This is a genomic window from Streptomyces sp. NPDC017246, from assembly GCF_044331325.1.
GTDB lineage: Bacteria > Actinomycetota > Actinomycetes > Streptomycetales > Streptomycetaceae > Streptomyces.
On sequence record NZ_JBIRMW010000016.1, the window covers coordinates 55,010 to 110,144 of the forward strand.

Here is a 55,135-nt window from a genome sequence, read left to right on the forward strand (position 1 = left end):
ACGACAGACCAACAGGATTGCGGAGCATGACGGTGCGGACCCCCCGAGGACGAGCGGCGCCCCTCCCCGAGGCGCCGGGGCGACCGCTCGGCCGCCGCGCCGGGGACCGTACGCGATCCGGCGGCACCACGTCCACAGAGAAACCGCAGGTCAGCCGCGCACCTTTACCGCCAGCGCCCTGAACTGCTCCCAGGTCGGCGTCGGTGTCCGCGCGTCCCACAGCTTCTGCGCCGTCGCCGTCAGCGGCATCCGGATCCCGTCCGCCACCTGCGCCTGCGTCTGCGCGCGCGACAGGTCGCACCAGACCGCGAACCGGCCGCCCAGGATCTGCGGGGCGTACCGCGCCGGCACCGGCGTCGTGCCGCGCAGGACCAGCGGCGTCCACTGCTCGTAGATCCGGCGGCCGGTGGGGTACGTGAACTGGTTCGGCTCGCCGAGGACGTAGTAGAGGAACTCGTCGTTGAGGTTCACGACCTTGCGGCCCTCCGCCAGGTACTCCGCGGGCGGGCGGGCGCCGATCTCCTTGCCCGTCCAGTACTCGACCTCGATGCGCCGGTCGGCGTTGACGACCCCGCCGCGGAAGAAGCCGTCGTTCCAGGCCTTGGCCGTCTTCCCGGCCGCGCGTACGACGGCGGCGCGGTCGTTCAGCCAGCCCTCCGCCAGGTCCTGGACGCCCGCCTGGGGCCCGTACTTCTGCCGGGCCGCCGCGGCGAGCTGCGGGTAGGAGGCGGCCGGGCTGCGGACGGTCAGCGCCTGGTACTCGTCGGCGCCGACGTGGAACCAGCCACCGGGGAAGAGGGCGGAGTACTCGCGCAGCAGCTCGTCCACGATCCGCGCCGAGGCCGGCTTGGAGATGTCGATGGCACCCTGCCGCGGGGTCCCCTGGACGTTGCGCAGCTGGAGATCCGGGTGGGCGCGCAGGACGGCGCCGAGGTGTCCGGGCGAGTCGATCTCGGGGACGACGGTGATGTGCAGGGTCTGGGCGAGGGCGAGGATCCGGCGCACCTCGGCCTTGCTGAGGTGCTGGGCGGAGACGATCTCGGGGTGGCTGTCCGAGGCGATCCGGAAGCCCTGGTCGTCGGAGAAGTGCAGACCGAACTGGTTGAGCTTGAGGTCGGCCATCTCGCGGAGCCGGGCCTCGATCCAGTCCACGGTGAAGAACTTGCGGGCGATGTCGACGTTCAGTCCGCGCTGGGGCTTCGCGGGCGCGTCGGTGACGACGCCCTCGGGCATCGCGCCGGAGCCCTTCACCGACTGCTTGAGGGTGCGGGTGCCGTAGAAGACGCCGGCCTCGTCGGGGCCGCTGATCCGGACCCGGTCGTCGCGGACGGTCAGGGTGTACGACTCGGGGGCGCCGGTCCCGCCCAGGGCCAGCTCGACGTCCCCGGGTCCGGCGGCGGCGGCGCCGCGGTACGGGATGCCGAGTTCCCCGGCGAGGAGTCTGCCCTCGTCGGCGAGGCCCGCGCTGTTCGCGGCGACGACGACTCCGCCGGTGGGCGCGGGCTTCCAGCCGGGGCCGCGGGCGGCCTCGTGGCCGCGCACGGCGGGGATGGTCCGGGGTGCGGTGGAGAGCGGGTAGGTCCGGGTCGGGGTGGGTGTCGGGCTGGGCGGCGCGCTGGTGGGCACGGCGCTCGCGGACGTCCCGGAGGAGGAGGGCGGGGCCGACCCGGACGGAGAGCCGTTCGAGCAGGCCGCCACGGTGACCAGTGCCACCGCGGTCGCCAGAAGAGCGGAGCCCCGGCGGGGCCCCCGTATGGAGTACCGCATCATTCGGAATCCTCCCGTACGTCGGCCGGTCCGGCCAATCGGGGGACGGGCCGGGGGACGGGCCGGGGCGAAAGGGAAGGCCGACCGGAATCCGATCGTCCATCACATGTTCCGAAACTCTCCCTTCCGGGTGAAATTCGCGCATCCGTCGGACACTTCCCTCGTCCCGTCGATAACGTTGTGTCACACCCACCCCATCGCGCCCGTCCCCGCGCGCGACAGCCCCACCCGTCCCGGAGTACCGGAGCCCACGCTGACCAGCGACACTCATGTCCCCTGCCGCAAGCCGGGCTCCACGGACACGCCTGCCATACCGGCCCAGAACCAGGGCCCCTCCGTCCGCGGGCTCGCGGGCTTCAACGCCGCCTCGCCCGCCGAGGCCGAGGCCCTGCTCCTCTCCTGCTGCCACAGCCACCGCTGGGCCGAACGGGTGGCCGCGCACCGCCCGTACCCGACCGTGGAGGCCCTGCTCGCCGCCGCCGACGAGGCCGGGTACGACCTGTCCCGCGCCGATCTCGACGGCGCCCTGGCCGCCGAGTCCTCGGCCCTGCCGCACCCCGACGCGCCGCCGGCGGCGCGGACCGCGCTGCGGGCCGCCCACGCCGCGTACGAGAGCAGCTTCGGACACGCGTTCGTGATCAGCCTCGACGGAGTAAGCCCCGGGGAGCGGCTGGACCAGGTTTTGGCAGGCATCCGGTCACGTCTCGGCAACGAAGCGGAGGAGGAGCGGGTGATCGCCGCCGACGAACTGAGGCGGCTCGCGCGCGCCCGGCTCGCGTTCCGGCTCGCCGAGACGCTCACACCCCGACACTCCGCACCGTGATTCCGTCCGGAATGCGGCGATTCCGGTCTGTGTCATAGGCCGTCCGTGCCTGTTTGATCACACCTATGGACCCCGCGCAAACGAACCGACAAGTCGTCGCTACGATGACCGGGGCCGGTGGACCGTACCCGGCCGGGTCAGACCGACACTGAAGCCGGCCGACCCCGATCCCCGCTCCCGGAGGGTTTTTCCGTGCCGGCTGGAACGCTGTACCGCGGCCGGGAAGGAATGTGGAGCTGGGTGGCTCATCGAGTCACCGGCGTCCTCATCTTCTTCTTCCTGTTCGTACACGTGCTGGACACCGCTCTCGTCCGCGTCTCTCCCGAGGCGTACGACGAGGTCGTCGCGACCTACAAGACGCCGATCGTCGCTCTCCTCGAGTACGGCCTCGTCGCTGCCATCCTCTTCCACGCGCTGAACGGTCTCCGTGTCATCGCCGTGGACTTCTGGTCCAAGGGCCCGCGCTACCAGAAGCAGATGCTCTGGACCGTCGTGGGCATCTGGGTCGTCCTGATGGCGGGCTCGCTGTACCCCGTCCTCGGCCATGCCGCACGTGAACTGTTCGGGAGCTGACGCCAGACATGTCTGCTGACACCACCTCCGCCGCGATCGGCCCCGTCGAGGGCGGCGCCCAGTACGACGTGGACAACCCCGCGCCGTACATCGAGGCCCCCCGCAAGCGCACGGGCAAGACCCCGCGCGCGACCCGCGGCAACTTCGAGATGGCCGCCTGGCTCTTCATGCGCCTCTCCGGCGTGGTCCTCGTGGTCCTGGTCCTCGGCCACCTGCTGATCCAGCTCTTCCTGGACGGCGGCGTCTCCAAGATCGGCTTCGCCTTCGTGGCCGGCCGCTGGGCGTCCCCGTTCTGGCAGGTCTGGGACCTGCTGATGCTCTGGCTCGCCATGCTGCACGGCGCCAACGGCCTCCGTACCGTCATCAACGACTACGCGGAGCGGGCCAACACGCGCCTGTGGCTCAAGGGCCTGCTGTACACCGCCACGGTGTTCACCATCCTTCTGGGCACGCTGGTGATCTTCACCTTCGACCCGAACATCCGCTAGGCACGGGGCTGAGGTAATCCACGTCATGAAGATCCACAAGTACGACACCGTCATCGTCGGCGCCGGTGGCGCCGGCATGCGCGCCGCCATCGAGTCGACGAAGCGCAGCCGCACCGCCGTGCTGACGAAGCTCTACCCCACCCGCTCCCACACGGGCGCCGCGCAGGGCGGCATGGCCGCCGCGCTGGCGAACGTGGAGGAGGACAACTGGGAGTGGCACACCTTCGACACGGTCAAGGGCGGTGACTACCTGGTCGACCAGGACGCCGCCGAGATCCTGGCGAAGGAGGCCATCGACGCCGTCCTCGACCTGGAGAAGATGGGCCTGCCGTTCAACCGGACCCCGAACGGCACCATCGACCAGCGCCGCTTCGGCGGTCACTCCCGCAACCACGGCGAGGCCCCGGTCCGCCGGTCCTGCTACGCCGCGGACCGCACCGGCCACATGATCCTCCAGACGCTGTACCAGAACTGCGTCAAGGAGGGTGTGGAGTTCTTCAACGAGTTCTACGTCCTGGACCAGCTCATCGTCGAGGTCGACGGTGTGAAGCACTCCGCGGGCGTCGTCGCCTACGAGCTGGCCACCGGCGAGATCCACATCTTCCAGGCCAAGGCCGTGATCTACGCGTCCGGCGGCACCGGCAAGTTCTTCAAGGTGACCTCCAACGCGCACACCCTGACCGGTGACGGCCAGGCCGCCTGCTACCGCCGCGGCCTGCCCCTGGAGGACATGGAGTTCTTCCAGTTCCACCCGACGGGCATCTGGCGCATGGGCATCCTGCTGACGGAGGGCGCCCGCGGTGAGGGCGGCATCCTCCGCAACAAGGACGGCGAGCGCTTCATGGAGAAGTACGCGCCGGTCATGAAGGACCTCGCGTCCCGTGACGTCGTCTCCCGCTCCATCTACACGGAGATCCGCGAGGGCCGCGGCTGCGGTCCCGAGGGCGACCACGTCTACCTGGACCTGACGCACCTCCCGCCGGAGCAGCTCGACGCCAAGCTCCCGGACATCACCGAGTTCGCCCGTACGTACCTCGGCATCGAGCCGTACACGGACCCGATCCCGATCCAGCCCACCGCGCACTACGCCATGGGCGGCATCCCGACCAACGTCGAGGGTGAGGTCCTCTCGGACAACACCACCGTCGTCCCGGGCCTGTACGCGGCCGGCGAGGTCGCCTGCGTGTCGGTGCACGGCGCCAACCGCCTCGGCACCAACTCGCTGCTCGACATCAACGTCTTCGGCAAGCGCTCCGGCATCGCCGCGGCCGAGTACTCCGCCAAGCACGACTACGTCGAGCTGCCGGAGAACCCGGAGGCGCTCGTCGTCTCGACGATCGAGAAGCTCCGCAACTCCACGGGCAGCGAGCGGGTGGCCGACATCCGCCGCGAGCTCCAGGAGACGATGGACGCCAACGTGATGGTGTTCCGTACGGAGCAGACCATCAAGACGGCCGTCGAGAAGATCGCCGAGCTGCGCGAGCGCTACGAGAACGTGTCCATCCAGGACAAGGGCAAGCGCTTCAACACGGACCTCCTGGAGGCCATCGAGCTGGGCAACCTGCTCGAACTGGCCGAGGTCATGGCCGTCTCGGCCCTGGCGCGCAAGGAGTCCCGCGGCGGTCACTACCGCGAGGACTACCCCAACCGCGACGACGTCAACTTCATGCGTCACACCATGGCGTACCGCGAGGTCGGCGAGGACGGCTCCGAGACCGTCCGTCTCGACTACAAGCCGGTCGTGACGACCCGCTACCAGCCGATGGAGCGTAAGTACTGATGGCTACCCCCGTACTGGACAAGGTCGAGGCGGAGTCCGCCGCCTCCCCGTACATCACGGTCACGATGCGGATCCGCCGCTTCAACCCCGAGATCTCGGACGCCTCGGTCTGGGAAGACTTCCAGATCGAGATCGACCCGAAGGAGCGCGTCCTCGACGCCCTCCACAAGATCAAGTGGGACGTCGACGGCACGCTGACCTTCCGCCGCTCGTGCGCGCACGGCATCTGCGGCTCGGACGCGATGCGGATCAACGGCAAGAACAGGCTCGCCTGCAAGACGCTGATCAAGGACCTCAACCCCGACAAGCCGATCACGGTCGAGGCCATCAAGGGCCTCACGGTGCTGAAGGACCTTGTCGTCGACATGGAGCCCTTCTTCCAGGCGTACCGGGACGTCATGCCGTTCCTGGTCACCAAGGGCAACGAGCCGACGCGCGAGCGCCTGCAGACCGCCGAGGACCGTGAGCGCTTCGACGACACCACCAAGTGCATCCTGTGCGCCGCGTGCACGTCGTCCTGCCCGGTCTTCTGGAACGACGGCCAGTACTTCGGTCCGGCCGCGATCGTCAACGCGCACCGCTTCATCTTCGACTCGCGTGACGAGGCGGGCGAGCAGCGCCTGGAGATCCTGAACGACAAGGACGGCGTGTGGCGTTGCCGCACCACGTTCAACTGCACGGACGCCTGCCCGCGTGGCATCGAGGTCACCAAGGCGATCCAGGAAGTGAAGCGTGCGCTGATCACGCGTCGCTTCTGACGGACGGTTCGGTGTCCCGGCCCGCTTCTGTACGCTGCGGCGTGCAGGAGCGGGCTTTTTCTTTTGTGGAGGACGGGGACTGATGAGCGAGCCGAACCCTTACAAGGCGGAGGACTACGAGTGGGGCCCGGGCCGGCAGCAGCCCGGTACGCCGGGGCAGCCGGCCTACGGCTACCCGCACACCCCGGCGTACCAGCCGACCCTGCCGGAAGGGGTGCCGGTTCCGCCGCAGCACCTGCCGGGGCCGCCTCAGGGCCCCATGGGCGCGGGCGCCCCGCTGCTCAGCCTGGGTGACATCACCGTGGTCGGCGACCAGATCATCACGCCGGCCGGGCCGATGCCCCTCAAGGGCGCCGTGTGGAACGCGATGGACATGTCGCGGACCGAGGAGAAGATGCCCACGGTCGCCGTCGTGCTGGCCGTCATCTTCTTCGTCTTCTGCCTGCTGGGCCTGCTGTTCCTGCTCATGAAGGAGAAGCAGACCACCGGCTTCATCCAGGTCACGGTGACCAGCGGCGGCAGGCACCACGCCACGATGATCCCGGCGCGGGGCCCGGACACCATCCACTGGGTGATGGGGCAGCTCAACTACGCGCGCTCGCTGAGCATGTGACCGTTCGCCGTACGGCGGTGGGTGCGTGCGTTCGTCCGAGGGACCCAGGGGCCGCCCCCGGGTCCCTCAGCCGTGCCAGTGGCGGGCCGGCTCCGCGGACTCCGCCTCGACCATGACGCGGCGCAGCAGGTCGTTGAGGAGGGTGCGCTCCTCGGGGGTGAGGACGCCGAGGAGGCGGTCCTCCTCGTGGCCGAGGACGTCCATCGCGCCGAGCCAGGTCTCGCGGCCGGCGGGGGTGAGTTCGACGACGACCCGGCGGCGGTCGGCGGTGGACTGGGTGCGGCGGACGAGTCCGCGCTTCTCCAGGGCGTCGAGGCGGCCGGAGACGGAGGCGGGCGCCAGGTCGAGGTCCTGGGCGAGTTCGGAGGGTGCGGCGCTGCCGCCCCGGCCCGCGATCTTGTGCAGGGTGTCGAACTCGTGGCGTTCCAGGTCGAAGTCGACGAGGGACTGCTCCCTGACCCGGCGCAGATGGACGGAGAGCTTCTTCATCCGGGTGACGGCGCCCTCGACGACGGGGTCGAGGCCGGGCAGCACGGGCTGCCAGCGGGCGACGTGCTCGTCGGTCCAGTCGCGCGGCTCGCTGGGAGTACGCGGTTCCTCGGGGTGCGCCATGGGGTGATCGTACGTCGGCGGACGGAGATCCTCCTGATAAGTACTTCGTTGACGAACTATTCGGTACCGAAATACTCTTCGGACCATGACCGCCCCCGTCACCTCTGCGCCCCCCTCCACCCCGCACCCCCTCCGCACCCGCTCCTTCCGGCTCCTCTTCGCCGGTCGCGCCCTCTCCCTCCTCGGCGACGCCGCGATCCCCGCCGCCCTCGCGCTCGCCGTCCTGGAGGCCACCGGCTCCACCGCGGCACTCGCCCTCGTCCTCGGCTGCGCGATGGTGCCCAAGCTGCTCCTGCTGCCACTGGGAGGAGTCGTCGGCGACCGCTTCGACGCCCGCACGGTCGCACTCACCACCGACCTCGTACGCTTCGCCACCCAGCTGATCGTCGGGATCCAGCTCCTCGGCGGAACACCGAGCCTGGCCGTCCTCGCCGTCGCCGAAGCGCTCGGCGGCGCCGCCGGAGCCTTCGCGATGCCGACCGTCGCACCCCTCGTGAAGGGCACGGTGCCGGCCGAGTCACTGCACCGCGCCAACGCGGCGATGAGCGTCGCCCGGAGCGCCGGCCGGCTCGGCGGCCCCGCACTCGCCGGCACCCTCGTCCTGACCGTGGGGCCCGGCTGGGCCTTCGTCCTGGACGCGGCCACCTTCGCCGTCAGCGCGCTGCTCCTGACGGCCGTGCGGGTGAAGCGGGTGCCGATCCCCCGCCGCTCGCTCCGGGCCGACCTCGCGGAGGGCTGGCAGGAGGTCCGCTCCCGGGACTGGTACTGGACCAGCCTGATCGGCCACGGCGCGTGGAACGGCGCCGCCGCCGTCCTCATGACCCTCGGACCCGCCGTCGCCGTGCAGCGGCTCGGTGGCGGCACCACCTGGGTCGTCCTGCTGCAGGTCGGCGCCGTCGGCTACCTCCTCGGGGCGCTCCTCGCCGACCGGGTCAGCCCCCGGCGCCCGGTCCTCACGGCCAACCTCGGACTCGCCACGTACGCCCTGCCCCTGGTCCTCCTCGCGGTCGCCGCGCCCGCACCGCTCACCGTCGCGGCCTACGGGCTCGCGCAGGCGGGGCTCGGCTTCCTCTCCCCCGTCTGGGAGACCGCCGTCCAACGGTCGGTGCCCGCCCACGCGCTCGCCCGGGTCACCTCGTACGACTGGCTGCTCTCGCTCGCGGCCGTACCCCTGGGGTACACGCTGGCGCCGATCGCCGCCTCGGCCTGGGGCCCCGAAGTGCCGCTGCTCGCCGCCGGGGTGCTGGTGGGCGCCTGCTGCGCCGCGACGGCACTGGTACCGGGGGTGCGCCGCCTCATCTGAGCGTTGTCGGTGGGGTCCTCTACCGTCGTACGCATGGTGGGGAACAGCGGGAACGCGGGGAACACGGGGAACACGGTGACGGCCGTCGGGCCGGACAACGGGCTGGGGCACGGGGCAGGACTGGGGCCGGGAGACGGGCCGGCGCTGCGGCCGGGAGACGGGCCGGGGCCGGGAGACGGGCCGGGGCTGCGGCCGGGGCAAGGGTTGGGGCACCGGCTTGGCGAGGCGCTCGCGCGCGAGCGGGCCGACGGGGCGGGCGCCCTGGGGGAGTTCCTGGACTCACTGGACACGGCCGGCCGGCGGGAGAGCGCCCTCGCCCTCCACCGGCGGATCTGCCGCCGGTCCGACGAGGAACCGGCGGGGCGGGCCCTCGGCACCCTGGCCGGGCAGGAACTCGGCTGGTCGACGGCGGAGTCCGATCAGCTGCTCGCCCGACTCCTCGGAAAGGACGCGGAGGTCGCCCCGCACGAACTGCGGGAGTCCTTCCTCTCCCTGGTGACGATCGCCCTGTCGGCCGCGGAGCAGGCCGAGGAGTTCGACCGGCCCCGGGTGCGGCTGCTGCGGGGCATGGCCGAGCAGCTCCGGGTCTACCGGAGCGACCGGTTCGCCGCCCTCCGGGACCGGATGGACGCCCTGCTGCGGCGCCGGATCCACGTCGAACCGGGCCTGCTGCCCCGTCACCTCCTCGACGCGCTCGACGACTACGGCCCGGCCATGCGGGCCGCGCACCCGACCCTCCTCACGCGGACGGGGGTGGTGGAGTTCCTGGAGCACTGCGCCACGCTGCACCGGCCCCGGGCCCCCCTGAGCTGGCGGAAGCGGTCGGCGGAGCTCCTGGCACGGGCCGAGGGCGGGGCGGAGGTGGTACGCCTCCTCCTCGAAGGCATCGCCGCACAGCCCGAACACCGGGTGAGCGACCTGGACCCGTGGGGGATGAACGCCCCGACACTGGCGGCCACCGGCAACACCCCGCTCGTCCGCGGCCTGTTGTGGGCCGCGCTCGACGTGGACGCCGAGTGGGCCGTCCCGCTGGTGGGCGCCGTCGCGCTCCACGCGGGTACGGGGCTCGGGGGCTCCGGCGGCATGTGCCGCAGCCAGTCCCTGGCCACGACCGCCGTCGCGGTACTCGGCGCGTGCGGGGAGGCCCGGGGCCAGGAGGCCGTGCAGTGGCTCGGCCGGCTGCCGAGGAAGGTGGTCAACCGCACGGTGGCGAAGGGGATCGCCAAGGCCCTGGAGGAGGTCTCGGCCCGCTCCGGGGTGGCGCCGTCGATGCTCCGCGAGCGCGGGGTGGCGACGCTCGGACTCGACGGGCGCGGAGTGCGGGAGGTGCCGCTCGGGGCGTACACGGCCGAGCTGTCGGTACGGGAGCCGGGCACGGTCGCGCTGGTCTTCAGAAGCCCGGAGGGGAGACTCCCGAAGACCGCGCCGAAGGAGGTCCGGGAGGAGCACGCCGAAGAGCTGAAGCGGGTCCGGGCGGGGCTCAAGGAGCTCAGGGCCCTGGTCGCCGCCGAGCGTTCCCGCCTCGAGGAGCACCTGACGGCGGGGACGACCTGGCCTGCGGAGGACTGGCAGCGGTACTACGTGGACCACCCGGTCACCGGGACGATGGCCCGCGTGCTGCTGTGGGAGGTCGCGGAGGGCGACGGGGAGCGGTGGACCGCGGGCCTGCCCGAGCGCACCGGCGGCGGCTGGGCGCTGGCGGGCGCGGACGGCACCGCGCGTCCGGTCGGACCGGGCGCCCGGCTGAGGCTGTGGCATCCGCTGCGGGCCGGGGACGAGGAGGCCGCCGAGTGGCGGGCCGCGACGGAGGGACGGGAGGAGGAGCGGCCGTTCAAGCAGGTCTTCCGCGAGGTGTACCCGCTCACTCCGGCGGAGCGGGCGGCCGGCTCGTCCTCCCACCGCTTCGCCGGGCGGGAGCTGCGGTACGGGCAGGCACGGGCGCTGATGACCGAGCGCGGCTGGACGGGGAACCACCTGGGGTACTTCTCGGACGGCTGGTCCTCGGAGATGGCGAAGGAGCTGCCGGTACCGGGGGACGTTCCGGCGGCCGAGGGGACGGTCTGGCGGGCCCGGTTCCTCGTCGAGCTGGTCGACGAGGGGGCGAGCCGGGACGGGGTGGCCCGGCTCTGCGCGACGGACCGGGTGTGGTTCGAGCGGCGGTCCGGCGCCGCGGGCGTGCGGGGTGCCTGGTCGGAGGCCGCGCTGGCCGACGTACCGGCGCTCGCGCTGTCGGAGGCGTTCCGGGACGTCGACCTGTTCGTGGAGGTGGCCGCGACGGAGACGGGCCCGGCAGGGAGCTGACCGGGGCGGGCCCGGCCCGGCGCTGAACGGGGCGGGCCCCCGGGGCGCGGCCTGCTGCGGCCGGGGCAGGTGCGCGGCCGGAGGCGGCGGGTCAGGATGCCCGGTCGCTCGTCGTCTCCGTCAGGAAGGCGGTGAGCAGGCGGGCGGTCTCGTCCGGGCGCTCCAGGGCGGGGAGGTGCCCGGCCCAGTCGAGGTCGACGCGGCGGGCGCCGGGCAGGAGGCGGGTGAGGTCGTCGGCCACCGCCCGGAAGTCGGGGTGGTCGTGGGCACCGGTGACCACGAGGGCGGGGACCTCGATTCCGGCGAGGTCGTCGGCGGCGATCTCGGGCTCGACGGGCTCGAACTCCTCGGGGGCGGCAAGCTGGACCTCGAAGGCGCGCCACTGCATCTCCCGGACGAGGGCGCGGGCCCCGGGTCCGGCCTCGGGTCCGAGCCAGGTGTCGACGTTGAACTCGACGGCCCCGTCGAGGTCGCCGGCTTCGAGCAGTTCGTCCTCGCGCTCTCCCCAGGCCCGCAGCTCCGCGCCGGGCGCGAAGCCCGGGATGTCGGAGCCGAGCAGGGCGAGGGCGGAGACGCGGCCGGGGTGACGGACGGCGAGTTCCAGGGCGATCCGGCCGCCGAAGGAGGCGCCGACGACGGCGGTCCGCTCGACGCCGAGGTGGTCGAGGAGGTCGCGCACGTCGTCGGCGTGGGTGTGCGGGGCGTCGATGGGGCTGTCTCCGAAGCCTCGGAGGTCGCAGCGGACGACGCGGTGTCCGGCGTCGGCGAGGGCGTGGAACTGCCCGTCCCACATCCGGCGGTCGCAGACCCCGGAGTGCAGCAGGAGAACGGTCGAGGGGCCGGCGCCGGCCAGGTCGTGAGAGAGCGTCATCCGCCCGACCCTAGGCGGCGGGACAAGTGGTGACCAGCGGGTTTCCACCGGCCCCCGCGAGCAGCCGCACAGCGACTTGAACACGTTCAAAGAGAGGTCTACAGTCATGACCGCCAGCTTTTGAACGCGTTCAAGGGAGGGTGGGGCATGGACCTCACTGTCATCGCGTACATCGCCTACCTGCTGATCAGCGTCGCCCTGACCATCTGGGTCGCGCGCACACTCAGCCGCAACGGAAGGATCTTCCTCGCGGACGTCCTGCACGGGAACGAGAAGCTCGCCGAAGCGGTCAACCACCTCCTGGTGGTCGGCTTCTACCTCGTCAACTTCGGCTTCGTCGCCCTCTATCTGAGCCAGGACGACGCCGTCCTCGACGCCCGCGCCCTCTTCGAGGCGCTCTCCGTGAAGCTCGGGGTCGTACTGCTCGTCCTCGGCGTCATGCACCTCGGGAACGTGTACGTCCTCAACAAGATCCGGCGCCGCGGGGTCATGGAGCGCGAGCAGGTGCCGCCGGTCGGTCCGCAGGGCTGGACGGCCGCCCCCAAGCCCGGCCCCTGGGCCCCGCCCGCACCTCAGGGCTGAACCGCCGTGCCGACCCCCGTGGGACGCCTGACCGTGCTGTACGACGCCGACTGCCCGCTCTGCGTGCACCTCAGGCACTGGCTGCTGCGCCAGCGGCAGCTCGTGCCGCTGGACCTCGTACCGGCCGCGTCGCAGGAGGCCAGGCGCCGCTTCCCCGCCCTCGATCACGCCGCCACCCTGCGGGAGATCACCGTGATCGGGGACCGGGGCCAGGTCTACCGGGAGACCTCCGCCTGGATCGTCTGCCTCTGGGCGCTGGCCGACCACCGGGCCAAGGCCCACTGGCTGGCCACCCCCGCCGGGCAGCCCTTCGCCCGGATGACCGTGCTCGCCGCGGCGAAGTGGCGCGAGGCCCTCAAGGGGCCGGGCGGCGGGGACGGGAGCTGCGCGGACGGGCACTGCGAGGTGCCCGGTCCGCCCGGCTAGGCTCGGTCCCGTGATGGACGCGAAGGAAGAGAAGCAGGCCGACGAGAAGAAGGCCCCGAAGAGCGAGCAGACCCGCACGCTCATCCTCGAAACCGCGCTCCGGCTGTTCAAGGAGCGCGGTTACGACAAGACGACGATGCGGGCCATCGCCCAGGAGGCCGGAGTCTCCGTCGGCAACGCCTACTACTACTTCTCCTCCAAGGAACACCTCGTCCAGGGCTTCTACGACCGGATCGCCGAGGAGCACCAGGCGGCCGTCGAGTCCATCCTGACCGGCGGCGAGAAGGACCTCACGGCCCGGATCCGGGGGGTCTACCTCGGCTGGCTCGACATCGCGGGGCCGTACCACGAGTTCGCGGCCCAGTTCTTCAAGAACGCCGCCGACCCGGACAGCCCGCTCAGCCCCTTCTCGCCCGAGTCGGAGGGCCCGCGCGAGGCGGCGATCGAGGTCCACCGGCGGGTCATCTCCGGCGCCTCGGTCAAGGTCGACCCGGAACTGGCCGAAGCCCTCCCCCAGTTGCTCTGGCTCCAGCAGATGGGCCTGGTGCTCTTCTGGGTGTACGACCGCTCGGAGGGCGCCGCCAACAGCCGGCGCCTCGTGGAGCGCCTCGCGCCCGTCACCGCCCGCGCGATCTCGCTCTCCCGCTTCCGGATCCTGCGCCCGCTGGTCAAGGAGACGCACGAGCTGCTCTCCGACTTCATGCCGACGGCAGCCGGAATGGCGGCCTCGGGAAAGCCCAAGAAGAGGGCTGAACCGAAGCCGCCGAAGACCTCGTGACGAGGTCTAGATCCAGCTGAGCTCCCACAGGCGCCAGATGCCCGTACCGTCCGTCAGGTACTGGGAGCCGGCGACCGCCTCCGTGGAGAGGACATAGTCCTTCTTCTGCCACAGCGGGACGAGCGGGACGTCCGTGGCGACCTCGTTCTGGATCTCCCTGAAGTCGCCCGTGGCCCGCGAGCGGTCGCTGAACTGCTGCGTCGAGGAGATCAGGGTGTCGATCCGCTTGCTGGAGAACCCGTTGTGCAGGGTGTTCTCCGTGCCGACGAGCGGCGCGGTGAAGCTGTCGGAGTCGGGGAAGTCGGGGAGCCAGCCGACCGTGTACGCGTCGTAGGTGCCCTTCGCGTACGCCTTCTGGAACTCCGTCCACTTGACCTCGACGGCCTCGACCTCGAAGAGGCCGGTCTCCTCCAGCTGCCGCTTGATCTCGGCCGTCTCGGCGCCGTAGGTGACGTCCTTGCGGTAGCCGAAGGTGAACTTCACCGGGGTCTTGATCCCGGCGTCCTTCAGGAGCTTCTTCGCCTTCTCGGCGCTCGGCTCCGGGTTCACGTCGTAGAACGCGGTGCTGTGCCCGACGAAGCCCTGCGGGATGAGGGAGTACAGCGGCTCGACCGTGCCCTTGTAGGCGCCGGTGGTGATCGCCGGGCGGTCGAGGACGGCGGCGACGGCCTGCCGCACGGCCTTGTCGGCCATCGGCGAGCCGGGCCGGACGTTGAAGTTGAGGTTGCGGATCTCGGCGCTCTCCGCCTCGGTGACCCGGGTGCCGTCCTTGGTGTCCAGGTTGGAGACGAACTCCGGCGGGAGCTGCCGGTGCGTCACCTCGACGTCCTTCGACTTCCAGGCGTCGGCGAGCTCCTCGGACTGGCCGAAGTACTTCACCAGGACCGGACCGCCGGCCTTGGTGATGGCGCCCCTGTACTTCGGGTTGGGCTCCAGGAGGGCCGACTCGCCCTCCTTGTACTCCTTGAGGACGTACGGCCCCGAGCCGTCGACCGCGGAGCCGGTGCGCAGCCTGTCGGCCGGGTACTGGTCCTTGTCGACGATCGAACCGGCGCCCGTGGCCACCTTCAGCGGGAACGTGGCGTCCCGGCCGCTCAGGTGGAAGGTGACGGTACGGCCCTCGGCCGAGACGTTCTTCAGCGTCGGGAAGAGAGGCTGCGGACCGACGTCGGTCTTGATGTGCAGCATCCGCTCGAAGGAGTACTTCACGTCCTCGGCGGTCATCTTGCGCCCGTTGGCGAAGGAGAGATCGTCGCGCAGCGTGCACTGGTAGGTCGTGAGCTTGGTGCCCACGAACTTGCAGCTCTCCGCCGCGTCCGGAACCGGGGTCGTGAACCCCGGCTTGAACGTCAGCAACGACTGGAACACATTGCTGTACATGGCCCAGGAACCGGCGTCGTACGCGCCGGCCGGGTCCAGTGAAGTGATCGCGTCGGTTGTGCCGACGCTGATCGGATCGGTCCGGCCGCCGTCGGAGGGCAGGAGTTGCCAGCCCCCCACTCCGGCGGCCACCAGTACTCCACAAGTGATGAGGATCCGCAGACGGACCGTCGACCGCATTGCCGTGCTTCCTTTATTCGTCCACCCCAGCTGCGACGGCCCCCGGAAACGTCGCGATGGATGTCATCCCATCACACCGTTTTCACAAGTGGAAGAGAAAACTTTCACACCACAGGTATATGTCCGGGAAATGCGAATTTAAGTCGATGAGCAGCACGTATCGGTCTCGGCGCGGGGAGTGACCCCGTCCCGATTACGCCTGTTTCGAGGCGAGTTCGACGATCGTGATGTCGGAGGGCGCCCCGACCCGGACCGGGGGCCCCCAGGCCCCCGCGCCCCGCGAGACGTACAGCTGGGTGTCTCCGTACCGTTCGAGTCCGGCGACGGTCGGGTTGGCCAGCTCGGCGAGGTAGTTGCCGGGCCAGAGCTGACCGCCGTGGGTGTGTCCGGAGAGCTGGAGGTCGACGCCGTGGCGTACGGCGTCGTGGATGACGATCGGCTGGTGCGCGAGGAGGACCGCGGCGCGGGCCCGGTCGCGGTCGCCGAGGGCCCGGGCGAAGTCCGGCCCCTGCCCCTCGCTCTCCCCCGCGACGTCGTCGACGCCGGCGAGGTCGAACCCGGCCGCGATCTCCACGCGGTCGTTGCGCAGTGGCCGCAGGCCGAGTTCGCGGACGTGGTCGACCCAGGCGTCGGCGCCCGAGAAGTACTCGTGATTGCCCGTCACGAAGAAGGAGCCGTGCCGGGCACGGAGCCGGGCGAGCGGCTCGGCGGCGGAACCGAGGTTCTCGACGGTGCCGTCGACGAGGTCGCCGACGACAGCGATCAGGTCGGGCTGGGCGGCGTTGATCGTGTCCACGATGCGCTGGGTGTGGGCGCGGCCGAGGATCGGGCCGAGGTGGATGTCGGAGACGACGGCGATCCGGTAGCCGTGCGCGGCGCGCGGGATCTTGGCGAGCGGGACGGTGACCCGCTTGACCCGGGGGCCGCGCAGCACGCCGTACGTGCCGTAGCCGACGGTGCCCACGGCGACGGCGGCGGCCGTACCGCCGACGACCCGGGAGACGAACAGCCGGCGGGAGACCTCGGCGGCGGCTCCCGGTGCCACCGGCCCGGTGGCACCCCTCGGCTCCTTGGGCTCCGTCGCCCCGGTGGGTCCGGCAGCCCCTGTGGGCCCCGTGGCCCCCTCGGACCCCCTGGGTGCCTCGGGCTCCGTGGACTCCTGCGCGGCGGCCGGTCCGGCCGCCGCGTCGGGCGCCGCCTGCGGGACCTGCTGCTCGGCGGCGGGGACGGGCTCGCGGACCGGCACCGGGAGGGAAGCCGGCGCCGTCGCCCCGGCCTCCGCGCGACGGGCGAGCCAGGCGCGCAGGAGGGGCCGGACGGCCTCACCGACGACCAGGGCCAGGGTCACGTACAGCAGCAGCGCGAGCCAGAGGAAGCCCGGCCAGGCGACCACCTGCTGGAGCAGGAAGGGAGCTCCGGCTCGGGAGGCCCCGAGGGCCGCGAAGGAGAGCAGCGGCAGCGCCACGACGGCGGCCGTGCCCAGGCGACGCGGCAGGCTCCCGCGCGTCGTGACATCGCGCACGAGGCGCCGCCACACGTACCAGTGGACCGCGCCGAGCAGCGCGAGGACCACGATCAGGACCAGCAGGAAGACGACCACGCCCCGGAACCCCTCTTCTGACCGCTCGCGCGGTCCTAACCGTTTTCGCGGCGCGCGGCACGCACCCCACGCAACCCGAGCACCCCGATCACCGTCCCCAGGACAAAGGACGTGACGGCAAGCAGCAGATGAACCCAGAAGTAGGCCGTCGGGGCCCCCGCATCGTCGAACGCGAGGCCACTCCCGCCACCAGCAGCTCACCACTAGCGTACGGAGGCCCGCCTGCAGGGCCCTGCGGGGGCGGTTCGATACTGGCAGGGAACGACCCGCCCACCCGAAGGACTCCCGCATGAAGCTCAGCCGCCGCGTCTCCTGGTTCCTGCTCGTGTTCGGCGCCTGGTCCTGGGTGATCTGGGTGACCTTCGCAAAGAATCTCTGGAAGGACGGGAGCGGTCTCGCCTTCGACGACGCCGGAAACCCGACTGCGTACTTCTGGGTCCACCTCGCACTCGCGGTCACGTCGTTCATCCTGGGGACGGCCGTCGGCGTGATCGGCTTCCGGGGCGTCCGCGCGGGCAAGAGGTAGGGCCCGGGCGCGAAGCCCTCGCAGCATCGTTGCTCGCCGCTCGCCGCCGGCCCCGACTGCCGGGGCTGCGGGAAGGCGTCAGAGGGCAGCCGGCACCTCTTCGTCGTCCTCGTGGTCCTCATCCGGCTCAAGGCGACGCCAGTCGAGCGTCACCCGGTCCTCGACGACGATGCACTTCCGGGTCTCCGGGTCCCGGCCGGGGCCGACGGAGACACCCTCAAGGAAGAGGTCGAGGAACTCGCGGCGCTTGATGACGTCCCACGCCGCCCACGGGGAACCAGGACCCAGCGGGTCCTCCCCCGGTTCGCGCCACTCCGCCGGAACCCGGATCGCTGCGGCGGTCTGCTCGTTCAGGTCTTCCAACGTGGCCGAGTACCGGCCCTCGAAGCTCCGGTACTGCTCCATCGTCGCGCGCCACGTGGCCAACTCGTCGCGCCCTCGGTAGAGCCCCGACCTGCGGTCGGCCTGGAGTTCGGCGATGGAGTCGCGGACGTGCTCGAGGTGGGCTTCCGTCTCACGCCGCTCCTCCTGGACTCCGGACAGATCACGCTGGAGCGCGAACCGAAGTGCCGCCTGCGCGAGCCACTCCCTGTCCTCGTCGTCATCCGGGTCCGCGCCGGTCAGTCGCGCCCAGACGCAGCGGGCCACATGCTCGTCGGCGTCCTTGCGCTTGATGCTCAGTCCGCCGTGCCCCTTGGGGTTGGCGCACATGGAGGAGTCCTGGCCGCCGTTGCTCCTGCTCCGGCCGAGAGAACCCGTGCAGATCCCGCAGGTCGCGAAGCGCCATCCACTCAGGAGGGTGGGTGCGGCCTCTCCGCCGGGCTGCCTGTTGGTCTTCGTCCGCTTGCTGCGCTTCTCCTGGAGCTCCAGCCACCTGGCCCCCGCGACAACGCCCCGGTGAGGGGTCAGGGGCGCCCCGCCCTCGTCCCGGGCAATCACGTTCACGTGTGCCTCGCCCCGCTTCACTCGTTCGCTGGCAAAGCCTCCGACGGCCGGGTGGGAGAGGATCCAGCGCACTGTCTGTGCACGCCACCGGATGGCGCTGTCCTCGTCCGACACACGCCGCTTCTTGATGGACTGCATCCGCCTCTCGGTGGCTCGCCGTTCGGCCTCCCCGGGCGCCGGTACTCCTTCTGACGCCAGTGTCGCCGCGATCTTGTTGTCGGCGATCCCGGCGACCGACATCTCCACCATGCGCTCGACGATCTCGACATGCTCCGGGTTGTCTCCGTCCGGCTCAAGGACGGACACGACAAGGTTGCCGATCTTCTCGCGGACGGCCCGCATGCCGTACGGGGCGGAGCTGGAGTGCTGGCCGCCGACCGCGCTGATCTCGCCCTTGGCTCCGCGCAGGCGCTCCGCCTTGATGTCGCTGTCCTGCTTCGCGAGGGCCGCGATCAGCGCGAAGATCGCGACGCCGATCGGATTCGACGTGTCGAGGAACGGTTCGAGTACGGAGACGAAGCGGACGCCGTACTCCTTGAACTCCTTGTCGATCTCCGCGCGTCGTGTGCGCCCTTGCGGGTCAGTCGGGACAGCTCGTTGACCACCACCGCGTCGACCTCGCCCGCGCGCACGGCGGACATGAGGTCTTCGAAAGCCGGGCGGACGGCGTTTGGATCCCAACCGGACCTTCCGACGTCTTTGAAGGCGTGAACGACCTCCCACCCCCGGCTCGCCGCCAGCGCCTCACCGGCCGCCGTCTGCGCCTCAGGCGACGCCTCGGACGAGTCCGGGCGGGCCTTGGACTGCCGGGCGTACACGGCCACTCGAACCGTGTCCATCTGCTCGGCTCCCACGGCCGAAACGAAGGGGGGACAAGGTCTCTCACCTGCTCTTTCTGTCGTTGAAGCCCCGCTGATCAGCTCCATATAGAAAGTGATCCACATGAACCAGCTGCACACCCCGAACGCGAGCAGGAACCAGGAGACCCGGCGGCTGAGCTTTATGACCCCCGTATCACCGTCCGCCCCGGGGGCCCCACTTCCGGGTGGAGGAGGCTCGGTGAACCGCCAGCCGGGGTTCGGATCCTTCTTCCGTACCTGTACGTTCACGACCGTGTCTGCTTCGAAGAAGACCGCTTGGGCGGTCGCCGCTGCTGTACTCCTGCCCCTCGTCGTCGCCGTGCCCGCCCATGCGGACACGAAGGACGAGAAGGACAAGCAGCCCAAGCCTCCCGCCACGATGTCCCTGGTCGGCGGACCGCTGCTTGGCAGCCCCGGTACGCAGGTGAAGCTGGGGCCCGGCGCCCCCGTGCTGCCGAAGGAGCTGTCCGGCCGCTCCTGGATCGTCGCGGACGCCGAGAACGGCCAGATCCTCGCCGCGCACAACGCGCACTGGCCGCTCGCCCCGGCCTCCACCCTCAAGATGCTCTTCGCGGACACCCTGCTGCCGAAGTTCCCCAAGACGCAGAACCACCTGGTCACCAACGCGGACATGGCCGGGATAGGGGAGGGCTCCAGCCTCGTCGGCATCAAGGAGAAGCAGACCTACAGCGTCCACGACCTGTGGCTCGGCGTCTTCCTCCGCTCCGGCAACGACGCCGTGCATGTCCTGACCAGCATGAACAACGGCCTCCGGCAGACCGTGAACGACATGAACGACCACGCGGCCGAGCTCCAGGCGCTCGACACCCACGTGGTCTCCCCGGACGGCTACGACGCCCCCGGCCAGGTCTCCTCCGCGTACGACCTGACACTCATCGCCCGCAACGGCATGCAGAAGCCGGACTTCCGCGAGTACGCCGCCACGCCCCGCGCCGCCTTCCCCGGCGAGCAGAAGCCGGGCAAGAAGCGTGAGACCTTCGAGATCCAGAACACCAACCGACTGCTCACGGGCGACCTCGGCGTCGCCCCGTACCAGGGCATCGCGGGCGTCAAGAACGGCAACACCACGCACGCGGGTGCCACCTTCACGGGAGTCGCCGAGCGGAACGGCCGGGTCCTGCTCGTGACCGTGATGAACCCCTCCTCCAAGGAGCAGCACGCGGTCTACCGCGAGACCGCCCGGCTCCTCGACTGGGGCTTCGCCGCGTACGGGAAGGTGACCCCCGTCGGCGAACTGGTGCCGCCGCGCTCCGCCCGTACGTCCACCTCCGCCCCGGACGACGGCTCGGCCCCGGCCCCCGGGAAGAACGCCCCGGAGGGTTCCGTCCCCACGGCCGCGGAGGAGCAGGGCTCCGGCGGCGTCGGGATCGCGCTCGCCGTGGCGGGCGGTGTGCTCGTGCTCCTGGCCGGTGCCGTCTTCCTGGTCAACCGTCGCTGGCCGCTCGCTGCGACGGCGGGCCGTCGGCGTCGCCCGCAGCAGACTCCGGAGACGGATTCCGACGTGAACCCGTAGCCGTCCACGCGGCGCAGTACAGCAGCAGCTTCGCGGTGAAGTTGATCCAGAGCAGCAGGGCGACCGGGACGCCGAACGCCCCGTACATCGACTTCGCCGCGACGCCCCTCATATAGCCGCCGAGCAGCAGCTTGAGCAGCTCGAAGCCGACCGCGCCCAGCAGCGCGGCCACGACGAGCCGGCGGCGGGGCGGCTGCACCCCCGGCAGCAGCGTCAGGACGTACAGCAGGATCAGGAAGTCGGCGACCACCGCGACCAGGACGGCGGCCGTCTGGAGGAGGTAGCCGCCCGCCCCGTCGCCGGAGATCCCGATCCGGTCGGCGCTCCAGCCCACGGCGGTGGAGCCGAGCCAGGACGCGGCGAGCGAGGCGAGGGCGACGCCGCCGAGGCCGATGAGGATGAGCGCGTCCTTGCCCTTGAGCAGGATCGGGTTGCCCTCGATGTCGTCGAGCCCCCACACCGCGCGCAGGCAGTCCCGCATGGCGCCGACCCAGCTGATGCCGGTGAGGAGAAGGAGCGCGCCGGCGACGAGTCCGACGGTGCCGGCGTTGTCGACGAGCCCGCTGATGTTGAGCTGGTCGGAGATGCCGGGCACCTGGTCGCTGATCTTCTCCTCGATCCGGTCGAGCTGGTCCTTGCTGAGGAGCGCGGCCCCCACCGCCGCGGCGACGGTGATCAGCGGGAAGAGCGCGAGGAACGAGACGAAGGTGATCGCGGCGGCGAGCCGGGTCCAGTGGGCCTCGTCGAGGGTCTCGTACGAGCGCCACGCGTGGGTCCGCATGAGTCTCACGACCCATGGGCCGATGACGGGGAGCTTGGTCAGCCAGTCCATGTCGTACGCCTACCCCTCGATCCGTGCAGTGCCCCTGATGCGGCCGCGATACGAGAATCTCCCGCCGGGGCCCGTGGGCCCGCGAGCGACATCCCCCGCATCGCGACCGGCGGTCCACGGGAGCACCTCGTCGAGGACGCTTTCCCGACACTCCTTTAATCACCCATTTCGACGAACCGCCATGCAATACCGGCATAAGCCCCAGAGGCGGCTATACGGTCACCTCCATGGCTGTCGAGACCCTCGTCCTGGACGACGACTGCGAAGCGATCACCGGTTGGGGGCGCACCGCCCCGAGCCTCGCGCGCGTGCACCGGCCCCGCGGGCACGCCGAGGCCGCCGACGCCGTCCGCGCGGCCGGGGCCCGCGGGGCGATCGCCCGAGGTCTCGGCCGCTCTTCCGGGGACTCCGCGCAGAACGCCGGCGGCACCGTCCTCGACATGACCGGCCTCGACCGGATCCTGGCCGTCGACGCCACCGCGGGACGCGTCGTCTGCGAGGCCGGCGTCAGCCTGCACCGGCTGATGGAGGCGCTGCTGCCCCTCGGCTGGTTCGTGCCCGTCACCCCCGGAAGCCGGTACGTCACGGTCGGCGGCGCGATCGCGGCCGACGTCCACGGCACGAACCATCCGGTCTCCGGCTCCTTCGGCCGGCATGTGACCGCGCTCGAACTCCTCACCGCGGACGGCGGGATCAGGACCGTGCTGCCCGGCACGCCGCTCTTCGACGCGACCGCCGGCGGCATGGGCCTGACCGGCGTGATCCTCTCGGCCACCCTGCGGCTGCTGCCCGTCGAGACCTCCCTCATGTCCGTGGACACCGAGCGCGTCCGCGATCTCGACGAGCTGCTGGCCCGGCTCACCGCCGTCGACCGCCGTCACCGCTACGCGTTCGCCCGCGTCGATCTGCTCGCCCGGGGCGCCGCGACCGGCCGCGCCGTCCTCACGTCCGCCGACCACGCCCCGTACGAGGCACTGCCCGCCCGGCACCGGGCGCGCCGGGCGCCGCTCGCGTTCCGTCCGGGGCGGCTGCCCGCCCCGCCGCCGTACCTTCCGAACGGGCTGGTCGGCCGCGCCGCCGTCGGACTCCTCAACGAGCTCCGCCACCGCACGGCCCCCCGGCACGGCACCGGCAGGCTCCAGCCGCTCACCGCCTTCTTCCACCCCCTCGACGCCGTCCCGCACTGGAACCGGATCTACGGACGCGAGGGCTTCGTCCCGTACCGGATCGTCGTCCCCCACGGGCAGGAGGAGACCCTGCGGACGGTGGTGCGGCGGCTCGCGGACCGCGGCTGCCCCTCCCTCCACGCCGTCCTCGAACGGTTCGGCGCGGCCGGCCCGGGACGGCTCTCCTTCCCGCTGCCCGGCTGGGGCCTCTCCCTCGACCTGCCCACCGGCCTCCCCGGGCTCGGCGCCTTCCTCGACCGGCTCGACGAGGAGGTCGCGGGCGCGGGCGGCCGGGTCTGCCTCGCGCAGGACTCCCGGGTGCGGCCGGAGACGGCGGCCGCGATGTACCCGCGGCTCGACGGGTTCCGGGAGCTGCGCGCCACGCTCGACCCCCGGTCGGTCTTCACCTCGGACCTCTCCCGGCGCCTCGCTCTCTAGCCCGTCCCGGCCGCTGGCCGGGCTCGCCCTCCCGCCCGCCTCGATCTCCAGGAGTTCACGTTGAAGGACGCCTTCGGTGCCCCGCAGTCCCTGCTCGTCCTCGGCGGCACCTCCGAGATCGGGCTGGCCACCGCCCGCCGGCTGATCGCCCGCCGCACCCGTACCGTCTGGCTGGCCGGGCGCCCCTCCCCCGCGCTCACCGCCGCCGCCGACTCGCTGCGCGCGTTCGGCGCGGAGGTGCGGACCGTGCCCTTCGACGCGCTCGACACCGAGTCGCACGAGGAGCGGCTCGGCAAGATCTTCACCGAGGGGGACATCGACATGGTGCTCCTCGCCTTCGGGGTCCTCGGCGACCAGGCGCGGGACGAGTCCGACCCGGTCGCCGCCGTCCGGGTCGCGCAGACCAACTACACGGGCGCGGTCTCGGCCGGGCTGGTGTGCGCGGGCGCGCTCCAGGCGCAGGGGCACGGCTCGCTGGTGGTGCTCTCCTCGGTGGCGGGCGAGCGGGCCCGCCGGGCCGACTTCATCTACGGCTCGTCGAAGGCGGGGCTGGACGCCTTCGCCCAGGGCCTCGGGGACGCGCTGCACGGCACCGGGGTGCACGTGATGGTCGTACGGCCCGGGTTCGTACGCTCGAAGATGACGGCGGGGCTCGCGGAGGCGCCGCTCGCGACCACGCCGGAGGCGGTCGCGGGCGCGATCGAGCTGGGGCTGCGGCGCCGCTCGGAGACGGTGTGGGTGCCGGGGGCGCTGCGCATGGTGATGGCGGCGGTGCGGCACGTGCCGAGGCCGCTGTTCCGGCGCCTGCCGGTGTGAACGCGGCGCCCGGGGGCGGGCGTGCCCGGGGTCCGGGTCAGCCGGTGGTGGTGGCCGTCGGGGTGTCGACCGGGCTGCCGCCCTGCGCCGGAACCGCGGAGACCGGGCGGCCGCTGCCGAACTCGTAGTCGTACAGCTTCCGCCACACGCCGTCAGCGCCCTGCTCGTACAGCGCGAAGGAACGGCAGGTCCAGGCCGCCTCGTACCCGGCGAGCTCCTCGTACGCCCGGTCCATCCCCTCCTCGGAGATGGCGTGCGCCACGGTGACGTGCGGGTGGTACGGGAACTGCAGCTCGCGCGCGAGCGGGCCGGCCTCGTCCCGGATCTGGTGCTGGAGCCGGTTGCAGAGGGGCACGCCCTCGTCCAGCTTCACGAAGACGACCGGCGAGAGCGGCCGGAAGGTCCCGGTGCCCTTCAGCCGCACCGGGAACGGCTGGTAGTCGGCGGCGACACCGGCGAGGTGCGCCTCGATCTCCGGCAGCCGCTCCTCGGCGACCTCGGTCGGCGGGACGAGCGTGACGTGCGTGGGGATGCCGTGTGCGGCCGGGTCCCCGAAGCCGGCGCGCCGCTCCTGGAGCAGGCTGCCGTAGGGCTCCGGGACCGCGATCGAAACGCCGAGCGTTACGGTCCCCACGTCGTTCTCCTCCGTCGTCGGTGGACTTGTGTCGGGTGGTGCAGCCGCCAGTGTGCGGCCTGCACCACCCTTTGGGCCAGGGTCCTTGGACTCCCTGTCCCCACGGTGCCTGATCGGCGACCGCTCAGTGCTTGGCGGGCAGGAGGCCCATGCGCTCGTACGTCTGCGCCAGCGTCTCCGCGGCGACCGCGCGAGCCTTCTCCGCTCCCTTGGCCAGGACCGAGTCCAGCGTCTCGGGGTCGTCCAGGTATTCCTGGGTGCGGGCCCGGAACGGCGTGACGAAGTCCACCATGACCTCGGCGAGATCCGTCTTCAGCGCGCCGTACATCTTGCCCTCGTAGCTCTTCACCAGGTCCTCGACGGAGGTGCCGGTGAGCGTGGACATGATCACGAGCAGGTTGGAGACGCCGGCCTTGTTCTCCGGGTCGAAACGGATCACCGTGTCGGTGTCGGTGACCGCGCTCTTGACCTTCTTCGCGGTGACCTTCGGGTCGTCCAGGAGGTTGATGAGGCCCTTCGGCGTCGACGCCGACTTGCTCATCTTGATCGCCGGGTCCTGGAGGTCGTAGATCTTCCCGGTCTCCTTGACGATGTACGGCTTGGGGATCGTGAAGGTGTCGCCGAAGCGGCCGTTGAAGCGCTCCGCGAGGTCGCGGGTCAGCTCGATGTGCTGGCGCTGGTCCTCGCCGACCGGGACCTCGTTGGCCTGGTAGAGCAGGATGTCCGCGACCTGGAGGATCGGGTACGTGAAGAGGCCGACGGTGGCGCGGTCGGCGCCCTGCTTCGCGGACTTGTCCTTGAACTGGGTCATGCGGGAGGCCTCGCCGAAACCGGTGAGGCAGTTCATGACCCAGCCGAGCTGGGCGTGCTCGGGGACGTGGCTCTGGACGAACAGGGTGCAGCGCTCGGGGTCGAGACCGGCGGCGAGCAGCTGGGCGGCGGCGAGCCTGGTGTTGGCGCGCAGCTCGGCGGGGTCCTGCGGCACCGTGATGGCGTGCAGGTCCACGACCATGTAGAAGGCGTCGTGGGACTCCTGGAGTGCGACGTACTGACGGACCGCACCGAGGTAGTTGCCGAGGTGGAACGAGCCTGCGGTGGGCTGGATTCCGGAGAGCGCGCGAGGACGATCAGAGGCCATGCACATCATTCTCTCAGGTGTGGGAACCGATCCCGGACTGCCGGTGTATCAAGAGTGTGAGGACGCGGGAGGGGGGCCTGGTCGACGCCGACGAGGCCGTGGTGATCGCACGGGTGCGCGCCGGGGAGCCGGAGGCGTACGCGGAGCTGGTCCGCGCGCACACGGCGGTCGCGCTGAGAGCCGCGGTGGCGTGGGGTGCGGGCGCGGAGGCCGAGGACGTGGTGCAGCAGGCGTTCTTCAAGGCGTACCGCGCGCTGGGACGGTTCAAGGAGGGCTCGGCCTTCCGGCCGTGGCTGTTGCGGATCGTCGTCAATGAGACCAGGAACACAGTGCGGTCGGCGGGTCGGCAGCGGGCCGTCGCCGACCGGGAGGCGGACCTGCTCGGGGGCGAGCCGCGGATACCGGAGTCGGCGGACCCGGCGGTCGCGGCCGAGGAGCGGGAGCGGAGCCGACGGCTTCTCGACGCGCTCGACGGGCTGACCGAGGACCACCGGCAGGTGGAGATCCACCGGTATCTGCTGGAGCTGGACGAGACGGAGACGGCCCAGGCCCTCGGCTGGCCGAAGGGGACGGTGAAGTCCCGGCTGAGCAGGGCGCTGAGGAAGCTGGGACTCGTGCTGGAGCAGGGCCCGGAGGGAGGTGAGGAGCGTGGCTGACGAGGATCTGCCGGACGAGCTGAGGGAGCTGGGACGGCGGCTGCGGGTGCCGGACGTGGACGGCGCGACGATGGCCGAGCGGGTGCTCGCGCAGCTTCTCGCCGAGCGGGTGCCGACGCCGGTGCCCGAGTCCGGGCCGGTGTCCGTGACCGGTCCGGTGCCCGTGAGCGGTCCGGAGCCCGAGTCCGTGCCGGGGCCCGCGCCCGGGCGGGTCCGGTGGCGGTGGTGGGCGGCGGTGCGGGGGCGGGCGCGGGAGCGGTGGCGGGCGCTGGTGGCGGTCCTGACCGGGGTGCTGATCGTGCTGGTGCTCACCCCGCCGGTGCGGGCGGCGGTGGCGGACTGGTTCGACTTCGGCGGGGTGGCCGTGCGGTACGACCCCGAAGGGCGCCGTGTCCCGGCCGGTGGCGCGGTGCCGGGCTGCCCGGAGCCGGTGCCCCTGGCGGAGGCGGGGCGGCTGGCGGGCTTCGAGCCGCTGATACCGAGGGCGCTGGGCGCGCCGGACGCGGTCGCGGTGACGGGCTCGGCCGAGCGCGGCCGGGCGGTGATCAGTCTGTGCTGGCGCGTCGGGGGTCGGACCGTCCGGCTCGACCAGTTCCCGGCCCGGCTGGACATCGGCTTCGCCAAGCAGGTCAGGGTCCGTCCGGAGTGGGTCGATCTCCCGGACGGCGCCCAGGGGTACTGGTTCGCGGCCCCGCATCCACTGACCTTCCCGATGACGGACGGGACGGGCTCGGCCTGGACCCATGAGGTCCGCACGGCGGGCCCCACGCTCCTCTGGACGAGGAACGGGGGCACGCTCACCTTCCGCCTGGAGGGCATACCCGACCTGGGGGAGGCCCGCCGGACGGCCGAGTCGGTGGAGTCCACCGAGTCGGTGCAGTCGGCGGGGTCGGCGGACTGACGGCCGGGGCGGGTCAGGCATCGCCGTCCCGGCCGGGGCGGCGTCCCGGGCGGGTGCCCGGGGCGGGTCAGACCGGGAGGCCGGGGGCCGGGAAGGCGGACATCAGGTCGGCGACCTCGGCGCGGATGGCGAGGAGGGCCTCCTCGTCACCGGTGCCGGCCGCCGCGACGCCGCGGTCGATCCAGTCGGCGACCTGCGTCATGTGCTCCGGGGTGAGGCCCCGGGAGGTGAGGGAGGGGGTGCCGATGCGGATGCCGGAGGGGTCGAAGGGCTTCCGGGTGTCGTAGGGGACGGTGTTGTAGTTGACGACGATGCCCGCCCGGTCGAGGGCCTTCGCGGCGATCTTGCCCGGGACCTGCTTGGGGGTGAGGTCCATCAGGATCAGATGGTTGTCGGTGCCGCCGGAGACCAGGTCGAAGCCACGGGCGAGGAGCGCCTCGGCGAGGGCCTTGGCGTTGGCGACGACGGCGTGGGCGTAGTCGCGGAAGGAGGGCTGGGAGGCCTCGCGGAGGGCGACGGCGATGGCGGCGGTGGTCTGGTTGTGCGGGCCGCCCTGAAGGCCGGGGAAGACGGCCTTGTCGAGGGCCTTGGCGTGCTCCTCGCGGGACATCAGCATGGCGCCGCGCGGGCCGCGCAGGGTCTTGTGGGTGGTCGTGGAGATCACGTCCACGTGCGGGACCGGGGACGGGTGGGCGCCGCCCGCGATGAGGCCGGCGATGTGGGCGATGTCGGCGACGAGCACGGCGCCGGACTCCCGGGCGATCTCGCCGAAGGCGGCGAAGTCGATCGTGCGGGGCAGCGCGGTGCCGCCGCAGAAGATCACCTTGGGGCGTTCCTTGAGGGCCAGCTCGCGGACCTCGTCGAAGTCGACGAGGCCGGTGTCGTGGCGGACGCCGTACTGGACGCCGCGGAACCACTTGCCGGTGGCGGAGACGCCCCAGCCGTGGGTGAGGTGGCCGCCCATCGGCAGGGCCATGCCCATGACGGTGTCGCCGGGCTCGGCGAAGGCGAGGTAGACGGCGAGGTTGGCCGGGGAGCCCGAGTAGGGCTGGACGTTGGCGTGGTCGACGCCGAAGACGGCCTTGGCGCGGTCGACGGCGAGGGTCTCGACCTGGTCGATGTTCTGCTGGCCCTCGTAGTAGCGGCGGCCGGGGTAGCCCTCGCTGTACTTGTTCTGGAGGACGGTGCCGGAGGCTTCGAGGACGGCGGCGGAGACGTAGTTCTCGCTGGGGATGAGGCGCAGGGTCTCCGCCTGGAGGCGCTCCTCGGCGACGACGAGGGCGGCGAGCTCGGGGTCGGCGGTGGCGAGTGCGGAGTGCTGCGGGGTGCTCATGGTGGTGTCCTCCGGGCGTCGGCGGGTCCCGGGGCACGGCGTGAGAGGCGCGGCGCCACGCGGGACTTCGGTCCCGTGACGCCCAGGCGGGCGGCGTCTCGTGTGGTCTGCCGCGCACGGCTCCCCCGGGGTCGCTTCCCCGTGCGCCAGTCGCCGTGCGTGTTTTCAGAGTAGCGGGCGCGCCGCGCGCGAGGTTTCCCGGTCCGGCATCCGAGCGACGATAGAAACAGGGGCCACACCCCCTCGTCGGGGTCATCCCCCGAGCCGCAGGACGAACGGAGATCCCGTGTCGAGCACACAAGACGCGATCGCTTCGGCGGAGGCGCACAGCGCTCACAACTACCACCCCCTGCCGGTCGTCGTCGCTTCGGCGGACGGCGCCTGGATGACCGATGTCGAGGGGCGCCGCTATCTCGACATGCTCGCCGGATACTCGGCGCTGAACTTCGGGCACGGCAACCGGCGTCTGATCGACGCGGCGAAGGCCCAGCTGGAGCGGGTGACGCTGACCTCGCGCGCCTTCCACCACGACCGCTTCGCCGAGTTCTGCGCCCGGCTCGCGGAGCTGTGCGGCAAGGAGGCCGTGCTGCCGATGAACACCGGCGCGGAGGCCGTGGAGACGGCCGTGAAGACCGCCCGGAAGTGGGGGTACGAGGTGAAGGGCGTGCCGGACGGGCACGCGAAGATCGTGGTCGCGGCGAACAACTTCCACGGCCGGACGACGACGATCGTCAGCTTCTCCACGGACCACGAGGCCCGGGACCACTACGGCCCGTACACGCCGGGGTTCGAGATCGTGCCGTACGGGGATCTGACGGCGATGGAGGCGGCGGTCACCGAGAACACGGTGGCCGTGCTGCTGGAGCCGATCCAGGGCGAGGCGGGGGTCCTGGTCCCGCCGGCCGGCTATCTGGCGGGGGTGCGGGAGCTGACCCTCCGGCGGAACGTGCTGTTCATGGCGGACGAGATCCAGTCGGGTCTGGGCCGGACGGGCAGGACGTTCGCGTGCGAGCACGAGGGCGTGGTGCCCGATGTGTACATCCTGGGGAAGGCGCTGGGCGGCGGGGTGGTGCCGGTGTCGGCGGTGGTCGCCGACCGGTCGGTGCTGGGGGTGTTCCGGCCGGGTGAGCACGGGTCGACGTTCGGCGGGAACCCGCTGGCCTGTGCGGTGGCGCTGGAGGTGATCGCGATGCTGCGGACGGGCGAGTACCAGGAGCGGGCGGCGGAGCTGGGCGAGCACCTCCACGCGGAGCTGGGCCTGCTCGTGGGCGGCGGGGCGGTGGAGGCGGTGCGCGGGCGCGGTCTGTGGGCCGGGGTGGACATCGCGCCGTCGCACGGCACGGGCCGGGAGATCTCGGAGAAGCTGATGGAGCGGGGGGTCCTGGTGAAGGACACCCACGGGTCGACGATCCGGATCGCGCCGCCGCTGGTCATCTCGAAGGAGGATCTGGACTGGGGTCTGGAGCAGCTGAGGGGGGTCCTGTCGGAGGAGTGACCTCGTCCGCTTGCGAGGGAGGCGGGTGCGGGCCGATGCGGGGCAACTCGGGCCATTGACACGGCAGTTGGTCTAGGCCAATGATGCCGCCATGCCGAGACTCCGTCTGCGTCACGCCGTGCGTGCCGCGCTCGCCGCCCTCGTCCCCCTCGCGCTCCTCGGCGCGGTCACGGGACCCGCGCACGCCGCCCCGAAGGCGGCCTGGCCCGAGCCCGTCCCGGTGGTCTCGCACGTCGAGACCACCGACCCCGTCGTCTTCATCACCATCGACGACGGCTGGTTCCACGACCCCGCCGCCGCGAAGCTGCTGCTCGACCGCCGGGTGCCCGCCTCGCTCTTCCTGCTGCCCGGCGCCTACTCGTACGACTCCGGCTATTTCCGCACCCTGCTCGACCAGGGCCGTTCCCGCGTCGAGAACCACACGGTCGACCACCCGGACCTGACCACCCTCGACGCCGCCGGCCAGAGGGCGGAGGTCTGCGGGGCGCGCGACCAGCACCTCGCCCGGTTCGGCGACGGACCGCGGCTGCTGCGCCCGCCGTACGGGGTGTACGACGCGACCACCCTGACCACGGCCCGCGCCTGCGGGGCGAAGGCGCTGGTGACCTGGACGTACGACCTCACCACCTGGGGCCAGTGGACCCCGCCGACGCCGACGCTGAAGGCCGGCGACATCATCCTGCTGCACTTCAACGAGACGCTGGAGCAGGACCTGCGGCGGGCCCTGGACGCGGCCGAGGCGGCGGGCCTGAAGCCCGCGCCGCTCAGGGAGTACGTCGCGGAGTAGGGCGGGTCACAGGATCACGTGCGGGAGGAAGCGGGCGTACTCGTCGGTGACGAGCCCCGCCGACTCCCGTATCCCGAGCCCCGCCGCCTCGTTCTCGACGACCCACGCGCCGAGCACCACCCGGTTGCCGTCGAAGTCGGGCAGCGGGGCCAGCTCCTGGTAGCAGCAGGGCTCCCCGTCCCGGACGAACGGCTCCGTACCGGCCTCGTGCAGGGTGACGCCCGCGCCCTCGCGGCCCAGCAGCGGCTTGGCGACCCAGCCGCCGGTCGTGGCGAGTTCGCGCGGCCCGTCGAGGTAGGCGGGCAGCAGATTGGGGTGGCCCGGGTACAGCTCCCACAGGATCGCCAGGAGCGCCTTGTTGGAGAGCAGCATCTTCCAGGCGGGCTCGATCCAGCAGGTCGTGCCGGTGCCGCCGCCGTTGTCGAGGGTGCTCAGGACGTGCCCGCCGAAGCGGTCGGTGGTCAGCCACTCCCACGGGTAGAGCTTGAAGCAGCTGCGGACGAACCGGAGCCGGTCGTCGACGAAGCGGCGCGAGAGCCGGTCCCAGCCGATCCGTTCGACGGAGAGCGCCTCGGTCTCCAGCCCGGCCTGCTGGGCGGTCTCGCGCAGATACGCGACCGTCATCAGGTCCTCGCCGAGCTCGTCGCCGTCCGAGTGCGCGAAGTGGACGGGACCCGGGGGCAGCAGGTGGGCCTGGTTCTTCCACGCGTCGACGAGCCGTTCGTGGAGGGAGTTCCACTGGTCGGCGCCGGGGAACCGCTCCTCCATCCAGAACCACTGCGGGCTGGCGGCCTCCACGAGCGAGGTCGGGGTGTCGGCGTTGTACTCCAGCATCTTGGCCGGGCCCGTGCCGTCGTAGCGCAGATCGAACCGCCCGTAGAGGGAGGGGAGTTCCGCGCGCCGCCGCCAGGACTCGGCGACCAGGGACACCAGCTTCGGATCGGTGAACCCGAGCTCGGCGAACCGGTCCCGCTCGACGATGTGCGCGGCCGCCGCCAGGCACATCGCGTGCAGCTCCTCGACGACCTCCTCCAGGGCCTCGACCTCGGGCAGGGTGAAGGAGTAGTAGGCGCTCTCGTCCCAGTAAGGGCGCAGGGAACCGTCCGGGTAGCGGGTCAGCGGATAGACGAGCCCCTGCTCCTCCACCGTCTCCTGCCAGCCCGGTCGGGGCTCGATCGTGTGCCGTCGCATCTGCCGGGCCCCTCTCAGCCGCCGCCGGAACCGGAGCAGCCGAAGCCGCCGGTGTCGACGGCCTTCATGTCGAAGCTGCCGCCGCTCACCTGCTTGTCGCGCACGGAACCGCCGTAGTAGTACGAGCCGCGGGTGGTCGAGCCGCCGTTGTCGTCGTCACCGCCACCGCCGCCGCTCTCGCACTCGTAGCGGGGCAGTTCCTCCCGGGTCAGCGGGTCGACACACCGCTTGTCCGGCTCGGATCCGCACGCGGTGATCGTCGCCGCGAGCACACCCATCCCGCCGAGCACCACCGTGCTCGACCTCAGCCTCCGCATGTCCGTCGCCTTCCCCTTCGCGGTCGCGACCTCCGCGGTCACACCGGCCGCCGTTCACGCTTGTCGCGTTCACGTCTGTCGCGACCGCACAGTGTAGGCCGGTGATTTCCAGCCGCAACGCCTAGAGTCTTTTCGTGCTTCTAGGGATGATTTGTGCGCTCGCTTCGTCCGTCTGCTTCGGCGCCGCCTCGGTTCTCCAGGCGATGGGCGCCCGGGCCGCGACTCCGGGGACCGGTGGCGGCGTCGACGTCGCGCTGATGTGGCGGGCACTGCGCCAGTGGCGGTACCTCCTCGGACTCGGGCTGGACGGAACGGGGTTCGTCCTGCAGATCGTCGCCCTGCGGACCCTGCCCATCTACGTGGTGGGCGCGGCCCTCGCCGCGAGCCTGGCGGTCACGGCGGTCATCTCCTCCCGGCTGCTGCGCGTGCGGCTGCGCCGGGTCGAGTGGGCGGCCGTGGCCGTGGTCTGCCTCGGGCTCGGGATGCTCGCCCTGGCCGCCGGGAAGGAGGGCCACCGGGACGGATCGGAGTGGCTGCGCTGGGCGCTGCTCGCGATCTCCCTCGGAGTGCTGCTGCTCGGCGTCGTGGGCGGCCGGCTGCCGGAGAAGCCCCGCGCGCTCGTCCTCGGCCTCGGGGCGGGCTTCGGCTTCGGGGTGGTGGAGGTCGCCGTCCGGCTGATCGACGGCATCGATTTCGCCGACCCGGTCTGGTACGCGCTCCTGGTGGGCGGCGGCGCCGCGTTCCTCCTGCTGACCTCGGCACTCCAGCGCGGCTCGGTGACCACGGCCACGGCGGGCGCGGTGCTCGGCGAGACGGTCGGACCGGCGATCGTCGGGGTGGTCTGGCTCGGCGACCGCACGCGGGAGGGCTACGGCTGGCTCGCGATCCTCGGCTTCGCGATCGCGGTGGCGGGCTCCCTCGTCCTGGCCCGCTTCGGCGAGCCGCCGGAGGCCGACCCCGCCGGGAAGCCGCTGGCCCCGGTCACGGGCACGGAGACCGGTCCGGGGCGCCCGGCGTAGCGCCCGGCCGATCGGCGGTCCCGGCCGCCAGAAGGGGTGCCCTGTCGCTCGCGCCGCGAGCGCGGCCCGATCGGCGTGTCACCCCTGGGGCAGCACCCTGCACAGGGTCTGCAGGGCGCCCTGCCATCCGCTGTCCGGAGGTGTCGCGTAGCCGACGACGAGGCCGTCCAGGGTCGTCGGCACCGTGGGGCGACGGAACTGGTCGAGGCCCTGGACGGCGAGGCCGTTCCAGGCGGCGGCCCGCAGGACGTCCTGCTCCGTGCCGGGCGGCAGGGCCAGGACCGCGTGGAGCCCGGCGGCGATCCCGCCGACCCTCGTCTCCGGCGAGTGCGCGGCCACCGCCGCCACCAGTTGGTCACGGCGCCGCCGGTAGCGCAGCCGCATCGCCCGGACGTGCCGGTCGTACGCCCCCGAGCCCAGGAACTCCGCGAACGCCAGCTGGTCCGGCGCGCCGGGCCCCCAGTTCACACCCCTCTTCGCCGCCGTCACCTCGCCCACCAGGCTCTCCGGCAGCACCATCCAGGCGAGCCGCAGGCCGGGGGCGAGGGACTTGCTCGCCGTGCCGAGGTAGACGACCCGCTCGGGGTCGAGCCCCTGGAGCGCGCCCACCGGTTGCCTGTCGTACCGGAACTCGCCGTCGTAGTCGTCCTCCAGGACGAAGCCGCCCGAGGCGCGTGCCCAGTCGACGACCGCCGCCCGCCGGTCCGGGGGCAGCGCGCCGCCCAGCGGGAACTGATGGGCGGCCGTCATCAGAACGGCCCCGGCCCGGCCGAGCCCCGCGCCGGCCGCGTCCGCACCGGGTCCCGCGCCCGCCCCACCCGCACCGGGTCCCGGCCCCGGCCCCGGCCCGCGATCTCCCGGGTCCGACAACTCCTCGACCCGGGTGCCGCGTTCGTCGAAGGGCAGGACCGGTGTGCCGAGTCCCTCGCCGGCGAGAAGGGCCCTATGAAGGTCGAGGCCGTACGACTCGACCGCCACGTCCGTCACGCCCCGGCTCCGCAACACCTGCCCCATCAGCGTCAGGCCGTGCACGAAGCCCGTGCAGACGACGATCCGCTCGGGCCGGGCGTGGACGCCCCGGGCACGGGCGAGGTACTCGGCGAGGACGGTGCGCAGTTCGATCCGGCCGCGCGGATCCCCGTACCCGAAGGCCTCGTTCGGGGCCGCGACGAGGGCCCGTCGGTACGCCTTGAGCCACTCCGCGCGCGGGAAGGACGCCAGGTCGGGGGTGCCGGCCTTCAGGTTGTGCGCGGGCGTGGCGGACCGGGGCAGGGCGAGCGCCGGCGAGGAGGCCGGTGACGGGCGCACCGGCGGCCGGGGCTCGGCACGGCGGGCGACCCGGGTGCCGGATCCCTGCCGGGCCGTCAGCCAGCCCTCGGCGACGAGTTCGGCGTAGGCGTCGGCGACGGTGTTACGGGCCATCCCCAGGTCGGCGGCGAGCGACCGGGAGGACGGCAGTCGGGTCCCCGCCTCCAGGCGCCCGCTGCGGACCGCTTCCCGCAGGGCGTCCATGAGGCCGGCCCGCAGCCGCGGACCACGGAGTTCCAGATGGAGATCGGCCCCGAAAGTGGCCCACTCGTTCACCATGCCAATGGACCATACTCCTGAGCCACCTCGCTCGTACGGTGAAGGCATGACCACGCACACGAACGTCGTCGAACCCACCGCGGCCGCTCCCTCCGCCCCGGCCGCCACGACCGAGTACGCCCACGAGCACACCCCCCGACTCCCGCTCGCCGAGCGCGTCCCCGAGTTCTACCGGGCGATGCTGCGCCTGGAGACGGCGGCCGCGAAGGACATCGACCCGACCCTGTACCACCTGATCAAGATCCGGGCCTCACAGATCAACCACTGCGCGTTCTGCGTCGACATGCACAGCAAGGACGCGCTGGCGGAGGGCGAGACCGTCGAGCGGATCGTGCAGCTCTCCGCGTGGGAGGAGTCCCGGCACTTCTACACCGAGCGGGAGCTGGCCGCCCTCGCGCTCACCGAGTCCGTCACCGTCCTCACCGACGGCTTCGTCCCGGACGCGGTGTACTCCCGCGCCGCCGCGCACTTCGACGAGACCGAGCTCGCCCGGGTCATCGGCGCGATCGTCGTCATCAACGCGTGGAACCGGATCGGCGTCACCACCCGGATGACGCCCGGCCACTACACCCCGCGCTCCGCGTGAGCGGGACCGGGAACGCGGGCGGGACGGCCGGGACGGACGCGGGCGGGACGGCCGATGCCCCCGCGGGTGCGACGGCCGAGGCGCTGCGCGCCCTCCACCTGGGCCGGGCCGCCGGCGATCCGCTCGTCCTGCCCGGTCCGTGGGACGCGGTGAGCGCCCGGGCCTTCGAGGCGGCCGGTTTCCCGGCGCTCGCCACACCGAGCGCCGGGATCGCCGCCTCTCTCGGGTACGAGGACGGGGCGACACCGGCGGCGGAGATGTTCGCCGCGGTGAGGCGCGTCACCCGCGCGGTGTCCGTGCCCGTCACGGCCGACCTGGAGGGCGGCTACGGGCTCCCCGCGGCCGAACTGGTGGAACGGGTGAGGGAGTCGGGCGCCGTCGGGGTGAACCTGGAGGACAGTGACCCGGCCGAGGGGCTCAAGGACCCCCGGGCGCAGGCCGAGTGGCTGGCGGAGGTGCGCGCCGCGGCGGGCCCCGGACTCTTCGTCAACGCCCGCGTGGACGTGTACATCCGGCGGGCTCCCGCCCCCGTCGAGGCGGCGATCGCCCGCGCCCGGCTCTACGCGGAGGCGGGCGCGGACTGCGTCTACCCGATCGCGGCCCCGTCCACCGACCTCCCGGCCCTGCGCGCCGCCCTCGGCGAGCTCCCGGTCAACGCCCTGGCCGGACCGGGCGACCCGGGCGGCCCGTCCTTCGCCGCGCTCGGCCGGCTCGGCGCGACCCGGATCACCTTCGGCGACGGGCTGCTCCTGCGCGCGAGGGACGACCTGTGGTCACTGGCGACGAAGCTCCGGCTCCGGGGCGGCGGGGTCTCCTGAGCGTCGTCGCGGGCCGACGGGGTCTCCGAGCGCCTCCGGGCCCCCGGGGACAGAACCCGTGGGCGCCACCCCGAGGACGCCCCCGTAAGGGACCCCCCGGCGCGGGACCCGAAGTCCCGCGCCGCGGGCCTCAGTACGCGCCGGGCCGGAAGAACTCCAGGGCCACGCGCAGGGATTCCCGCTGCCCTGGCCAGTCGGCCTCCGGACCCGCGACCAGGATCGCGTAGTGGTTGCCGTCCGGGGCCGTGAAGGCCCGGTCGACGACCTTGCGGCGGCTTCCGTCGTCCCGGGTGTACGCGTACACCAGCTCGGCGGAGTCGGCCGGGGCGCCCGGTTCGCCGGTGACCCGTTCGAGGCTGATCTCCCGGTAGCCGGGCTTGTTGGCACGGCCGTCCTCGGAGGCCCCCCGCAGGGCCTCGTAGGGCGTCAGGCCGGCCTCGGTGACGACGAAGACCTGGAGCAGGCTCCGGCGGTCGGGCGCGTTGTAGAAGACGCCCTGGTCGGTCTCCGTGCGGTCCCAGCCGTCGGGGACGGCGATCGTGAAGCCCTTGAGGTCCTCCACGACCCCGTAGCCGGCCGGGGGCGTTCCGTCCGTGGGGGCGGCCGTACCGGAGGGCGAGGCCGGGTCCGGCGATGTACCGGACGGGGATTCCGAGGGCGAGCCGGTCGTCGGGTCGTCGGTGCCGGTGGCCCCGGTGGACTCCTCCGGGGCCGAGACGGAGACCGCGGGGCCGCCCGCCGCCGGGCTCGGCCCGTCGGCGTCACGGCCCCAGAGCAGCCAGCCGCCCACGGAGCCCGCCGCGAGGACGGCCACGGCGACGCCCGCCGCGACGGTGCCACGCGCGCGTGGCCGGGCCGCCGGAGCGGCGGCGCCGGGCGGGGAGTACTGCCAGCCGCCCGTCTCCGGCACGTACGCGGGCGCGTACCCGGGGTTGTACTCCGGCGCCGGTCCCGGCGTGTACTGCGGCGGGGGCGGTGGCGGCAGGGGTATGACCGGGCCGCCCCCGCCCCCCTTCGTCAGACTGATGACGGGATCGGTCCCGGGACCGGACGTCGCCCCTTCCCCGGCGGGACCGGGTGTCGGCCCTTCCCCGCCGGGGCCGGCCGCGGCGCCTTCCCCTGCCGGACCGGTCGTCCCGCCCACGACGGGGGCTGCGGCGGCTCCCCCTACGGGCCTCGCCGGCGCCGTGCCGGTCTCCCAGCTCTGTGTCTCGTCGTTCCAGCGGGCCCCGCCCCCGTAGCCGCTCATCTCACCCTCCGAGCAGCGTGCCGACGGCCTGCCCGACGGCCACGCCCGAGGCGAGGATCCCGGTCACCGCTCCGGCGTCCGTGAGGGCGCGGCGCAGCCGGGCGAGCCGTCCCGCGGCCGCCCGGCCCGTGCCCTCGATCTCGTCCTCGGCGTCGGAGAGTTCGGTGTCGAGGGCGGCCGTCTGCTCGGTGGGCACGACCCCGCCGAGGTCGGCGCGGAGCCGGCGGATGGCCAGGAGCAGTTCCTCCTGCTGCGGGTCGCGGGCGGGCCCGGTCCCGTTCACCGTGCTGGTGACGGTGTTGTGGTCGCCGATGGTGACGTTGCCGCCGGTGTTGGTGACGTGGATGCCGCCACGGGCGCGGCCGTCGCCGGTGCCGTTGTCGGTGCTGTGCCCGGTCTCAGCCACGGTTGCCTCCGGTCGTCGCGGTGGTGAAGGTCTTGCTGGTGACGGTGTTGTGGTTGCCGAGGGTGACATTGCCCTTGGTGTTCTCGATGAACGTGGCGCCCTCGGCGACATGAACGATCTTCTGCTCGAACTCGGCGGTCTCGTACCCCGCTTCGCGGAGCGCGACCGTCACGCCGTTCGCGACCCGGTCCTGCACGCTCTTCAGATAGCGGCTGACGTCCATCTCCTGGAAGAGGGAGGCCTCGTCGTCGGAGCCGAGTTCGCGGACCGAGGCCCAGGGACCCTCGGGCAGTGCGTTGGCGTGTCCGCCGGTGAGCAGCCGCCAGGCGTGGCCGAGCGAGCGCCCGAGCGTGGCCAGGGCCTGACCGGCGGAGCGCGGGGTCTGGCCGAGGGCCCAGACCGCCTTGCCGAAGCGGTGGTTGTGCCGGTAGCGGTGGGCGATCCGGTCGGCGTACCGGTAGAGCGGCTTCACCGGCCTGAGGACGTGCGGGGCGACCTCCAGCATCAGCATGCCGCCCTGGGTGTGGACGCGGACGAAGACGGTGGTGACGATCTCCTCGCCCCAGCCGCCGACCCGGATGCGGAGGAAGTGCCGGCGGGTCTCGCCGCCCTCCTCGATGGCGCCCGAGCGGTGCGTCTCGAAGCCCTCGGGGCTGTACGGGGCGACGGTACGGGCCGGCAGCCCGTCCACCGGCAGGAAGACGACCTCGTCGATCTCCAGCTCGCGCAGCCGGTCCCGGACGGCGGCCTGGATCGACGGCGAGCCGTGCGGCGAGGGCAGGCGCAGCGCCTCCACGAGCGGGACGATGTGCCGCATGATGGCGCTGTTGTCGAGCGGCTCGGGCGCCCCGCCGTCGAGGTCCTTGCGGGGGCGCAGCTCGATGGAGAGCGACCAGGGCTCGTACGGCTCGCCGGCGCCGCAGAACGGGTCGTCGGCCCCGTACATGACGAGTCGCGCGTGCTGTTCGACACGGATCAGCTCGCGCAGGCGCCGGGACCTGGCGCCCTCGGTCTGCTCGGCGGGGTCGGATCGCTGGTCGGGGAAGCGGTCCCGGGACAGCTCCTCGGTGAGCGCGCGGGCGAACTGGCCGCGCTGGGTGGCCACCGCCCAGGCCACCAGGAACGGTACGGCGACCGTGATCCACACCTCCAGCTCGCCGATGCCCCAGATCTCCTGGGCGGCGAGTTCGACCGCGAGACCGACGAACTGGCCCGCCTCGGCGGTCTCGCCGAGGAACTCCCAGCCGGACTCCTCGTCGCCGAGGGCGAGGAAGAGGAGGAGCAGGACGGACTGGAGCAGCATGAGCCGCCCGTACCAGCGGAGCAGGAAGGCGGCGACGACGCGGTAGACCGGCGCGGCGGCGGACCGGCCCCTGACCCACCGGGCGAGACCGAGCACCAGGAACGGCACGATCAGAAGGGCGATCAGGCCCTTGGTGAGCGGCAGCGCGACGATCCAGAGGGCGAGGATGCCGGCGGCCCAGGCGAGTTCGACGCGACGGGCGCGCAGCGCGTGGGCGAGGACGCGGCTCGCGTCGTAGCCGAGCGAGGGGGCGGCGAAGCGCTCCTCGTGGACGTACAGCTGGTCGATGACGGCGTCGCGGAACCCGTCGTCGAGGTACGTGCCGGCACAGAGCAGCCGGGTCGCCTCGCTGGAGGCCGGGAGCCGGCGCGGGTCGACGGCCGGCGGGGCGCCGGGCGGTGGTGTGTGCGGTGGCCGGCCTGGCTGCTGAGGTAAGGACGACTGCGCCAAAACTCCCCCGAAGGTGTGTAACTGTCCACGTTTACGACTCACTTGGCCGTGAACCGGTGGGACAGCATAGGGGAGGTGGGGGTTCCGTGTCGGCAGCGAAACGGCGCCCCCGGGCCGTACGGTCGGTCGTACGGCCCGGGGACGCCGGGTCTGTGGGGCTGGCGTCACGCCGGGCGTGGAGCCGGGGCGTGGAGCCTGGCGTCACGCCGGGGCGTGGAGCCGGGGTTCGGACTCAGATGAGGCCGAGCTCGCGCACCGCGTCGCGCTCCTCGGCGAGCTCCGCCACGGACGCGTCGATACGGGTGCGGGAGAACTCGTTGATCTCCAGGCCCTGGACGATCTCGTACGCGCCGTCCTTGGTGGTGACGGGGAAGGAGGAGATGAGGCCCTCCGGGACGCCGTACGAGCCGTCCGACGGGATGCCCATGGAGGTCCAGTCGCCCGCGGCGGTGCCGTTGACCCACGTGTGGACGTGGTCGATGGCGGCGTTCGCGGCGGAGGCGGCGGAGGACGCGCCACGGGCCTCGATGATCGCGGCGCCGCGCTTGGCGACGGTCGGGATGAAGGTGTCGGCCAGCCACGCCTCGTCGCCGACGACCTCGGCGGCGTTCTTGCCGGCGATCTCCGCGTGGAAGATGTCCGGGTACTGGGTCGCCGAGTGGTTGCCCCAGATGGTGAGGCGCTTGATGTCCTCGACCGAGGCGCCGGTCTTGGCCGCGAGCTGCGAGAGCGCGCGGTTGTGGTCCAGGCGGGTCATCGCGGTGAAGCGCTCGGCCGGCACGTCCGGGGCGGCGGCCTGGGCGATCAGGGCGTTGGTGTTGGCCGGGTTGCCGACGACGAGGACCTTGATGTCGTCCGCGGCGTGGTCGTTGATGGCCTTGCCCTGCGGCTTGAAGATGCCGCCGTTGGCGGCGAGCAGGTCGCCGCGCTCCATGCCCTTGGTACGCGGGCGGGCGCCGACGAGCAGCGCGACGTTGGCGCCCTCGAAGCCCTGGCTCGGGTCGTCGAAGATGTCGATGCCCTTGAGCAGCGGGAACGCGCAGTCGTCGAGCTCCATGGCGGTGCCCTCGGCGGCCTTCACGCCCTGCGGGATCTCGAGGAGGCGCAGCTTGACCGGCACGTCCGCGCCGAGCAGGTGGCCCGAGGCGATGCGGAAGAGCAGCGCGTAGCCGATCTGGCCGGCCGCGCCGGTCACGGTGACATTCACGGGAGTGCGGGTCATGGCGATCTCCGTAAGACAGCTGGCGGTGGGGGTCCCTGCCCCTGGTGCGGGATAGCTCTCTTGATCGATCGGTGTCTCGACATGAAGAGATATCCAGCGGTCAGGCTATCCGACCCGGGCCCCGCTGAATCCCCACCCCCTTGTGGTCCGGCTCACTGCCGCCCGTCCGCGCCCCTTCCCGGAGGCCGGGTGACGCCCGGGTTCCCGGGGGTTCACGTCCGCGTGTCGACCCGTCCGCGCGCGCCGGTCCACCGGCACGCGCCCGCGTGCGGACCGGTTCCCACCTGCGCGCCCGCGAGTTCACGTGGGCACGGCCACAACACCCGCTAGCGGTCGGCCGTGCAGCCTTCGCTCCCGTCCGCGAGCAGCCCGCAGGCCTTCGCGGCCGTAGCGGAGCCGACGGCGACCATCGGCGTGTACGCGTCGGTCTCCACCGCCGCCGTGTCGGTGCCCGGGGCCACGGTGGCGCGCCGCACGCTCTCCCCGGCCTCGACGGTGACGGTGTCCCCGTGCGCGGCACCGGTGATCCGGGCCCAGGCGGCCGCGCAGGTGGCGCTGTAGCGGACCTCGACCCGGGCGTCGCCCACGCGGGCGAGGGCGACGGTGGTGGCGAGCGGGCCGCCGCACCCCATGGCCTCCGGGTCCTGTCCGGTGCAGTCGGGACCCGAGCAGTTCACCCCCGGGGGAAGGCTGGCGCGCTGTGTGGCGGGTGGGGCGGTGGTGGTGGGCGGGGCGGCCACGGGGTCGTCCTCGCCGTCGGAACCTCCCAGGTCGACGAGGAGCAGCGCGGCGGTGACCACGAGCAGGGCACCCACGATCCCGGCGGCGTAGAGGAGGACGGCGCGGCGGCGGGAGTCGGAGGTGCGGGCGGGGGGTGCGGCGGCGTCGGGCGCGGGGATACGGGGCGGGGGCACGGCGGCGTCGGCGCCCGAGGTCGCCGCCGGGCGGGGCCGGTCGAGGCGCCGGATCTCCATGGTGCGGTCGGCGCCGGGGACTCCGTCGCCGTCCTCGGGCGCGGGGGCGGGGGCGGGGGCATCGCCCTGCCCGCCGGTGAGGGCGGCGGCGCGGGCCCAGGCGCGTTCCGCGTGCTCCCCGTCGGTCGCGAGGGCCGCCGGGTCGGTTCCGGTCACCTCGGCGAGTGCCACGACGGCGGCGCGGGGCGCGGGCTGACGCGCGTTCAGATACGAGTCCCACGCGGACCGTTCGCGTCCGGTGCGTTCGGCGACGGCCGTGACGCCGAGGCCGCTGCGGTCGATCAGACGGCGGAGCCGCTCCGTGAACGCACGGACGTCCGGGTCGAGTTCGTCCGGCAGTGACTTCCAGCCAGGCATGTGCGCCCCCCTTGTCCCGTGCCTCCCCTGCTTCCCGAAGGATGGCAGGTCCAGGAGCGATGCGCGCCCCCGGATGCGGAGCCGAGGTAGCGGAATGGTCACTTCCGTGCCACAGCGCGCCGACGGACCTTGAACCCGCATTGGCACGTACATGACCCTTGATCGCAGCGGCGCCCGCCCTCCCACGGGGGAGAGGGCGGGCGCCGTGCCTCGTACGATCCGGGCTAGGTGACCGTGAGGTGGAGGACGTCCTCCAGGAACGGAATCTTCAGCCAGGGCTCCGGCTGCACCATGAGCGCGAGCAGCACGATCAGGCCACCCATCACCCCGTACGTGATCATGTCCGTGAAGCGGGACCGTACGGCGAGCATGCCCACCGAGGGCAGGACCCGGCGCATCGCGGCCCCTACGAGGAGCGCGGCCCCGACCAGGATCACCCCGATCCGGAAGGCCTGCGGGAACGCGTCCGTGCCCACCACGAGCAGACCGAGTCCGGCGAGACCGAGCACGGTGAGCAGCGGCCACTGACGGGCGGGCGCGGGGGCGTCACCGGCGGCCGCCCGGCCGCCGCCCTCGGGGCGCGCGGTACCGGTCGTCACGGTGGGCGGCCGCCTCCGCGGGCCACCGACGAGGGCGCCGGCCGAGGCACCGTCGGCGGCGTCGACGGAAGCGCCGTCGGGGGAGGCGGAGGAGGCGTCGGCAGAGGCGTCAGCAGAGGCACCGGCAGAGGCACCGGCGGCGGCCTCCGCCTCGCCGGACGGCGTGTCCACGTTCGCGTCCGCGTCCGCCCCGTCCGGATTCCCGGCCGTCCCCGGGGTCCCGGAGGTCACGTCAGAGCGCCGCGGCCGCGCGCTCGGCGGCCTCGACGACGTTGATGAGGAGCTGCGCGCGGGTCATCGGGCCGACACCGCCGGGGTTCGGGGAGATCCAGCCGGCCACCTCGGCGACGCCGGGGTCCACATCGCCGAGGATCTTGCCCTCGCCGTCGCGCGAGACACCGACGTCGAGGACGGCCGCGCCCGGCTTCACGTCCTCCGGCTTGATCAGGTGCGGCACACCGGCGGCCGCGACGATGATGTCGGCGTTGCGCAGGTGGGCGGAGAGGTCCCGGGTCCCGGTGTGGCACTGGGTCACGGTGGCGTTCTCGGAGCGGCGGGTGAGGATCAGCGGCATCGGACGGCCGATGGTGACACCGCGGCCGACGACCACGACCTCCGCGCCGTTGATCTCCACGCCGTGCGCGCGGAGCAGCGTGATGACGCCGTTCGGCGTGCAGGGCAGCGGGGCGGGCTCGTTGAGCACGAGCCGGCCGAGGTTGGTCGGGTGGAGACCGTCGGCGTCCTTGGCCGGGTCCATCAGCTCCAGGATGCGGTTCTCGTCGATGCCCTTCGGCAGCGGGAGCTGGACGATGTACCCGGTGCAGGTCGGGTCCTCGTTGAGCTCGCGGACGACCGCCTCGATCTCCTCCTGCGTGGCGGTCGCCGGAAGGTGGCGCTGGAGGGAGGCGATGCCGACCTGGGCGCAGTCGCGGTGCTTGCCCGCCACGTACTTCTGGCTGGCCGGATCGTCGCCGACCAGGACGGTACCGAGTCCCGGTGTGATGCCCTGCTCCTTGAGGGCCGCCACACGGACGGTCAGATCGGACTTGATCGCGGCTGCGGTGGCCTTGCCATCGAGAATCTGGGCGCTCATGGAGACATCCTCCCGGATGACCCCCGCCTTGTTCCAATTCGCTCGTGCCGGAAGGCCCGTCACACGGAACGACAGGTTGCACTTGCACAACTCCGCTGCGTATCGACTGGACAAAAAGTCGACGTTGCGACCACGATGATCGACGAAGTACCGCGGAAAGTGCCGGGGGGAATCCGCTCACATCCCGTGAAAAGTCCTCCGCGCGGGCCGCGTCGTCCCCGCACAGAGAAATTTCACGGAGGAAACCCGCGATGAGCTTCGGTGACCCGAACAACCCGTACGGCCAGCAGGGTCAGGGCCAGGGCCAGCAGCCCGGTTACGGCTACCCGCAGCAGGCCCCCCAGGGCGTGCCGCCGCAGCAGGGCTACGGCTACCCCGCGGCCCCGCCGGTCTCGCCGTACGGCGGGGGCGGCTACCCGGGCGCGGTCATGGAGATGCCCGGTGGCGTGAAGGCCGCGCGCGTCATGCTGTGGATCCTCGGCGCGTTCAACGTGCTCGGCGGCATCGCGGCGATCGCCATCTCCTTCGCCGTCGACAGCGAGCTCGAGAAGTCGGGCGCCTCGTCCGCCGACGCCGAGGCCTTCGCGGACCTGGGTCAGGGCATCCTGATCGGCGCGGGCATCGTCTCGCTCCTCTTCGCCGTCTTCGGCATGGTGCTCGCCGCCAAGTTCAAGTCCGGCGGCAACGGCGTCCGGATCGGCTCCATCGTCTGGGGCGCGTTCGCCGTGCTGTTCAGCCTCTTCTCGCTGCCGCTCGGCATCGTGAGCCTCGCCCTCGGCGTCCTGATCATCGTATTCGTGGCGAAGTCGGACGGCTCGGCCTGGTTCAACCGCAACAAGCAGCAGTACTGATCCACCGACGGCTGGGGCCCGGTTCCGTACGGAACCGGGCCCCAGCCATGTCCAGCGTGCCGGACCCGCTTCAGACCCGCTTCAGGACCGCGAAGCCTTCGGAGCGGTGGGTGATCTCGTACCGCGCCTCCGGATGCAGTTGGGAAGCCAGCTGCTCCGGGTCCGTGACCTGCTGCGACCAGCCGCGCAGGTCGAAGGCGAGATAGTCCGGGGTGGCGCCCTTCGACGTGCCCACCCAGTAGACCCTGTGGTCCGCCGTGAGGTGCGCGAGGAGCGAGACGTCGGCCTCCACGCTCGCGCCCTCGGGCACCGCGTCCACCGCCGCCCGCGCCTGCTCGGTCCGGGTGTCCGTCCGGTACGTCTCCGGCTTCGTCAGCTCCCGCAGCGGCAGGTTCGCGGCGAGCACGAGGGCGACCGCCGTCGCGACCGGGACGACGACCTTCCCGTACGAGACGAGCCACGCGCGCGGTGAGGTGCGCACCGAGCGGACGCCGTCCACCAGGGCCAGGAAGACCACCGGCATGAGGATGGCGCTGTAGTGCCAGTGCATGCCCCAGTGGTTGGGGTCCTGGGAGAGGAAGCGCCAGCCCAGCGTGGGCAGGACGAGCAGGATCAGCGGGGAGCGCAGGGCGAGGAAGCCGGTGATCGCGAGCAGGAAGACCACCATCTCCCACCGCTCGCCCGAGGCGAGGGCGTCGCCGACGACCTGCCCGAAGGAGGTCTCGGTGCCCTGCCCGGTCTTCTCGATCTTCGACCAGTAGTCGTACTCGCCGACCCGGCTCGCCGCCGGGATCAGGACGAGGACCGTCAGCGCGAAGGCCGCCGCGCCGAAGCCGGCCAGGGCCGCGCCGAGCCGCTTCTGTCCCTTGAGGAAGAGGACCACGCCGACCATGGAGACGGTCAGCCCCATGTCCTCCTTGACGAGGACGAGCGGGACGGACCAGGCGACGGCGGCGGTCCAGCGTCCGAGGAGCAGGGCCCGGCAGGTCAGGGCGAGCAGCGGGACGGCGAAGGCGATCTCGTGGAAGTCTGACTTGACCGCTTCCTGGAGGCCCCAGGAGAGCCCGTACGCGAGGGCGAGTCCGATGCCGGCGGCCCTGCTGCCGAGGATCTGCTGGGTGGTGCGGCCGACGACGACGGCGCCGGCGGCGAACAGCGCGGCCTGGCCGAAGAGCAGGGCCACCGGCGAGGGCCAGATCCAGTACAGCGGCGCGAGGAGCGCGGTGACCGGGCTGAAGTGGTCGCCGAGTATGTGGAAGCCGGGGCCCTTGATGTCGACGATCGGGGAGCGGAACTCGGCGTACGCCCGGACGGACTGCCCGAAGATCCCGAGGTCCCATGACGGGGTGCGGAAGTGCGCGTACTGGATCCAGGAGTAGAGGAAGTACAGACCGCAGAGGACCGCGGCGAGGATCAGGTACGGGCGGAGCGGGGCCGGTGAGAGGCCGTCCGGCGACTCGGTGGCGGCGGCGCCCGGAGAGCCGGTGACGGCCTCCTCGGCGGACCTGTTCTGTACGTCCAACACCACGCCCCCACTACCAGTGGTCGACAAAAGAGCAACCCATTAGACCAGAGTCCACCCGATCGGCGGATCTGACGCCGCCAGGGCCGTACGACCCCTCCGACGGCCCCCTGGGGCGCCGCGCGGCCTCCCGTCGCACTCCGGACCCGGGCGGTGACGTTCTGCGTTCGTCGCGGAGTGCCGGGCCTGAGGCCGCGTACCGGTGCGACGAGCGACGGGCGGCCCGCCGGTACCCCTGGGGTACCGGCGGGCCGCCCGCTGTCCGCTCGGCTCAGTGGAAGAAGTGGCGCGTCCCCGTGAGGTACATCGTCACGCCGGCCTTCTTCGCCGCCTCGATCACCAGCTCGTCACGCATCGAGCCGCCCGGCTGCACGACCGCCTTCACACCGGCCGCGGTGAGGATCTCCAGACCGTCCGGGAAGGGGAAGAAGGCGTCCGAGGCCGCGTAGGAGCCACGCGCCCGCTCCTCGCCGGCCCGCTCGACCGCGAGCTTCGCGGAGTCGACGCGGTTGACCTGGCCCATGCCGACGCCGACCGAGGCGCCGTCCTTGGAGAGCAGGATCGCGTTGGACTTGACCGCGCGGCAGGCCTTCCAGGCGAAGGAGAGCTCGGCGAGCTCCTCGGCGGAGAGGGCCTCGCCGGTCGCGAGGGTCCAGTTCGCCGGGTCGTCGCCCTCGGCCTGGAGGCGGTCGGTGACCTGGAGCAGCGCGCCGCCGTCGATCGGCTTGACCTCGACGGGGTTGCTCGGGGCGCCCTCGGCCTTCAGCACGCGGATGTTCTTCTTCTTCGCGAGGACCTCGACCGCGCCGTCCTCGTACGCCGGGGCGACGATGACCTCGGTGAAGATCTCCGCGACCTGCTCGGCCATCGCGACCGAGACCGGACGGTTGACGGCGATGACGCCGCCGAACGCGGACAGCGGGTCGCAGGCGTGCGCCCTGCGGTGGGCCTCGGCGACATCGGCGCCGATCGCGATGCCGCACGGGTTGGCGTGCTTGATGATCGCGACGCAGGGCTCGGTGTGGTCGTACGCGGCCCGGCGCGCGGCGTCGGTGTCCGTGTAGTTGTTGTACGACATCTCCTTGCCGTGCAGCTGCTCGGCCTCGGCGAGGCCGCCCGTGCCGTCGACGTAGAGCGCGGCGCCCTGGTGCGGGTTCTCGCCGTACCGCAGGACGTTGTTCCGCTCGTACGTGGCACCCAGGAAGTCGGGGAAGCCCGAGTCGTCGGCGGCGGCGTAGTCGTCGGCGAACCAGGAGGCCACGGCCACGTCGTACGCGGCGGTGTGCTGGAAGGCCTCACCGGCGAGCCGCTTGCGGGCGGTCAGGTCGAAGCCGCCGGCCTGGACGGCGGCGAGCACGTCGGCGTACCGCTCGGGGCTGGTGACGATCGCCACGGACGGGTGGTTCTTGGCCGCGGCGCGGACCATGGACGGGCCGCCGATGTCGATCTGCTCGACGCACTCGTCGGGAGTGGCGCCGGAGGCGACGGTCTCCTTGAACGGGTAGAGGTTCACGACGACCAGGTCGAAGGGCTCCACGCCGAGCTCGGCGAGCTGCTCGCGGTGCGACTCCAGGCGCAGGTCGGCGAGGATGCCGGCGTGCACGCGCGGGTGGAGGGTCTTGACGCGGCCGTCCAGGCACTCGGGGAAGCCGGTGAGCTCCTCGACCTTGGTGACCGGCACGCCCGCGGCGGCGATCTTCCCGGCCGTGGAGCCGGTGGAGACGAGCTCGACACCGGCCTCGTGCAGACCGCGGGCCAGCTCTTCGAGCCCCGTCTTGTCGTAGACGCTGACCAGCGCGCGGCGGATGGGCTTAACGGTGTCCGTGTTCACCGACATGAACCTTTCGTCCCTCAATGCGATAGCCGTGCCGGGCGAGTCGCCCCACGACGTCGACGAGCAGCGAGCGCTCGACTTCCTTGATGCGCTCGTGCAGAGCGGCTTCATCGTCCTCGTCCCGCACCTCGACCACGCCCTGGGCGATGATCGGGCCGGTGTCGACACCGTCGTCGACGAAGTGGACGGTGCACCCGGTGACCTTCGCGCCGTAGGCGAGGGCGTCACGCACCCCGTGGGCACCGGGAAAACTGGGGAGCAGAGCCGGGTGGGTGTTGACGACCCGGCCGCCGAAGCGGGCGAGGAACTCCTTGCCGACGATCTTCATGAAGCCGGCCGAGACGACGAGGTCCGGCTCGTACGCGGCGGTGGCCCCGGTCAGCGCGCGGTCCCAGTCCTCGCGGCCGGCGTGGTCCTTGACCCGGCAGACGAAGGTGGGCAGCCCGGCGCGCTCGGCGCGCTCCAGACCGGCGATGCCGTCGCGGTCCGCGCCGACGGCGACGATCTCCGCGCCGTACCCCTCGGGGTCCGCGGCGACGGCGTCGAGGAGGGCCTGCAGATTGGTACCGGAACCGGAGACCAGGACGACGAGGCGGGCGGCAGCCACTGGGTCACTCTTTCCGTGGTGTTTGTACGGTCGTACGAACGAATCGTGCCGCTCGATACGGGGAACCCTACGAATGGCTCGACCGTCAGCAACGATACCGGCACACCGGGCGGCCCCCACGGGACGGGGGCGGAGCAGGGCGGTAGCGTCAGGGTCCGACGCCCGACGATCAGCAGACAGCAGCAGACGAGACAGCAGCGGAGACCACGGGTGCGGCCGTGGTCGCGACGACAGAGGGAAGACGTTCAGCAGATGCCGGAACGCCAGTCCACGGACGACAACAACCCGTTCGCGCCGCCGCCCGAGGGCCGGCCGGATCAGCCGTGGCAGCCGCGGCGACCGGAGGGCTCGGACGACGAGACGTCCGGGGCCTCGGATCCGTCGGGGCCGTCCGACGGCCGCTGGAGCCCGCGGCAGCCAGGCCCCTCGGACGGCGGATTCGGGCGCGGGCCCGAGCGCCAGGGGGGCGGCCAGGGCGGCCCCGAGGGAGGTCCCGGTCAGAGCGGACCCGGCGGCAAGGGGCTCCGCTGGGACCCGACGGACCCGGCGCAGCGGCGTGCGCGGTACGCGATCCTCGCGGGCATGTGGGCCTTCTTCTTCGCCATCTTCGAGATCCCGGAACTGGCGCTGCTGCTCGGCGCCCTGGGTCTCTACTGGGCGATCAGCTCGCTGCGCGCCAAGCCGAAGCCGGCCGACGCGCTGTCGCCGACATCACAGTCGGCACCCGCGCAGGCGTCTCAGCCTTCGGGACAGACGCCGGGTCGGGCTTCGGGTCAGGGCGCGGGTCAGGCTTCGGGTCAGGGCGCGGGCCGGTCTTCGGGGCAGGGTGCCACGGCGGCCCCGCTCCGCTCGATGCGGACGGCCGCCATCAGCGGTCTGGTCGCGGCGAGCGTGGCTCTGATGATCGTCGCGGTGGGCTTCACGATGCAGCTCGTCTACAGCGACTTCTACGAGTGCCGCGACGACGCCCTCACCCACGCGGGCCAGCTGGCCTGCAACGACCTCCTGCCGAAGCCGCTCCGGGCGGGCTTCGGGGTGCGGGAGTAGCGGTCCCGACCCGTTCGGCCCAGTCGGCCCGCCTAGTCGGCCGGCGGGGCCGGTGGCGGAGGGGAGGCCGGTTCCCAGGCCGCCGGAAGGTAGTCGTAGGGCTCGAAGCCGGAGTCGCCGTACGGGTCGGCGTACCGGCTGCCGTACGGGTCGCCGTCGGGGCCTAGATCGATGCCGGAGCCGGCTTTGAAACCGGCTCCGAAGCCGGAACCGAGACCTGAGCCCGAGCCGGAGCCGGATGCCGCCCCTGCGGGAGCCGCCGGCGCGGGGACCGTCCCGGCACTGTCCGGCTGTGTCTTCCCGGTCTCCGAAGGGTCCGGCGTGGACGGGGGTACGGCGCCGGGCGCCGGTACGCGGCCGGGGACGCGTCCCTTCGCGGACGCGGACGTGACCGCCGGCCCCGCACCCGGCCCCTCCCCCGCGGGCACCGGCAGGGGCTTCGGGCGGAGCGCTCGACGGCCCCAGGCCCGTACCCCCAGGGCCACCGGCACCCCGACGCAGGCGCCCCACAGAACCGTCGCCGCGCCCGTCTGCCACCACACAGGACCGAACTCGGCGAGCCGGCCGCTGCCGAGCGGGCCGCCCGCCGTGCCCGCGAGGACGGCGACGGCCGCCCCGCACCCCCAGGCCGCACCGAGCGCCGTGAGCGCCGTGTCGCGGGCCGTCCAGGTCCCCGCCAAGCGGCCCACGCGTCGGCCCTGGAGCGCCGCGGCGGCCAGCGGGACCGCCACGACCGCCCAGTGGAGCCAGGTGCCGCGGCCCTCCGCGGGCAGCGCGGCAAGGAGCGGGAAGGGCGGCACGGCCGGGTCGCCGGCGAGGCCCAGCGGGGTCGCCATCGCACCCGTACCGAGGGTGAAGCCCGGCCCGAGCCCGTACGCGGCTCCCCACACGGCCATGTTCGGCAGCAGCGCCAGGACGAGCAGCAGCACCGTCACGCTCCCCGACCACTCCCCCGCGAGCCCCGCGTGGGCGGCCTGCGCCTCGCGCGCGTGCAGGGCGAGCGAGACCGCCGCGGCGACCGCGCCGCCGCCGATCAGCGTCACGAGGCCGAGCCCCGCGGCGCGCAGGGCGGCGGCCGCCTGGCGCTGTCCGGGCAGCGGGCGGCCGAGCGCCGTCCAGGCGCCCGCCCCCGCCGCGCCGACGACGACGGCGGGCAGCCAGAGCCCCGCGGCGATCAGGTCGGCGGGCAGCGGACCGCTCTCGCCGTAGACCACGACGGCGGCCGCGACCAGGAGGTATCCCCCGGCCACGGCGGCGACCGCACCGCTCGCGGAAGGGCGTGGCCGGTCGTCCTCGGCATCCGTGTCGAGGGTGTCGCGGACGGCCCGGTGGACGAGCCAGACGGGCAGGGCGACCACGAGCATGGGGGCGATGCCGAGCGGGGCGGGGAGGCCGGACAGGGTGTCCGTACGGACGAGGTCGACGCCGTGGGCGAGCAGCCAGAGGCCGGTGGCCAGGTGCAGGGCGCCGCCGGGGCCGCTGTCGGGGTACGGGGAGCTGATCCAGACGGCGATCACCAGGACCGCGAGGGCGCCGAGACCGAGTCCGGCGGCGACCGCGCCGCGGACGCAGGCGGTGGCGAGCGCGGCGGAACGCCCGCCCTGGACCAGGGGGTGCTCGGTCACATGGGTCACGGGGTCATGCTGCCAACGACACGCGCTTTTGCCGCGTAACAGGCAAACCTCCGTTGTGTCGCTCAAGATACGTTTATGTACTTTTCCGCCCAGAGCAGCTCTGCGGGAGGTCGACGCCGATGAGCCGGAGCACAGCGGATTCCGCATCCTCCGTCACCCTGCCGACCCCGAAGGAGCGGCGCAGGTTGCGTGAGGCCCTCGCCCTGAGCGAGGAGCAGGTCGCCGAGGCCATGGGCGTCACGAAGGCCACGGTCAAGGCGTGGGAGACCGGGCGCTCGGCGCCCCGGGGCCGCAAGCGCGAGGCATACGCGAAACTGCTCGGCACGTACGAGCCGGACGACGTGTCCTCACCCGTACGGCGGCAGGCACAGCCACAGGCGCACACCCAGGCTCATGCGCAGGCCCAGCCACAACCACAGCCGGAAGCGCAGGAGGCGCACGCCCAGGCACACGCCCAGGCGCAGTCACACGGACAGACCCACGCGCCCGCGTCGGCGCAGCCCCCGGCAGCCACCGTGCGGCCCAGGGCCGCCGCCAAGCGGGCCGCCAAGCCGCCGAAGGCGCCCTCCCCGGCCCCGGCCATCGCCCCCGGCCCGGCGCGCAAGAGCCCCGCGAAGCCGCAGGAGCGCCTGAAACCGACGGCTGCCGAGACGCCCGCCCCGTGGTCGGCGCCCGGCCGGGAGCCGGTGCGGGCACCCGAGCCGGTGGGACCCCCCGCCGTACCGGGCCTCACCCCCGAGGAGGCCTTCGACGCGCTGTACGCGCACGCCGCGCCCGCTCTCGTCCACCAGACGTACCTGCTGACCGGCCGCCGACAGCTCTCCCGCGAGTCCGTCGAGTACGCCTTCCACCACGCCTGGGAGCACTGGCCCGAGGTCGCCGTCGACGCGGACCCGGTGAGCTGGGTGCGGGCCACGGCGTACGAGTACGCCCTCTCCCCCTGGCACCGGCTGCGCCGCGCCCACAAGCACCCCGACTCCCCGCCCACCGAGGCGAGCCGGCGGGCGCTGCTCACCGCGCTCCTCGAACTGCCGCCGCCGTACCGCCGTACCGTCCTGCTCTACGACGGACTCGGCCTCGACCTGCCGGAGACGGCGGCCGAGACCGAGGCGAGCACCCCCGCGGCCGCCAACCGGCTGCTGCACGCCCGCACCGTCCTCGGGCGGCGGGTCCCCGAGCTCGCCGAGCCCGAGGCCCTGCACCGGCGGCTGAGCACCCTGGTCACGGAGGCGCCGACGGCGACGCTCCCGCCCGCCCGCACGGTCCGGACGGGCAGCGAACGCCGCTCCCGCACCTGGACGCGCGCGGTGCTCGGGGTGACGGCGGTCCTCATCGGCGTCACCGGCTTCACGGTGGCGACCGCGCCGACCCGCTACATCCCGGTGAACGTCCCCGGCGAGACCGTCAACGGCGTCCCGGTGCGCGGCGGCCCGCAGAAGCTCCGGACGGAGGACCTGGAGCTCAGGGACAAGCTGCGCTCCGAGCCGAACCCGGGCCCGGAGCGGCTGATCCCCGCGGCCGAGTAGGGGCTGCCGTACGCGAGAGGGCCCCGCCCTCGCCCGGGTGACCGGGCGGGGGCGGGGCCCTCTCGTACGACTGCGACCGTCAACCGCGACGACGCGGCCGCTGTGTTCCTGACGAAATCAGCCCGCGAGGATGGCGCGCGCGAGCTTGGCCGTCTCGGTCGGCGTCTTGCCGACCTTGACGCCGGCGGCCTCGAGGGCCTCCTTCTTCGCCTGGGCGGTGCCGGAGGAGCCGGAGACGATGGCGCCGGCGTGGCCCATGGTCTTGCCCTCGGGCGCGGTGAAGCCCGCGACGTAGCCGACGACCGGCTTGGTGACGTTGGCCTTGATGAAGTCGGCCGCACGCTCCTCGGCGTCGCCGCCGATCTCACCGATCATGACGATCAGGTCGGTGTCGGGGTCCGCCTCGAACGCCGCGAGGGCGTCGATGTGCGTGGTGCCGATGACCGGGTCGCCACCGATGCCGACGGCGGACGAGAAGCCGATGTCACGGAGCTCGTACATCATCTGGTACGTCAGCGTGCCGGACTTCGAGACCAGGCCGATGCGGCCCGGCTTCGTGATGTCGCCCGGGATGATGCCGGCGTTGGACTGGCCCGGGGTGATGAGACCGGGGCAGTTCGGGCCGATGATGCGGGTCTTGTCGCCCTTCGACTGCGCGTACGCCCAGAAGGCGGCGGAGTCGTGGACGGCGATGCCCTCGGTGATGACGACGGCCAGCGGGATCTCGGCGTCGATCGCCTCGACCACGGCGGCCTTCGCGAACGCCGGCGGGACGAAGAGGACCGAGACGTTGGCGCCGGTCTCCTTCATCGCCTCGGCGACGGAGCCGAAGACCGGGACCTCGGTGCCGTCGAAGTCGACGGTCGTGCCGGCCTTGCGCGGGTTCACGCCACCGACGATGTTGGTGCCGTCGGCCAGCATGAGCTTGGTGTGCTTCATGCCCGTGGCACCGGTCATGCCCTGGACGATGACCTTGCTGTCCTTGGTGAGGAAGATAGCCATGGTGTGCTTGACCTCGTCCCTTACTTCGCAGCCGCGAGCTCGGCGGCCTTGTCGGCCGCGCCGTCCATGGTGTCCACGCGCTGCACGAGCGGGTGGTTCGCGTCCGACAGGATCTTGCGACCCAGCTCCGCGTTGTTGCCGTCGAGGCGCACGACCAGCGGCTTGGTGACCTCTTCGCCCTTCGAGGCGAGGAGCTCCAGGGCCTGGACGATGCCGTTGGCGACCTCGTCACAGGCGGTGATGCCACCGAAGACGTTGACGAACACGGACTTGACGTCCGGGTCGCCCAGGATGATCTCCAGGCCGTTCGCCATGACCTCGGCGGAGGCGCCGCCACCGATGTCGAGGAAGTTGGCCGGCTTCACGCCGCCGTGGTTCTCACCGGCGTACGCGACGACGTCCAGGGTCGACATGACCAGACCGGCACCGTTACCGATGATGCCGACCTCGCCCTCGAGCTTGACGTAGTTGAGGTTCTTGGCCTTGGCGGCAGCCTCGAGCGGGTTGGCTGCGGCCTTGTCCTCGAGCGCCTCGTGCCCGGGCTGACGGAAGTCGGCGTTCTCGTCGAGAGACACCTTGCCGTCCAGGGCCAGAATGCGGCCGTCCTTGGTCTTCACCAGCGGGTTGACCTCGACGAGGAGCGCGTCCTCGGCGACGAAGGTGTCCCACAGGGTCACCATGGCCTCGGCGACGCCCTCGGCCACATCGGCCGGGAACTTCGCCAGGGCCACGATCTCGCGGGCCTTCTCGATGCTCACGCCCTCGACGGCGTTGACCGGGACCTTCGCGAGGGCCTCGGGGGTCTTCTCCGCGACCTCCTCGATGTCCATGCCGCCCTGCACCGAGGCCATGGCCAGGAAGGTGCGGTTGGTGCGGTCGAGGAGGTACGAGACGTAGTACTCCGCCTCGATCTCCGGGGACAGCTCGGCGATCATCACCTTGTGGACCGTGTGGCCCTTGATGTCCATCCCGAGGATGTCGGTCGCACGGGCGACCGCCTCGTCCGCGTCGGCGGCCAGCTTCACGCCGCCGGCCTTGCCGCGGC

General features: G+C 72.5%; 53 protein-coding genes, 1 pseudogene and 1 riboswitch (2 of these 55 cut by a window edge). Of the genes and pseudogenes, 25 read left to right on the forward strand and 29 right to left on the reverse strand.

The features are described from left to right. Together ACH4MY_RS30455 and ACH4MY_RS30460 are read right to left on the reverse strand one after the other, a co-directional pair. On the reverse strand, positions 1 to 28 hold the 5' end (the start) of the coding sequence (locus tag ACH4MY_RS30455) for a DUF4328 domain-containing protein (protein WP_398006943.1). Its footprint begins 605 nt before the window's first position; only the first 28 of its 633 coding nucleotides appear in the window; the start codon lies at positions 26 to 28; its stop codon lies off the left edge, out of view. Between the two features lie 122 nt (positions 29 to 150). After that, positions 151 to 1,770: a glycoside hydrolase family 20 protein gene (locus ACH4MY_RS30460; protein WP_398006944.1), complete on the reverse strand. Its 1,620-nt coding sequence runs from the start codon at positions 1,768 to 1,770 to the stop codon at positions 151 to 153. Positions 1,771 to 2,020: 250 nt separating this feature from the next. Between ACH4MY_RS30460 and ACH4MY_RS30465 the strand changes: the two genes are divergently transcribed. From ACH4MY_RS30465 to ACH4MY_RS30490, 6 genes are all read left to right on the forward strand, one after another. Next, positions 2,021 to 2,590 carry a 2-oxo-4-hydroxy-4-carboxy-5-ureidoimidazoline decarboxylase gene (locus ACH4MY_RS30465; protein ID WP_398007103.1) on the forward strand — a complete coding sequence of 190 codons (570 nt, stop codon included), beginning with the start codon at positions 2,021 to 2,023 and terminating at the stop codon, positions 2,588 to 2,590. Positions 2,591 to 2,782: 192 nt separating this feature from the next. Further along, positions 2,783 to 3,163 (forward strand): succinate dehydrogenase, cytochrome b556 subunit, encoded by a 381-nt coding sequence (sdhC, locus tag ACH4MY_RS30470; protein ID WP_015035721.1) that lies wholly within the window; start codon positions 2,783 to 2,785, stop codon positions 3,161 to 3,163. Between the two features lie 8 nt (positions 3,164 to 3,171). Next, complete coding sequence (locus ACH4MY_RS30475) at positions 3,172 to 3,651, forward strand: succinate dehydrogenase hydrophobic membrane anchor subunit (RefSeq protein WP_398006945.1); 480 nt, start codon at positions 3,172 to 3,174, stop codon at positions 3,649 to 3,651. 25 nt (positions 3,652 to 3,676) lie between these two features. Then, the gene (gene sdhA, locus ACH4MY_RS30480) at positions 3,677 to 5,431 is read left to right on the forward strand and encodes a succinate dehydrogenase flavoprotein subunit (protein WP_398006946.1); all 1,755 of its coding nucleotides are present in this window, start codon (positions 3,677 to 3,679) and stop codon (positions 5,429 to 5,431) included. Continuing rightward, positions 5,431 to 6,189, forward strand: coding sequence for a succinate dehydrogenase iron-sulfur subunit (locus tag ACH4MY_RS30485; RefSeq protein ID WP_267045435.1), 759 nt, complete (start codon positions 5,431 to 5,433; stop codon positions 6,187 to 6,189). The genes sdhA and ACH4MY_RS30485 overlap by 1 nt, the downstream gene beginning before the upstream one ends. Positions 6,190 to 6,271: 82 nt before the next feature. Then, positions 6,272 to 6,802: a hypothetical protein gene (locus ACH4MY_RS30490; RefSeq protein WP_398006948.1), complete on the forward strand. Its 531-nt coding sequence runs from the start codon at positions 6,272 to 6,274 to the stop codon at positions 6,800 to 6,802. A gap of 66 nt (positions 6,803 to 6,868) precedes the next feature. On the opposite strand, the gene ACH4MY_RS30495 is transcribed toward ACH4MY_RS30490, so the two are convergent. Then, positions 6,869 to 7,414 carry a MarR family winged helix-turn-helix transcriptional regulator gene (locus tag ACH4MY_RS30495; RefSeq protein ID WP_398006950.1) on the reverse strand — a complete coding sequence of 182 codons (546 nt, stop codon included), beginning with the start codon at positions 7,412 to 7,414 and terminating at the stop codon, positions 6,869 to 6,871. Between the two features lie 85 nt (positions 7,415 to 7,499). Between ACH4MY_RS30495 and ACH4MY_RS30500 the strand changes: the two genes are divergently transcribed. Then, the gene (locus tag ACH4MY_RS30500) at positions 7,500 to 8,717 is read left to right on the forward strand and encodes an MFS transporter (protein ID WP_398006951.1); all 1,218 of its coding nucleotides are present in this window, start codon (positions 7,500 to 7,502) and stop codon (positions 8,715 to 8,717) included. Positions 8,718 to 8,921: 204 nt separating this feature from the next. Then, positions 8,922 to 11,018: a DUF4132 domain-containing protein gene (locus ACH4MY_RS30505; protein ID WP_398006952.1), complete on the forward strand. Its 2,097-nt coding sequence runs from the start codon at positions 8,922 to 8,924 to the stop codon at positions 11,016 to 11,018. 91 nt (positions 11,019 to 11,109) lie between these two features. Here the strand turns inward: ACH4MY_RS30505 and ACH4MY_RS30510 are convergent, their stop codons facing one another. Further along, positions 11,110 to 11,889, reverse strand: a complete 780-nt coding sequence (locus ACH4MY_RS30510; RefSeq protein ID WP_398006953.1) for an alpha/beta fold hydrolase — start codon at positions 11,887 to 11,889, stop codon at positions 11,110 to 11,112. Positions 11,890 to 12,036: 147 nt separating this feature from the next. Here ACH4MY_RS30510 and ACH4MY_RS30515 point away from each other — a divergent pair, with 147 nt between their 5' ends. The 3 genes from ACH4MY_RS30515 to ACH4MY_RS30525 are packed head-to-tail and all read left to right on the forward strand — an operon-like array spanning position 12,037 to position 13,675. Further along, on the forward strand, positions 12,037 to 12,471 hold the full coding sequence (locus ACH4MY_RS30515; protein ID WP_398006955.1) for a hypothetical protein: 435 nt from the start codon (positions 12,037 to 12,039) through the stop codon (positions 12,469 to 12,471). 6 nt (positions 12,472 to 12,477) lie between these two features. Further along, entirely contained in the window at positions 12,478 to 12,897 is a 420-nt protein-coding gene (locus ACH4MY_RS30520; RefSeq protein ID WP_398006956.1) for a thiol-disulfide oxidoreductase DCC family protein, read from the forward strand. 13 nt (positions 12,898 to 12,910) lie between these two features. After that, positions 12,911 to 13,675 carry a TetR/AcrR family transcriptional regulator gene (locus tag ACH4MY_RS30525; RefSeq protein ID WP_398007104.1) on the forward strand — a complete coding sequence of 255 codons (765 nt, stop codon included), beginning with the start codon at positions 12,911 to 12,913 and terminating at the stop codon, positions 13,673 to 13,675. Positions 13,676 to 13,681: 6 nt separating this feature from the next. Here ACH4MY_RS30525 and ACH4MY_RS30530 read toward each other — a convergent pair whose 3' ends face one another. The 3 genes and pseudogenes from ACH4MY_RS30530 to ACH4MY_RS30540 all read right to left on the reverse strand — a co-directional run. Next, positions 13,682 to 15,235, reverse strand: a complete 1,554-nt coding sequence (locus ACH4MY_RS30530; RefSeq protein WP_398006957.1) for an ABC transporter substrate-binding protein — start codon at positions 15,233 to 15,235, stop codon at positions 13,682 to 13,684. Between the two features lie 193 nt (positions 15,236 to 15,428). Further along, positions 15,429 to 16,835: a metallophosphoesterase gene (locus ACH4MY_RS30535; protein WP_398006958.1), complete on the reverse strand. Its 1,407-nt coding sequence runs from the start codon at positions 16,833 to 16,835 to the stop codon at positions 15,429 to 15,431. A 35-nt stretch (positions 16,836 to 16,870) separates the two neighbouring features. Further along, positions 16,871 to 17,020, reverse strand: a pseudogene (locus ACH4MY_RS30540) (SCO4848 family membrane protein); the annotation flags it as partial. A 104-nt stretch (positions 17,021 to 17,124) separates the two neighbouring features. Between ACH4MY_RS30540 and ACH4MY_RS30545 the strand changes: the two are divergent. Further along, positions 17,125 to 17,361, forward strand: coding sequence for an SCO4848 family membrane protein (locus ACH4MY_RS30545; protein ID WP_398006959.1), 237 nt, complete (start codon positions 17,125 to 17,127; stop codon positions 17,359 to 17,361). 78 nt (positions 17,362 to 17,439) lie between these two features. Here the strand turns inward: ACH4MY_RS30545 and ACH4MY_RS30550 are convergent, their stop codons facing one another. Both ACH4MY_RS30550 and ACH4MY_RS30555 read right to left on the reverse strand, forming a co-directional pair. Beyond that, positions 17,440 to 18,648 carry a recombinase family protein gene (locus ACH4MY_RS30550; protein WP_398007106.1) on the reverse strand — a complete coding sequence of 403 codons (1,209 nt, stop codon included), beginning with the start codon at positions 18,646 to 18,648 and terminating at the stop codon, positions 17,440 to 17,442. 110 nt (positions 18,649 to 18,758) lie between these two features. After that, positions 18,759 to 19,232, reverse strand: coding sequence for a recombinase family protein (locus ACH4MY_RS30555; RefSeq protein WP_398007108.1), 474 nt, complete (start codon positions 19,230 to 19,232; stop codon positions 18,759 to 18,761). Positions 19,233 to 19,419: 187 nt separating this feature from the next. Between ACH4MY_RS30555 and ACH4MY_RS30560 the strand changes: the two genes are divergently transcribed. Next, positions 19,420 to 20,700, forward strand: coding sequence for a D-alanyl-D-alanine carboxypeptidase family protein (locus tag ACH4MY_RS30560; RefSeq protein ID WP_398006960.1), 1,281 nt, complete (start codon positions 19,420 to 19,422; stop codon positions 20,698 to 20,700). Here ACH4MY_RS30560 and ACH4MY_RS30565 read toward each other — a convergent pair. Beyond that, the gene (locus tag ACH4MY_RS30565; RefSeq protein ID WP_398006961.1) at positions 20,612 to 21,532 is read right to left on the reverse strand and encodes a YihY/virulence factor BrkB family protein; all 921 of its coding nucleotides are present in this window, start codon (positions 21,530 to 21,532) and stop codon (positions 20,612 to 20,614) included. The two genes, ACH4MY_RS30560 and ACH4MY_RS30565, sit on opposite strands and share 89 nt — an antisense overlap. 227 nt (positions 21,533 to 21,759) lie before the next feature. On the opposite strand from ACH4MY_RS30565, the gene ACH4MY_RS30570 reads away from it, so the two are divergent. Further along, a complete protein-coding gene (locus ACH4MY_RS30570; RefSeq protein WP_398006963.1) occupies positions 21,760 to 23,136 on the forward strand; it encodes an FAD-binding protein in 1,377 nt (458 codons plus the stop codon). 60 nt (positions 23,137 to 23,196) lie between these two features. Continuing rightward, positions 23,197 to 23,952 (forward strand): decaprenylphospho-beta-D-erythro-pentofuranosid-2-ulose 2-reductase, encoded by a 756-nt coding sequence (locus ACH4MY_RS30575; protein ID WP_398006964.1) that lies wholly within the window; start codon positions 23,197 to 23,199, stop codon positions 23,950 to 23,952. Positions 23,953 to 23,989: 37 nt separating this feature from the next. Here the strand turns inward: ACH4MY_RS30575 and ACH4MY_RS30580 are convergent, their stop codons facing one another. Together ACH4MY_RS30580 and trpS are read right to left on the reverse strand one after the other, a co-directional pair. Continuing rightward, positions 23,990 to 24,586: a 2'-5' RNA ligase family protein gene (locus ACH4MY_RS30580; RefSeq protein WP_398006965.1), complete on the reverse strand. Its 597-nt coding sequence runs from the start codon at positions 24,584 to 24,586 to the stop codon at positions 23,990 to 23,992. 124 nt (positions 24,587 to 24,710) lie between these two features. Further along, positions 24,711 to 25,724, reverse strand: a complete 1,014-nt coding sequence (trpS, locus tag ACH4MY_RS30585; protein ID WP_398006966.1) for a tryptophan--tRNA ligase — start codon at positions 25,722 to 25,724, stop codon at positions 24,711 to 24,713. A 56-nt stretch (positions 25,725 to 25,780) separates the two neighbouring features. Between trpS and ACH4MY_RS30590 the strand changes: the two genes are divergently transcribed. Further along, entirely contained in the window at positions 25,781 to 26,380 is a 600-nt protein-coding gene (locus ACH4MY_RS30590; protein ID WP_398006967.1) for an RNA polymerase sigma factor, read from the forward strand. Further along, positions 26,373 to 27,281, forward strand: coding sequence for a hypothetical protein (locus ACH4MY_RS30595; protein WP_398006968.1), 909 nt, complete (start codon positions 26,373 to 26,375; stop codon positions 27,279 to 27,281). The genes ACH4MY_RS30590 and ACH4MY_RS30595 overlap by 8 nt, the downstream gene beginning before the upstream one ends. 67 nt (positions 27,282 to 27,348) lie before the next feature. On the opposite strand, the gene glyA is transcribed toward ACH4MY_RS30595, so the two are convergent. Next, positions 27,349 to 28,614, reverse strand: coding sequence for a serine hydroxymethyltransferase (gene glyA, locus ACH4MY_RS30600; protein ID WP_398006969.1), 1,266 nt, complete (start codon positions 28,612 to 28,614; stop codon positions 27,349 to 27,351). 73 nt (positions 28,615 to 28,687) lie between these two features. Next, positions 28,688 to 28,778: riboswitch (ZMP/ZTP riboswitch) on the reverse strand. Between the two features lie 122 nt (positions 28,779 to 28,900). Between glyA and rocD the strand changes: the two genes are divergently transcribed. After that, positions 28,901 to 30,109: an ornithine--oxo-acid transaminase gene (rocD, locus tag ACH4MY_RS30605; RefSeq protein WP_398006970.1), complete on the forward strand. Its 1,209-nt coding sequence runs from the start codon at positions 28,901 to 28,903 to the stop codon at positions 30,107 to 30,109. Positions 30,110 to 30,200: 91 nt separating this feature from the next. Continuing rightward, positions 30,201 to 30,896: a polysaccharide deacetylase family protein gene (locus ACH4MY_RS30610; RefSeq protein WP_398006971.1), complete on the forward strand. Its 696-nt coding sequence runs from the start codon at positions 30,201 to 30,203 to the stop codon at positions 30,894 to 30,896. A 6-nt stretch (positions 30,897 to 30,902) separates the two neighbouring features. Here ACH4MY_RS30610 and ACH4MY_RS30615 read toward each other — a convergent pair whose 3' ends face one another. Further along, the gene (locus tag ACH4MY_RS30615) at positions 30,903 to 32,087 is read right to left on the reverse strand and encodes a glutathionylspermidine synthase family protein (RefSeq protein ID WP_398006972.1); all 1,185 of its coding nucleotides are present in this window, start codon (positions 32,085 to 32,087) and stop codon (positions 30,903 to 30,905) included. A 14-nt stretch (positions 32,088 to 32,101) separates the two neighbouring features. Beyond that, positions 32,102 to 32,404, reverse strand: a complete 303-nt coding sequence (locus tag ACH4MY_RS30620; RefSeq protein ID WP_398007110.1) for a hypothetical protein — start codon at positions 32,402 to 32,404, stop codon at positions 32,102 to 32,104. Between the two features lie 146 nt (positions 32,405 to 32,550). Between ACH4MY_RS30620 and ACH4MY_RS30625 the strand changes: the two genes are divergently transcribed. Then, entirely contained in the window at positions 32,551 to 33,423 is an 873-nt protein-coding gene (locus ACH4MY_RS30625) for a hypothetical protein (RefSeq protein WP_398006973.1), read from the forward strand. Between the two features lie 78 nt (positions 33,424 to 33,501). Here ACH4MY_RS30625 and ACH4MY_RS30630 read toward each other — a convergent pair whose 3' ends face one another. After that, a complete protein-coding gene (locus ACH4MY_RS30630) occupies positions 33,502 to 35,010 on the reverse strand; it encodes a PLP-dependent aminotransferase family protein (RefSeq protein WP_398006974.1) in 1,509 nt (502 codons plus the stop codon). Between the two features lie 46 nt (positions 35,011 to 35,056). On the opposite strand from ACH4MY_RS30630, the gene ACH4MY_RS30635 reads away from it, so the two are divergent. Both ACH4MY_RS30635 and ACH4MY_RS30640 read left to right on the forward strand, forming a co-directional pair. After that, entirely contained in the window at positions 35,057 to 35,596 is a 540-nt protein-coding gene (locus ACH4MY_RS30635; RefSeq protein WP_398006975.1) for a carboxymuconolactone decarboxylase family protein, read from the forward strand. An 83-nt stretch (positions 35,597 to 35,679) separates the two neighbouring features. Next, on the forward strand, positions 35,680 to 36,414 hold the full coding sequence (locus tag ACH4MY_RS30640) for an isocitrate lyase/phosphoenolpyruvate mutase family protein (protein WP_398007112.1): 735 nt from the start codon (positions 35,680 to 35,682) through the stop codon (positions 36,412 to 36,414). A gap of 130 nt (positions 36,415 to 36,544) precedes the next feature. On the opposite strand, the gene ACH4MY_RS30645 is transcribed toward ACH4MY_RS30640, so the two are convergent. The 7 genes from ACH4MY_RS30645 to ACH4MY_RS30675 form a co-directional block, all read right to left on the reverse strand. Continuing rightward, complete coding sequence (locus ACH4MY_RS30645) at positions 36,545 to 37,663, reverse strand: hypothetical protein (protein WP_398006976.1); 1,119 nt, start codon at positions 37,661 to 37,663, stop codon at positions 36,545 to 36,547. A gap of 1 nt (position 37,664) precedes the next feature. Beyond that, positions 37,665 to 38,069, reverse strand: coding sequence for a hypothetical protein (locus ACH4MY_RS30650; RefSeq protein WP_398006977.1), 405 nt, complete (start codon positions 38,067 to 38,069; stop codon positions 37,665 to 37,667). After that, complete coding sequence (locus ACH4MY_RS30655; RefSeq protein ID WP_398006978.1) at positions 38,062 to 39,822, reverse strand: hypothetical protein; 1,761 nt, start codon at positions 39,820 to 39,822, stop codon at positions 38,062 to 38,064. Before ACH4MY_RS30655 ends, ACH4MY_RS30650 begins: the two co-directional genes overlap by 8 nt. 232 nt (positions 39,823 to 40,054) lie before the next feature. After that, the gene (locus ACH4MY_RS30660; protein WP_398006980.1) at positions 40,055 to 41,044 is read right to left on the reverse strand and encodes a malate dehydrogenase; all 990 of its coding nucleotides are present in this window, start codon (positions 41,042 to 41,044) and stop codon (positions 40,055 to 40,057) included. 326 nt (positions 41,045 to 41,370) lie between these two features. Continuing rightward, positions 41,371 to 42,375, reverse strand: a complete 1,005-nt coding sequence (locus ACH4MY_RS30665) for a DUF2690 domain-containing protein (RefSeq protein ID WP_398006981.1) — start codon at positions 42,373 to 42,375, stop codon at positions 41,371 to 41,373. 224 nt (positions 42,376 to 42,599) lie between these two features. Further along, the gene (locus ACH4MY_RS30670; RefSeq protein ID WP_398006982.1) at positions 42,600 to 43,205 is read right to left on the reverse strand and encodes a DUF3017 domain-containing protein; all 606 of its coding nucleotides are present in this window, start codon (positions 43,203 to 43,205) and stop codon (positions 42,600 to 42,602) included. A gap of 1 nt (position 43,206) precedes the next feature. Then, positions 43,207 to 44,067, reverse strand: a complete 861-nt coding sequence (locus ACH4MY_RS30675) for a bifunctional methylenetetrahydrofolate dehydrogenase/methenyltetrahydrofolate cyclohydrolase (protein ID WP_398006984.1) — start codon at positions 44,065 to 44,067, stop codon at positions 43,207 to 43,209. A gap of 251 nt (positions 44,068 to 44,318) precedes the next feature. Between ACH4MY_RS30675 and ACH4MY_RS30680 the strand changes: the two genes are divergently transcribed. Next, complete coding sequence (locus ACH4MY_RS30680; RefSeq protein WP_398006986.1) at positions 44,319 to 44,918, forward strand: hypothetical protein; 600 nt, start codon at positions 44,319 to 44,321, stop codon at positions 44,916 to 44,918. Positions 44,919 to 44,988: 70 nt separating this feature from the next. Here the strand turns inward: ACH4MY_RS30680 and ACH4MY_RS30685 are convergent, their stop codons facing one another. The 3 genes from ACH4MY_RS30685 to purN all read right to left on the reverse strand — a co-directional run bounded on the left by ACH4MY_RS30685 (position 44,989) and on the right by purN (position 48,881). Continuing rightward, positions 44,989 to 46,443, reverse strand: coding sequence for a DUF2079 domain-containing protein (locus ACH4MY_RS30685; RefSeq protein ID WP_398007113.1), 1,455 nt, complete (start codon positions 46,441 to 46,443; stop codon positions 44,989 to 44,991). A gap of 268 nt (positions 46,444 to 46,711) precedes the next feature. Further along, a complete protein-coding gene (gene purH / locus ACH4MY_RS30690) occupies positions 46,712 to 48,277 on the reverse strand; it encodes a bifunctional phosphoribosylaminoimidazolecarboxamide formyltransferase/IMP cyclohydrolase (protein ID WP_398006988.1) in 1,566 nt (521 codons plus the stop codon). Continuing rightward, positions 48,252 to 48,881: a phosphoribosylglycinamide formyltransferase gene (gene purN / locus ACH4MY_RS30695; RefSeq protein ID WP_398006989.1), complete on the reverse strand. Its 630-nt coding sequence runs from the start codon at positions 48,879 to 48,881 to the stop codon at positions 48,252 to 48,254. Before purN ends, purH begins: the two co-directional genes overlap by 26 nt. A gap of 252 nt (positions 48,882 to 49,133) precedes the next feature. Here purN and ACH4MY_RS30700 point away from each other — a divergent pair, with 252 nt between their 5' ends. Then, positions 49,134 to 49,928: a hypothetical protein gene (locus ACH4MY_RS30700; RefSeq protein ID WP_398006991.1), complete on the forward strand. Its 795-nt coding sequence runs from the start codon at positions 49,134 to 49,136 to the stop codon at positions 49,926 to 49,928. 32 nt (positions 49,929 to 49,960) lie between these two features. Here the strand turns inward: ACH4MY_RS30700 and ACH4MY_RS30705 are convergent, their stop codons facing one another. Then, complete coding sequence (locus tag ACH4MY_RS30705) at positions 49,961 to 51,562, reverse strand: DUF6350 family protein (protein WP_398006992.1); 1,602 nt, start codon at positions 51,560 to 51,562, stop codon at positions 49,961 to 49,963. Between the two features lie 119 nt (positions 51,563 to 51,681). Here ACH4MY_RS30705 and ACH4MY_RS30710 point away from each other — a divergent pair, with 119 nt between their 5' ends. Beyond that, the gene (locus tag ACH4MY_RS30710) at positions 51,682 to 53,088 is read left to right on the forward strand and encodes a sigma factor-like helix-turn-helix DNA-binding protein (protein ID WP_398006993.1); all 1,407 of its coding nucleotides are present in this window, start codon (positions 51,682 to 51,684) and stop codon (positions 53,086 to 53,088) included. 117 nt (positions 53,089 to 53,205) lie between these two features. On the opposite strand, the gene sucD is transcribed toward ACH4MY_RS30710, so the two are convergent. Next, the gene (sucD, locus tag ACH4MY_RS30715) at positions 53,206 to 54,090 is read right to left on the reverse strand and encodes a succinate--CoA ligase subunit alpha (RefSeq protein ID WP_398006995.1); all 885 of its coding nucleotides are present in this window, start codon (positions 54,088 to 54,090) and stop codon (positions 53,206 to 53,208) included. A gap of 20 nt (positions 54,091 to 54,110) precedes the next feature. Further along, positions 54,111 to 55,135, reverse strand: the 3' portion of a protein-coding gene (sucC, locus tag ACH4MY_RS30720) for an ADP-forming succinate--CoA ligase subunit beta (protein ID WP_398006996.1). It continues 154 nt past the right edge of the window; only the last 1,025 of its 1,179 coding nucleotides appear in the window; its start codon lies off the right edge, out of view; it ends in the stop codon at positions 54,111 to 54,113.

Excerpts from the sequence above, each read along its gene's own strand:
- sucD (WP_398006995.1), bottom strand. The coding sequence starts at position 54,090 with ATGGCTATCTTCCTCACCAAGGACAGCAAGGTCATCGTCCAGGGCATG.
- trpS (WP_398006966.1), bottom strand. The coding sequence starts at position 25,724 with ATGGCCTCTGATCGTCCTCGCGCGCTCTCCGGAATCCAGCCCACCGCA.
- ACH4MY_RS30550 (WP_398007106.1), bottom strand. The coding sequence starts at position 18,648 with ATGCGGGCCGTCCGCGAGAAGATCGGCAACCTTGTCGTGTCCGTCCTT.
- sdhA (WP_398006946.1), top strand. The coding sequence starts at position 3,677 with ATGAAGATCCACAAGTACGACACCGTCATCGTCGGCGCCGGTGGCGCC.
- glyA (WP_398006969.1), bottom strand. The coding sequence starts at position 28,614 with ATGAGCACCCCGCAGCACTCCGCACTCGCCACCGCCGACCCCGAGCTC.
- ACH4MY_RS30700 (WP_398006991.1), top strand. The coding sequence starts at position 49,134 with ATGCCGGAACGCCAGTCCACGGACGACAACAACCCGTTCGCGCCGCCG.
- ACH4MY_RS30485 (WP_267045435.1), top strand. The coding sequence starts at position 5,431 with ATGGCTACCCCCGTACTGGACAAGGTCGAGGCGGAGTCCGCCGCCTCC.
- ACH4MY_RS30615 (WP_398006972.1), bottom strand. The coding sequence starts at position 32,087 with ATGCGACGGCACACGATCGAGCCCCGACCGGGCTGGCAGGAGACGGTG.
- ACH4MY_RS30570 (WP_398006963.1), top strand. The coding sequence starts at position 21,760 with ATGGCTGTCGAGACCCTCGTCCTGGACGACGACTGCGAAGCGATCACC.
- ACH4MY_RS30665 (WP_398006981.1), bottom strand. The coding sequence starts at position 42,375 with ATGCCTGGCTGGAAGTCACTGCCGGACGAACTCGACCCGGACGTCCGT.
- ACH4MY_RS30530 (WP_398006957.1), bottom strand. The coding sequence starts at position 15,235 with ATGCGGTCGACGGTCCGTCTGCGGATCCTCATCACTTGTGGAGTACTG.
- ACH4MY_RS30710 (WP_398006993.1), top strand. The coding sequence starts at position 51,682 with ATGAGCCGGAGCACAGCGGATTCCGCATCCTCCGTCACCCTGCCGACC.
- ACH4MY_RS30515 (WP_398006955.1), top strand. The coding sequence starts at position 12,037 with ATGGACCTCACTGTCATCGCGTACATCGCCTACCTGCTGATCAGCGTC.
- ACH4MY_RS30490 (WP_398006948.1), top strand. The coding sequence starts at position 6,272 with ATGAGCGAGCCGAACCCTTACAAGGCGGAGGACTACGAGTGGGGCCCG.
- ACH4MY_RS30525 (WP_398007104.1), top strand. The coding sequence starts at position 12,911 with ATGGACGCGAAGGAAGAGAAGCAGGCCGACGAGAAGAAGGCCCCGAAG.
- ACH4MY_RS30645 (WP_398006976.1), bottom strand. The coding sequence starts at position 37,663 with ATGAGCGGCTACGGGGGCGGGGCCCGCTGGAACGACGAGACACAGAGC.
- purH (WP_398006988.1), bottom strand. The coding sequence starts at position 48,277 with ATGTCGGTGAACACGGACACCGTTAAGCCCATCCGCCGCGCGCTGGTC.
- ACH4MY_RS30635 (WP_398006975.1), top strand. The coding sequence starts at position 35,057 with ATGACCACGCACACGAACGTCGTCGAACCCACCGCGGCCGCTCCCTCC.
- ACH4MY_RS30620 (WP_398007110.1), bottom strand. The coding sequence starts at position 32,404 with ATGCGGAGGCTGAGGTCGAGCACGGTGGTGCTCGGCGGGATGGGTGTG.
- ACH4MY_RS30460 (WP_398006944.1), bottom strand. The coding sequence starts at position 1,770 with ATGATGCGGTACTCCATACGGGGGCCCCGCCGGGGCTCCGCTCTTCTG.
- ACH4MY_RS30545 (WP_398006959.1), top strand. The coding sequence starts at position 17,125 with ATGAAGCTCAGCCGCCGCGTCTCCTGGTTCCTGCTCGTGTTCGGCGCC.
- ACH4MY_RS30500 (WP_398006951.1), top strand. The coding sequence starts at position 7,500 with ATGACCGCCCCCGTCACCTCTGCGCCCCCCTCCACCCCGCACCCCCTC.
- ACH4MY_RS30660 (WP_398006980.1), bottom strand. The coding sequence starts at position 41,044 with ATGACCCGCACTCCCGTGAATGTCACCGTGACCGGCGCGGCCGGCCAG.
- ACH4MY_RS30475 (WP_398006945.1), top strand. The coding sequence starts at position 3,172 with ATGTCTGCTGACACCACCTCCGCCGCGATCGGCCCCGTCGAGGGCGGC.
- ACH4MY_RS30630 (WP_398006974.1), bottom strand. The coding sequence starts at position 35,010 with ATGGTGAACGAGTGGGCCACTTTCGGGGCCGATCTCCATCTGGAACTC.
- ACH4MY_RS30680 (WP_398006986.1), top strand. The coding sequence starts at position 44,319 with ATGAGCTTCGGTGACCCGAACAACCCGTACGGCCAGCAGGGTCAGGGC.
- ACH4MY_RS30610 (WP_398006971.1), top strand. The coding sequence starts at position 30,201 with ATGCCGAGACTCCGTCTGCGTCACGCCGTGCGTGCCGCGCTCGCCGCC.
- ACH4MY_RS30565 (WP_398006961.1), bottom strand. The coding sequence starts at position 21,532 with ATGGACTGGCTGACCAAGCTCCCCGTCATCGGCCCATGGGTCGTGAGA.
- ACH4MY_RS30625 (WP_398006973.1), top strand. The coding sequence starts at position 32,551 with ATGATTTGTGCGCTCGCTTCGTCCGTCTGCTTCGGCGCCGCCTCGGTT.
- ACH4MY_RS30555 (WP_398007108.1), bottom strand. The coding sequence starts at position 19,232 with ATGGAGCTGATCAGCGGGGCTTCAACGACAGAAAGAGCAGGTGAGAGA.
- ACH4MY_RS30510 (WP_398006953.1), bottom strand. The coding sequence starts at position 11,889 with ATGACGCTCTCTCACGACCTGGCCGGCGCCGGCCCCTCGACCGTTCTC.
- ACH4MY_RS30675 (WP_398006984.1), bottom strand. The coding sequence starts at position 44,067 with ATGAGCGCCCAGATTCTCGATGGCAAGGCCACCGCAGCCGCGATCAAG.
- ACH4MY_RS30495 (WP_398006950.1), bottom strand. The coding sequence starts at position 7,414 with ATGGCGCACCCCGAGGAACCGCGTACTCCCAGCGAGCCGCGCGACTGG.